Here is a 56,475-nt window from a genome sequence, read left to right as displayed (position 1 = left end):
GGGGTGATGCAGATTCACGAAATGCATGCTTTCCGCAATGGCGGGGTGTGCCACGATCGCGTCGATCGCATCGAGCGGCAGGCTGCGGCGGCTGGCCCAGCACCTGACGATGGCGCCTTTTTCGGGCCAATGCCGTTGGACGCAATCCCAGAACAGTCCGATCAGCTTCTTGCCCGGATGTTGCTCGCGCACTTGCGCGGCCCATTCGGCAGCGATCCGCTGCTTGTGCGGCGGCGTCTTGATGTAGGGCGCGAACCATCGTTCCGGCAGGCGTGTCCGCCGGGCTTTCAGCATGGGCAAATGAAGCAGCGAGGCATGCAGGTCCGGCGCGAACCTGTCGACGCGTGCCTGCAGTTCATGGGGCAACGGCGCATGAAACTGCACCGGATTGGGGGCGGCGACGATCTCGCACCGTGGCAGTGACGCCTGCATGAGCGCGTGGCTCTGCGGATGACAGGTGAGCATGACGTGCGCGCCTTCGTCCAGCCAGTCGGCCACGCAGGCCGAGAGGAGAAAGTTGTCGCCGAAGCCGTGTTCATGCGTGATCAGGACACGCCTGCCGCGCACATCCGATTCGCCGTCCCATGTCGGGAGGTCGACCGGGCGGTAATTGGCGGACAGGCGCGGAACGTCGTCACGCATTCGCCAATAGGCGAAGCCGCGCGGATCGCCCGCCTTGAGCATCGCTTCTCCCATCGCGAATCCGATCGATGCCCTCATCTCGGCAGGACCGGATGCCGCCATCCGGAAGGCTTCGTCGAGCAACGCGATGGCCTGCGCGAGATCGCCGGCCATCATCAGGCTCATGCCCAGTCGCAAGCGGTGGAGTTCGGGCCGGCTGTGCCGCGACGGATCACGTTTCCAGGCTTCGGCGGCTTCGACGTAGCGGCCCAGCAGGTAGAGCGCATCGGCACGCCGTGTCATGGAGACGGCGTCGTGCGGGTCGAGCGCCAGCGCCAGATCGGCCCAGGGGAGCATTTCCTCCTCTCGCCGGAGGGCCGTCAACAGTTCGCAGATCCGATGCAGGATCGCGGGATCATGCGAATCGCCTGCGTATTGCGTCTGCGCGGCATGCAGTTGCTGTTCGAGGTCGACCATGAGTGCGGTTCCGGCGGGCACGGTCACCGTGCGGGGCGGGCGCAACGGGAACCGGCGCGAGCAGGGTGCCGGAGGTGGGCATCGCGATGCCGGCACCTCGCCGGGGCGTCGATGCCGGCCGTGTTGTCGCAGGGGCTACACACGGAATGCGCCGTCGAAGATGACGGTGTCGTCGAACAGGATCTTTCCGGACGAAAACACCAGATCCAGATGATGGCTGCCGCGTTCACCGCCGCCGAGGCCAAGGTGCAACCCGGGATGGCGTTCTTCGAAACTTGCATTGCGTCCATGCAGCCTGACGTTCAGGTTCGTCCCGATCCCGAACTCCTCGACGATCCTGTTTCCCGCGCATTTGTCGAGATACAACCTGAAATCGTCCTCGAGCTGTCGATTGGCCGATTCGACGCTGACCACCTGGCTCCGCTCGATCCCGATCTTCAATATCGGGTCGATGACACCGTACTTGATGGCAAAGGGCACCGTGCTCAGGAAGGTGCCGCCGAACAAGACGCTTCCGGTCAGGTCGAGTACGCGGGTCGCCACTTCGCCGGGCATCAGGTCGTAGTGGTTGCGGCCATCGAGGCTTTTCCATGTCTGATCCAGCGTTCCGTGCAGCGAACCACCGAAGCCGTCGTGAAATTGCACGCGTCGAGCGCGTTGTGCCGCCGCAATGATGCGTTCGTTGCGGGCGGCAATGTCGTCGATGCTCTCGGAAAAGGCCTCCTTGAAGAATTCGCCGTATTCCCGCAGCAATACCGACTTCTTCCAGTGCTCGGCCATTTTCGGCTTGAGGGGCGGGATGAACGACGGCCCATGCGGGTTGATGTCGGAACGTATGGACGAGTCGTACATGAAGATGAACATGTCACACCGGTCGATTTCCTTTATGACCTGTTCGTGATTTTCCGTGTCAAGCTCGACGTAGGTGAACGAATATTCGAGTTTTTTCGGGCAGTGCCGGATAATCGATTGCGCGGTATTTCTCTGGCTTTGATCCGAACCGACCAGGATGTTGGCGCCGGCTGAATGTTTCTGCACCATGGCTGGATGACCGCGGACACACGAAAAGAAATTCTCGACACTTTTTTCCATGATTATCTCCGGGGTATCCAGTTTCTGGATCAAAAAAATGGCGGGTCATTGCGATCCGCCATCGTTCGGGCTGCCTGCTTAGGCCCACAGAGCCGTTGCGAATGGAATGACTGCGCTGTCCTTCATCATCTCGACCCAGTCTTCATGCTGATCTTCCTGCATCCATTCGATCAGCGGGAGATCCTGCTTTTCCTGATTTTCGTTCATGATGATTTCCTTGTTTAGGAATTGAACTGCGAACATCGCAAATCGCCCCCGAAAATTCGAGGGCGGATTTAGCGATTGAGTGGGCACATGGGGTTGCGCCGATTATATGGGGTGGGTGTGAATGATTGCTTTCTGTTAATCGTCAGACAACATTAGCATTCGAATTTGCAGAGGGACAATGTAACGTAAACCCTAGGGTTGTTTTGGTCTTGTGAATGCTGGTGGCGGTATTGTTTGAATGTCGAAAAAATGAAACGGGGTGCGTTTTGAAATGGGAATAAACGCACCGATTGATGTCGATTTCGACTACTTGATTACCGGGCACTCGTTTCATTCCCCCTTGGTCGCCGCGGGCACGTCGAACACGCGATCGAACGCCCACTGGAAGGCGAACGCGTAACAGAAGAAGAACGCAAACAGCCCGATGTCGACGACGAATGCGTCGAACCACGAGATGTCGAGCCACCACGACACGACGGGCACCAGGATGAAGATGAGCCCGCCTTCGAATCCGGTGGCGTGCAGGATCCGCCGCCCGAGCGTGCGTGCCGGCTGCCGGCGCGACGCTTCCCAGCGCTCGAACAGCGTGTTGAAGATCATGTTCCACAGCATCGCGATCGCCGACATCGTCGCCGACAGCGCGCCCGAATAGACGAGGCCCTGCTTGAAGAGCGCCGCGATCACGGGCGAGATGCAGGAAATCGCGATCGCTTCGTAGAGCACCGCCTGCGTGATCCTGCGCGATAGGCCTTGCACGTTGTTTCTCCGGTTCGACGTCATTCGCCGCGGCACCCTGCCGTGACGTCCCGCAAGGCTATTCGCGTTGCACGCCTGCTTCAATTCACCTAATCTCACCCCGATTCAATCGAATTCAACCCGGCCCGATCCGGCCCGCGAGGCCCCGTGTTCTCGAAACTTCCCCTGACCGCATTGCGTGTATTCGAAGCGTCGGCGCGGCTTGGCGCATTCAAGGCTGCCGCGGACGAGCTGTCCGTGACGCCGGCCGCCGTGTCGCATCAGATCAAGTCGCTCGAAAGCCGGCTCGGCGTGCTGCTGTTCGAGCGCGGCGCGAGCGGCGTGCGGCTCACGGAGGAGGGCGAGCAACTGTTTCGCGCGAGTCACGATGCATTGCTGGCGCTGAGCCGCGGGCTCGATGCGGTGCGGCCGGAAGCGACCGGCGAGCGCACGCTCGTGCTGACCACCACGCCCGCATTCGCCGCGATGTGGCTGATTCCGCGTCTCGGGCGGTTTCGTCGCATCGATCCGCAACTGCACATCAAGGTCGAAACCGGCAACACGCTCGCCGATCTCGAACGCGACGCGCGGATCGATCTCGCGATTCGCGCAACGTCGCGCACGTTTCCGGCGCTGCACGAGATTGCGCTGATCGACGAGTATTTCGGCGCCTATGCGGCCGCCGGGTTCGACGCGCACCGCACGGACGAGCCGCTCGACCTGATCGAGACCGTGTGGGATACGCCGTTGCCGGTGTCGGTCGACTGGGCGTCGTGGTGTCGTGCGGCCGGCCGCGACGCGTGGCTCGAACGCGCGGTGTTTCGCCATTACGACGACGAGCATTACGCGTTGCAGGCCGTGCTGCACGGGCAGGGCATCGCGCTGCTCAGCTCGGTGCTGGCTGCCGAGCATGTCGCGCACGGGGCACTGACACCGATCGAGCCGTCGGTGCGGCTCGACGGCGCGCGTTTCGTCGCGCTGTGCCGGCCCGGGCGTGAGCGCGAGCCGCAGGTCAGGTCGTTTCTCGACTGGCTCGAAGCGGAGATCGCGCAGACGCGGGTGGCGGTGGCGCGGATGGGGGCGGGCGTCGAGCGCTAAAGCGGGGCCGCGCGCGCCGTGTGCGAACGGTGCGACCGCACACCGTCACCCGAACCTGACGCAATACACCGGCGGCAAATGCGCGGACACCAACCGCCAGTTTTCCCCGCCGTCATCGGACGTCCACAACCCGCCGGTCGTCGACGCCATCGCGAGGCGCGTGCCCGAATCGTCTACCGCGAGCCCGTGCCGATACACGAGGTCGTACGCGGGTGCGGGCGGCAGCCCGTTCGTGAATGACTCGAAACTGCGCCCGCCGTCGCGCGTGCGCGTGACGACGAACCGGCCGTCCACCGGAATCCGGCACGCGTCCTTCACGGCCGGCACGAACCACGCGGTGTCCGGCTCGTGCGGATGCACGGCCACCGCGAAACCGAAGCTCGACGGCTGTGCCTCGATCCTCCGCCAGTGTTCGGCGCCGTCGGTCGAGCGGAAGATCGCGCAGTGATGCTGCGTCCACAGCACGTCCGGGTTGGCCGCGCACTGCACGACGCGGTGCGGGTCCTGCGCGTTGGGTTCGCCGCGCCGCTCGGGCGGCATGTAGTCGGCTTCCATGCCGTCGGCCGTCACACGCCACGTCGCGCCGCCGTCGGCGGTCTGCCAGACGCCACCGCACGAGATGCCGATCGTCACGTGCCGGCTGTCGCGCGGATCGACCATCACCGAATGGATGCCCGGCGCATCGTATCCGCCGCCGCCCCATTCGGCGCGCTCCGGGCGATCCCACAATGCCCGGTTGAGCACCCAGGAACCGCCGCTGTCGTCGGAGCGGAACAGCCCGCCGGGAATCGTGCCCGCCCACAGCACGCCCGGCTCGTCGGTGCCGCCGGCTTCGAGCGACCAGATCTGCTGGAGCGTCCACGGCGGCTGCGGCGGGCCGGGCGGCGCGTCGCCCGTGTCGCTTGCGGCGCCCGTGCCCGACGGGGCGCTGGCGGGCGGATCGTCGGCAGGCTGCGGCGGATATACAGGCACCGCGCATTCTTCCCAGTCGGTGGCGCCGGCCCGCCTGCGATGCAGTTTCACGCCGAAATGTCCCAGGTTGAGCGCCGCATACAGCGTGCCGTCGCGCGGGTCGGCGAGCGCCATGCTGACCGGCTCGCCGGCGAAATGCGGCTCGCCGAGCGTCCAGCCGCCGTTGCCGCCGGGCTGCAGGACGAACAGGCCCTTGCGGGTGGCGACGAGCAGTCGATCGTTCATGTGCGATGTCTCCTGATGGCCCGACCTGGCGTTCCGGCACGCGGTCGGCGCTTGTGCATGCGTCCCTTTATCCGCCCGTCAGCGCCTGTACGACATAGACCCGGCTCGCGTCGCCGAGCACGTCGGACAGGCGCTGACGGTCGCGTATCGGCTGGCCGTCGATGAATACCGACAGGTGTTTGCGCAGCGCGCCCTGGTCGTCGAGGATGTAGCCGCGCAGTCGCGGCTGCTCGCCGAAAACGGTGTCGAATGCTTCGCCGAGCGTGCGGGCGTCGATTTCGCGCTCGGGCGTTTCGATATGCCGCTGGATCGAGGCGGCGAAGAAGAGGTGCGCCATGGCGGTGGCTGGCAGGAGCCGCGCGGAGGGGACGGTCTTTAGCTTAGGCGATCCGTCGGGGGCGCAAAGACGGCGTCTCGTAGTCGCCGTGCGCCGGCGTGTCGATCCGTCGCGATCGACACGATCACTCGGATCGGCAACAATCCTGCCCGGGCCGCCATGCCGCTCGACGGTCGCACGCTCTCCACTTGCCGATGAAGGAAATCCCCGCCATGCCGCGATCCGCGCTGTCGATCGTCAACCCGGCCGTCGACGATATCGTCGCGGGCCGCAAACGCGTGGAAATCCGCTCGTGGGCGCCGCCGGCCATCCCGTTGCGCGATCTCGTGCTGGTGCAGAACACGATCTTCCTGCGGCAGGACGGGCAGGAGGATCCCGACGGTATCGCGCTCGCGATGGTCGATGTCGTGGGGGTGCACGACTGGACGCCCGATGAAGCCCGCTCGCAAGGCAAGCAGTGGTGTGCCGGATACGTGTGCTGGGAACTGGCGAACGTTCGGCAGATCGCGCCACCTGTTCCGTGCGTCGCGAAGCGCGGCATCTATGCGTTGCCGGATGATTTCGGAAAGGTATCCTGATGATTTCGCCTGCATCAGGGGCGAGCCGAACGCCCTTTCGACACAAGAGAGGGCAGTCGAAATGAAGAGTCGCCCGGAGCGTGCCCGCCGCCCGCGCTAAACCGGAATCGATCGCCCGCGAATCCTGATCCCGATCCGCACGATGCCGATCACCGCATTCGACAGCCACGTGAGCAGGCGCGGCATCCCGCGTCGGCGAATATCGAGCAGCAGCACGATCCGCACGGCGTCGCTGTCGTTCCACACCTCGTGCATGAACGTATCGTCCCACAGCAGGAAACGGCCTTCGTCGAGCCGGTATTCGTGGCCGTCCACCTTCAGCACGGCGGCTGGCGCACCGTCCGCGCGCTTCGGCATCGATAGCACGAGATAGCCGCGCAGGATGCCGCGAAACGGCCCGCGATGCGGTGGAATGTGCTTGCCGGGTGCGAGGAACGACAGCGATGCGGACAGCACGTCCGGCGACGTCGCGACGATCGACGCGACGGTCGGGCAGCGCGACAGGTTGCGCGGGAACGGCTGGCCGTACGCCTGCATGATGAACATCCGCCAGTCGCGTGCATCGTTGGCCGAGATGTCGTACTGCTCGCGCATGATCTCGTGGAAGCGCGGGATGCGCGCCATGTCGCGCGCCACGGCGAATGCCTCCGCCTGGATGGCGGGCCACGCACGGACGAAACGCTCGGCATCGGGAAACGCGGCCGTATCGAGCACCGCGCCGCCGTCGATATGGCGGTCGTACAGCGTGCGCAGCAGGCCGGCTGCATAGTCGTAAGCGACGGACATGGTCGATCGAGGCGCGATCCGGAAAGGGTGACGTCAGTCTGCCCGAAGCGGGTCGGGCGCTGCGTTACGTCAGGTTACGCCGGCTGACGAAAGAATGACAGGTTCATGAATGTTCGTTCCACGCGCCCCCGGAGCCGGAGAAGCCGCGTGAATCGAGCCGCGACATGCGGGAATAAATGCACACGCTCCGTCGTCATATGGGTGTAGCACGTCGTCTCGTTGACTTCTCGAGGAGTGGAACATGAACAAGCATTGGCTGGTGGCCGCCGCCGTGGCGGCGATTTCTTTCGCGGGTGCCGCGGCGCCCGCATCGGCGCAGGCACTGACGCGCGCGCAGGTCAGGCAGCAACTGATCGATGCCGAGAACCAGGGGCTGCGCTTCGTGACCGATACGTCGTATCCGGACGTGAGCCCGCTGTTCCGGCAGCAGGTCGAACGGATGCCGCAGCGCCAGGCCCGCACGGCAGTCGGCAGCGAGCCGGCCGCCTCGTCCGATGCAGGCAAGCCGGCGACGATGGCGCCGCGCCAGCGTTCCGCCGCATGCGTCGGCCCGGCGAGTTTCTGCACGATCTATTTCGGCAGCTGACGCAGCCGCCCGCGTTCGCAGAGCAGGCATTCACCCAGGTTGATCGATACGGAACATTGAAGGAGTTCATGATGAAAACATATATCGCACTACTGATGATGATCGGCGCGATCGCCGGTCAGTCGGCCTTCGCGCAATCGGCCGCGCCGCTGACGCGCGCGCAGGTTCGCGACGAATTGATGCGCCTGGAAGCAGCCGGGTACGACCCGGCGAAAGGGGACGACGGCGAGTATCCGGCGGACCTCCAGGCGGCGCTAGCGAAGCTTGCCGATCAGGACCGGGCCCGGATGGCGGCTGCCGGCGCGCATGCACCGGCGGCCGGTATGCCGGCGCAGAACAGCAACTAGGTGTCGATATGGTCTTGTGCGACTTCAGGCCGTCGTGTTCGCGGCACGGCCGTCCGGCAGCCGTTCGTGCCGCCCGACGCGGTGGAAGGACACCGGCCGCCGTGCCCGTCATCGCGCGCCGCTTCGCTCGGCGCCGCGATCATCTGGCCGGCGGCGCGCGATGGTCAGGCCGGCCGATCGCGCGATGAGCCGGGGCGACGACGGGTGCGGCGCTGGCGGCAGGCCGGTTCATGCGCGCGATGGCATGCCGTGCTGCCGATCGCGCGATCACCAGGGCATCATGCGCTGCAGGATCTGATCGCGCAGCACGAAGCGGTGCGCCAGCGCCGCTGCGACGTGCAGGCAAATGCCGGCGAACAGCGCCCAGGCGAGGATGCCGTGCACATCGCCCATCGCGTGGCCGAATCCGGAACCGGCCGCCGACAGCGCGGGCAGCGGCACGATCCCGAGCAGCGTCACGCCCCACGCGCGCGACGATGCGTTGATCCAGCCGAGCAGCGGCACGGCGATCAGCAGCGTGTAGAGCGCGAAATGCGTGACGCCCGACAGCGCACGCATTGCGGGAGACAGGTCGTTCGCCGGCGGGCGATGCGTCGCGCGCCACAGCACGCGGCAGGCCATCGCGGCGAGCAGTGCGGTGCCCACGATCAGGTGTGCGGCGATCAGGCCGACGGGTTGCGTATCGCGATGCACGTCGGGCATCGTCCAGCCGATCGCATATTGGGCGACGATCAGCGCGACGATCAGCCAGTGAAGAAAACGCGCAACGGTGTCATAACGGGCGGGTGTGGACATGAAGGCTCCTGCGTACGACGGGGACGGTATTGGACGGGTGGATTCTACGACCGCATGCTTAACGAAACGTTAAGCACGCGGCATCTCATGCGGTGATCGGTCGTCGGGTGAGCCTGCCGGCCGCGCTTCGCCCGCGTCCGCCGACGGCAGTGCAACCGCGACGCCGAGACCCTGGCCGCCGATGCCGGGCCCGAACTGCACGGTGCCGCCCAGGTATTGCGCGATGCGCGTGACGATCGACAACCCGAGCCCGCTGCCGGGCGACTGCGCGCCGCTGCCGCGATAGAAGCGGTCGCCGAGCCGCTCGTACTCGCCGGGGGCGACGCCGGGCCCGTCGTCGCGAACGACGATGCATTGCAGTGCGCCGTCGTCGTGCACGCCGAGCTCGATGCGGCCGCCCGGGCGGCCGTACTTCACGGCGTTGTCGACGAGGTTGTCGAGCAGGATGCCGATCAGGATCGGATCGGCATCGATCGCGCGTCCGGAGACGGGGCCGGCCACGAGGTCGATGGCCTTGTCCGACGCCTTCGCGAGATGGCGGTCGAGCGCAGCGTCGACGAGTTCGCGAACGGCGATGGCGCGTGTCGGAATGCGTTCGTATTCGTCGAGCCGCGCGAGCAGCAGCAACTGCTCGGCGAGACGCGCACTGCGGTCGACGCCTTGAACGACCCGCTGCATCGCGAGCCGCTGGAGTGCCGGATCGTCGGTCGCGATGGCTACCTGGGCTTGGACCTTGATCGCGGCAAGCGGTGTCTTGAGCTCGTGCGCGGCGTCGGACGTGAACGCGCGCTCGCGCACGATCGATTGCCGCAGCCGGGCCAGCAGGCGGTCGATCGCGTCGACCAGCGGACGCACTTCGTCCGGCACGGCAGCGATGCCGAGCGGTTCGAGCGATCGCGCGTCGCGCGCGCCAATCAGCGTCGACAGCGTCTTCAACGGCGCGAGACCGCGTCCGATCAGATACCAGAGGAGCAGCGCCAGCACCGGGAGCGCGACGATCAACGGCAGGACGATGCCGCGCGCGGTGCCGGTCGCCAGGTCGCTGCGCGTGTTCGCGATTTCCATCACGCGGATCCAGCGCCCCGACGCGTCGTCGCGCAGCGTGTGCGTCCGCCATGACGCGTCGCGGATGACGATCGTTTCAGGAAGACCGCGCGGGTCGTGCGCGTCGGGCAGGCCGGCGGCGCCGGCCGGGAGGCTCGACGCGACGACCTGGCCCCGTGCGTCGCGCACCTCGAACAGCACGTCGCGCGGAAGGCGATCGCCGTCGGTTTCGGGGCCGGGTTTCGAGCCGCGGCGATCCAGTTCGATACGCGCGTCCGGCGGAACACGGGCGAGGCGGCCGAGGTCGGCAGGCGAGAGGTTGACCAGCAGCGATGCATATTCGACGAGGCGGGCGTCTTCCCATTCGCCGATCTCGCGCGTCGCATACCGGAAGCTGCCGAACACGGCGGCGAGCCACACGACCGTCACGCAGCCGAGCGCCATCGACGAAACGCGGCGCCGTATCGAGCGGGACGTCATGCGAGATCGACGACGTAGCCAACGCCTCGAACGGTGCGGATCAGTTCCGCGCCGAGCTTCTTGCGCAGGTTCGACACATGCACCTCGATCGCATTGCTTTCGATACCTTCCTGCCAGCCGTACAGGGTGTCCTCGAGGCGCGAGCGCGACTGCGGCGCGCCCGGGTGGCTGACCAGCTGAACCAGGATGGCCCACTCGCGCGACGTGAGCGCGATGCGCGACGCATCGCGTGTCACCGTGTGGGCGGTCAGGTCGATCGTGATGTCGCGCCACACGATCTCGTCGCCGGCGCGGCCCTGCGAGCGGCGCACGAGCGCACGGCAGCGGGCGAGCACTTCGGTCAGTTCGAACGGTTTCGCGAGATAGTCGTCGGCGCCGTCGTCGAGGCCGCGGACGCGGTCGGCCACGGTGCCGCGCGCGGTCAGGACCAGCACGGGGACGGTGTCGCCCGCATCGCGCAACGCGCGCAGCAGCTCGGTGCCCGATTTCCCGGGCAGGCCGAGATCGAGCACGACGAGCGCGAAGCGCGTCGTCGCGAGGGCGGCTGCCGCTGCGTGACCGTCGCGCAACCAGTCGACGTGATAGCCGGCCTGGGTCAGGCTGATCTCGAGACCGCTGCCGATCAGGTCGTCGTCTTCAACAAGGAGGAGTCGCATGGTCGATTCGGGGGCAGGATGCCTGCGATTGTACGAGTGCGACGCGCCTGCCGCGCAACGGAATGTAATTGTGCTGGATCAAACTTCTCCCGATTCTGAAGAACGCTTAAGGTTCGGCGGCGGCAATCCCGCTACCATCGGCCACACCGTTTCCAGGGGGGATTTTCCGCTGCCCCTGATCCCGAACCGGGTCACGCCTGTCCGGCTTGCCCGTCAATCCGCGACCTTGCCGATCGACGTCCGATCGACGCGAGTCGCCCGTACGGGAGATTCATTCCTCATGGCCCCCTCAACGATCGAGCGATGGCGCGCCTACCTGCTGATCGCCGCGCTGGCCGGCATGTTCGTCCAGTGCTTCGTGCTGGTTTCATGGCTGGCGCTGCGCGTACCCGAGGCATTTTTCACGACGACGACGTTTCGCATGTGGACCGTCGTCGCGATCGTCACCGCGATCCTTTCGGTCCGTAAGCTTGCCCGCGCGGCGTTCAGGGCGGCGCTGGCATGCGGATTCGTACACGTGACCGGAATCGATCGTCACACGGTAGCCGTGTCATCCGATTGCGCGTACCGTCGGTTGGTCATCCTTCATATCCGGCTCAACGGAAATCGGTTCCGCTACGCACACGGGTGAGCCCGCCTTCGCGCGTGCCCGCCCCGACGCACCACGGTCCCGCCGGGCCACCACTGGGGAATCGCATGGTGTTGCTGCATGTGCTGCACGCGCTGGCCGGCGCGATGTCGATCGTCTGCGGGCTGGGCGTATTGCTGGGTATTGCGTATACGGTCGCGGCCAGCGTGCTGGTCGGGCGGTTCTTTTCGAGGCCGGCGGCGCAGCCGCGCGAGTATCCGGGCGTCACCGTCGCGAAGCCGCTGCACGGCGACGAGTGGCAGCTCGTACAGCATCTCGAAAGCTTCTTCGTGCAGAATTATCCGGGCCCCGTCCAGCACCTGTTCGGCGTGCACGATGCAGGCGACGCGGCCCTCGCGGCCGTCGAGACGCTGCGTGCACGCTACCCTGACGCGAACATCAAGGTCGTCGCCGATGCGCGGCTGTACGGGCCGAACCGCAAGATCGGCAATCTCGTGAACATGCTCGAACACGCGGAGTATGCGGTGCTGTGCCTCGCCGACAGCGACGTGCTGGTCGAGCGCGATTATCTGCGCGCGGTCGTCGGCGCGCTGCAGCAGCCGGATGTCGGCATCGTGACGAGCGTGTACCGCGGTGTCGCATCGCCGGGTTTCTGGCCCAGGATCGCCGTCGCGATGACGAACTACCATTTCCTGCCGGGCGTGATCACCGGGCTCTGCATCGGGCGTGCGCGTCCCTGCTTTGGCCAGACGATTGCGATCACGCGCGCAACGCTCGAACGTATCGGCGGCCTCGCGCGATTCGCGCATCACCTGGCCGAGGATCACGCGCTGGGCGAAGCGGTGCGGCAGGCGGGCGCGCAGGTCGTCATTCCGCCGTTCGTCGTCGGGCATGCGTGCGTCGAGGAGACGTTCTCAAGGCTGTACGCCCACGAGTTGCGCTGGAGCTGCACGATTCGCGCGGCGGACCGGCTCGGTCATGCGGGCTCGGTGCTGATGCACCCGGTGCCGCTCGCGCTGCTGGCGCTGCTGTTCTCGGGCGGCACGGCCGCCGCGTGCGCGCTGGCGGTCGCGGCGCTCGCCGCACGGGTGCTGCTGATGCTGAAAACCAGCCGTGCAACCGGCGCGGGGCTGCGCGGCGCAATCTGGCTGCCGTTCGTCGATCTCCTGCAGTTCTTCGTGTTCGTGTCGAGCTTCTTCTCGTCGCATGTCGTGTGGCGCGGCACGCGCTTTCGCGTGAACCGGGAAGGGCGGTTGTCGCCAGCGAGCGAATCATGACGACGCAGACGAACCCCGGCGGCGACGCAGCCCGGAACGCCACGCGCAGCGACGCGCGGCTTCGGCGCGCGGGGCAGGCAGCGGCGCTGGGCGGGCTGGCGCTCGCCGTGTGGCTGATCTGGCGCGAGCATCCGCTGGACATCCTGCATCGCCTGCAGATTGCCGGCGCCGGGCTGCTGCTCGCGGCGCTGGTTCACCTTCTGCCGATGCTCGCGAATGCGTGGGACTGGCGGATGCTGATCCGCGGCCCGCGCCGGCCGTCGTTCGCGACGATGCTGAAACTCGTGTGGATTCGCGAATCGATCAACGGGCTGCTGCCAGTCGCGCGCATCGGCGGCGAGATCGTGTCGTTCGACCTGCTGCGGCAGGCGGGCGTGCGGCCGGCGACGATCGTGGCCAGCCTCGTCGCCGACATGCAGCTGACGCTGATCAGCCAGCTGGTGTTCGCGCTGGTCGCGATCGGCTACGTGCTCGGGCACGTCTCGTCCGATGCCGCCCGGGTGGCCGGCAACCTCGCGATCGGCATGGCCGCGCTGGTGCCGGTGCTGCTGCTGTTCGCGCTGGTGCAGCACGCGCGGCCGTTCGAGCGCGCGATGCGCGTGCTGAACCGCGTCACGAGCGGGAAGGTGGTGGCGCTCGTCGGTGAATCGGCGCGTACCGATCAGTCGATCCGGATGATCTGGAGAAAGACCGGCATCGTCGTGCGCTACCTCGCGATCTGGCAGCCCCTGCAGTTCGTGGGCTACGCGCTGGAAATCTGGCTCGCGCTGGTCTTTCTCGGCGCGGAGCCGACCTTCGCGCAGGCGCTCGCGATCGAGGCGCTGATCCAGCTCGCAAGCAGTATCGCGTTCCTGATGCCGGGCGGCCTCGGCGTGCAGGAGGGCGGGTTCGTGCTGATCGGCGGGCTCCTCGGGTTCGATCCGCCGACGTGTCTCGCCCTGGCCGGCGCCCGCCGCGTGCGCGACCTGCTGTTCTATCTGCCGGGCCTGCTCGCGTGGCAGTGGGCGGCCGGTTCGGCGAACCGGCCGGGCGGAACGAAACGCGCGTCGTTGCCCATCGGGGAATCCGCCCGGCCGCATTGACGCGGCCACGCAGGCCGTGCCCACCCGGCCGGCGGCGCGGGAATCAGCGCCGTTCGTCGGCGAGATGGCTGCGGATCACGTCCGCGAACGACGTGTCGCCCGTCAATCCGAGGGCTTCCGCGCGCGACGTATCCCAGCGGCCCGGCCAGCTGCCGACGATCTTCTCGACGCGCTCGTCGGGCACATGGCGGATCAGCTTCACGACTTCGTCGCCCGCGACTTCGCGCAGCGCCGCGATCATTTCGTCGACCGATACCGACAGGCCGGGCAAATTGATCACGCGTTTGTTGCCGAGCTTCGCGCTGTCGATTTCGCAGCCCGCGACGAGCGCTTCGATCGCGCCGCGCGGCGACAGCAGCCACAGCCGCGTCGAACCCGGCACCGGGCACACGCTTTCCTCGCCGTTCAGCGGCTCGCGGATGATGCCGCTCGCGAACGACGATGCGGCCGCGTTCGGGCGGCCCGGCCGCACGCTGATCGTCGGCAGCCGCAGCACGCGGCCGTCGACGAAGCCGCGCCGCGCGTAGTCGCACAGCAGCAGCTCGGCGATCGCCTTCTCGGCGCCGTACGACGATTGCGGGTTCAGCGCGGTGTCGTCCTGCACGACGTCGGGGAGCGTGCCGCCATACACCGCGACCGAGCTCGTGAACACGACGCGCGGCCGGTGGCCACGGGCGCGACACACTTCGAGCAGCGCGCGCGACGCGTCGAGGTTGATCCGCATGCCGAGATCGAAATCGGCTTCGGCCTGCCCGCTGACGATTGCCGCGAGGTGGAAGATCGCGCCGGTTTGCGTGTCGATCGCGCGTTCGAGCACCGCGCGATCGGCGATGTCGCCGACGATCGACGTCACGCGCGCATCGCCGAAATCGCTGCCTTCGACGACGTCGAGCAGCACCAGCTCGTCGATCTTCTCGCTGCGGCCGTCGGGGCCGCTCAGTTCGCCGCGCTCGAGCAGCTTGCGCGCCAGACGCTGGCCGAGAAAGCCGGCGCCGCCGGTGATCAGTACTTTCATGTTCGTTACCTTCCGAGGAATGCGTGAATTAGCGGGAGCAGGCCCTGAGCCAGCCGAGCCCTTCCGACGTGCCGGCCTTCGGGCGGTACTCGCAACCGATCCAGCCGTCGTAGCCGAGCGTGTCGATCAGCTCGAACAGATACGGGTAGTTGAGTTCGCCGAGATCCGGCTCGTGGCGGTCGGGCACGCCCGCGATCTGGATATGGCCGATGTCCGCGAAATCGCGCCGGAGCTTGGTCGCGAGATCGCCTTCGACGATCTGGCAGTGGTAGCAGTCGAACTGCACCTTCAGGTTCGGCGCGCCGACTTCCGCGCGGATCGCCTGCGCGTCGTCCTGACGGCTCAGGAAATAGCCGGGCATGTCGCGCTGGTTGATCGGCTCGATCAGGATCGTGATGCCGTGCGCGGCAGCGGCCTGCGCGGCATGGCGCAGGTTCGACAGGTAGGTGTCGCGATGGCGCGCGCGGTCGGCGCCCGGCGGCACCATCCCGGCCATCACGTGCAGCTTCCGGTTGCCGAGCACGCGTGCATAGTCGAGCGCCTGGTCGATGCCGCGCCGGAACTCGTCCTCGCGGCCCGGCAGCGATGCGGTGCCGCGTTCGCCCGCGGCCCAGTCGCCGGGCGGCGCGTTGAACAGCGCCTGTTCGAGGTTGTGCGCGTCGAGGCGCGCGCGGATGTCCTCGGCGGCGAAGTCGTACGGGAACAGGTACTCGACGGCCTTGAAGCCGTCGTAGGCGGCAGCGGCGAAGCGTTCGAGGAACGCGTGCTCGGTGTACATCATCGAGAGGTTGGCGGCGAAGCGTGGCATGGCAGCGGGTCCTGTGAATGAATGGGGCGGGGCATACGTCGCCCCGCGTCGAATGGCAACTCGGCGGTTCAGCGGTTCACGAGTTTCGCGGGCGTGAGCCACACGGCGATCGCGCCGATCACGAGCATCGCGGCCAGCACGTACATGCCGGACGCCGTGCTGTGCGTGACGTCCTTCAGGTAGCCGATCACGTACGGGCTCGCGAACCCGGCGAGGTTGCCGACCGAGTTGATGATCGCGATCCCGGCGGCGGCCGCTGAGCCCGCGAGGAACGCGGTCGGCAGCGACCAGAACAGCGGTGCGCAGGTCAGCACGCCGCCCGCCGCGAGCGACAGGAACACGATCGACACCGCCGTATTGTGCGAGTACGACGCGGCGACCGCAAACCCGACCGCGCCCATCAGCGCGGGCACGATCAGGTGCCAGCGGCGTTCGCGGCGCTTGTCCGCGCTGTGGCCGAACAGGTTCATCACGACGATCGCGACGAGGAACGGGATCGCGGACAGCAGGCCGATCTGCAGCGTATCGGTGATGCCGGTCGACTTCACGAGCGTCGGCATCCAGAACGTGAGGCCGTACTGGCCCGTGACGAACGCGAAGTAGATCAGCGACATCCACCACATGCGCGGGTCGGCGAACACGGCCTTCAGCGAGTGGCCGTGCTGCTGCTGTTCCTGCGGCTGCGCGGCGATCTCGTCCTCCAGCAGTTGTTTCTCGCGTTCGTCGAGCCACTTCGCGCCGCGGATGCTGTTGTCGAGATACAGGATCGTCGCGATGCCGACGAGCACGGCCGGCACGGCTTCGATCATGAACATCCATTGCCAGCCGTGGAAACCCGAGCCGCCGTGGAAGCGCTCCATGATCCAGCCCGACAGCGGGTTGCCGAAGATGCCCGACACGGGAATCGCCGACATGAACACCGCGATGATCTTCGCGCGGCGATGCGACGGGAACCAGTACGTGAGATACAGGATCACGCCGGGATAGAAGCCGGCTTCCGCGAGGCCGAGCAGGAAGCGCAGCACGTAGAACTGCGTGGGCGTCTGCACGAATGCGAACAGCCCGGACAGCAGGCCCCACGTGATCATGATCCGCGCGATCCAGATGCGTGCGCCGATGCGGTGCATCAGCATGTTGCTTGGCAGTTCGAACAGAAAATAGCCAAGGAAGAAGATGCCGGCGCCGAGCCCGAACACGGTTTCGCTGAACGCGAGATCCTGCGACATCTGCAGCTTCGCGAAGCCGACGTTCACGCGGTCGAGATACGCGACCACGTAGCAGAGCATCAGGAACGGCACGATGCGCCAGAACACTTTCTTGTAGGTGCGGTCGAGTTCCGCGGCATGGGCGGGCGCGGCGGGCGAGCGGCCAGCGGCCGCGTCGAGAGCAGTCATCGTCGTCTCCAGAATGTTGTGTGCCGGCGGCGTGTACGCCGCCGGATCATTGTGTGTGCTGACGGAAGGGCCCGCGCACACGGCGGGCATGGGAATCGTTGCGGGGTACGTCGCTACCAGCGCGCGCCGAAGCTGGCGCGCAATTCGTCGAGCGCGGCCTCGTCGAGCGGTTCGGGTTTGGGGTTCGTCATCAGCCACAGCCGCGCCGTTTCCTCGAGTTCTTCGAGCGCATACGACGCGTGCGACACCGATGGCCCCCACATCACGGGGCCGAGGCGGTCGAGCAGCACGCCGCGCACCTGGTCGGCGAGCGCCGCGACTTCCGCGGCGACGCCCGGATCGCCGGGGCGGCGGTAGCGGATCAGCGGAATGTGGCCGACCTTCATCACGTAGTACGGCGTGATCGGCGGCAGCACGTCGGTGTCGCGCCATACGCCCGCGAGCGTCAGCGCGACGAGGTGCGTCGAATGGGTGTGGACGACGCCGCTCGCTTCGGCATTGCGCGCGTAGATGCCGCGATGCAGTGCGAGGGTCTTCGACGGCTTGCCGCCCGATACGGGCTGGCCGTCGAGGCCGACCTTCGCGATGTCGTTCGGGTCGAGCCGGCCGAGGCACGCGTCGGTCGGCGTGATCAGCCAGCCGTCGGGCAGCCGCGCGCTGATGTTGCCGGCGCTGCCGACCGCGTGGCCGCGCGCGTACAGGCTGGCGCCGACGACGCAGATCTCCTCGCGCAGTTTCGCTTCGTCGCTCATCGTGCGGCTCCGTCCAGCGCGCGCAGCGCCTTGTCGAAAAAGTCCGTGGTGCCGAAGTTGCCGGACTTCAGCGCGAGGCCGAGCGGCGCTGCGTCGATGGTGGCCGTCGCCGGCACGCCCGGATCGATCTGCGCGCCAATCTGCAGCGACTTCACGTCGAGCGCCTGCACGACCGCGCCGGACGTCTCGCCGCCGGCGACGACGAACTTGCGCACGCCGAGATCGCGCAGCCCGCGCGCGATCGCCGCGAGCGTGGCTTCGACGAGATGGCCGGCCGCGTCGACGCCGAGCGCTTGTTGTACGGCCTTCACTTCGTCAGGCGTCGCGGTCGCGTAGATCAGCACGGGCTGCGGCAGGTGCGTGCGCGCGAACGCGAGTGCCTGGTCGACGACGGGTTCGCCGCGCGATGCCGCGAGCGGATCGATGCGGAAGCTCGGCCGCGTGGCGCGCCATGCGGCGACCTGCGCGTTGGTGGCCTTCGATGCGCTGCCGGCGAGCACCGCCGACAGGCCGTCGATACGCGGCAGCGACGCCGCGTTGTCGCGCTCGGGCAGTTGCTCCGCGCGGCGGAAATTCGCGGGCAGGCCGAGCGCGATGCCCGAGCCGCCGGTGACGAGCGGCAGGCCCGCGCAGGCTTCGCCGAGCACGTAGAGGTCGCGGTCCGACAGCGCGTCGGCGATCGCGAATCGTGCGCCTTCCGCACGCAACTGGTCGATCCGCGTGCGCACGGCGGCCGCGCCCAGCGCGATCGTGTCGTAGCGGATCAGGCCGACGGGCGACTTCGTTTGCCGCTGCAGCACGCGCACGAGGTTCGCGTCCTTCATCGGCGTGAGCGGATGGTTTTCCATGCCCGATTCGTTCAGCAGCACGTCGCCGACGAACAGGTGGCCGCGATAGATCGTGCGGCCGTTCTCGGGGAACGCCGGGCACGCGATCGTGAAGCCGCCGCCGGCCGCATCGAGCAGCGCATCGGCGACGGGCCCGATGTTGCCTGCGTCGGTCGAATCGAACGTCGAGCAGTACTTGAAGAAGAATTGCCGGCAGCCTTGCTCGCGCAGCCATGCGTAGGCGGCGAGCGATTGCGCGACGGCGTCGGCCGCGGGGATCGTGCGCGACTTCAGCGCGACGACGATCGCGTCCGCATCAAGCGTGGCGCCGTCGGCGGGCACGCCGATCGTCTGCACGGTGCGCATGCCGCTCTTCACGAGCATGTTCGCGAGATCGGTCGCGCCGGTGAAATCGTCGGCGATGCAGCCGAGCAGGGGACGGGAAACGGGAGCGGTCATGGCGGGTACGTCGTTCGAATCAGCGGGCGGGCGGCAGCGTGATGCCGGGGAAGGTCTTGATCACGGCGGAATCGTCCTCGCCGCCGTGGCCGGCGCTCGACGCGCTCATGAACATCTGGTGCGCGGTGGCCGACAGCGGCAGCGGGAACTTGCTGCGGCGCGCGGTATCGAGCACGAGGCCGAGATCCTTCACGAAGATGTCGACGGCCGACAGCGGCGTGTAGTCGCCGTTCAGGATGTGCGGCACGCGGTTCTCGAACATCCACGAATTGCCGGCGCTGTGCGTGATCACGTCGTACAGCGCGTCGGCATCGACGCCTTCGCGCAGGCCCAGCGCCATCGCCTCGGCTGCTGCTGCGATATGCACGCCGGCCAGCAACTGGTTGATGATCTTCACCTTCGAGCCGATGCCGTGCGCATCGCCGAGTCGATAGACCTTGCCGGCGATCGCGGCGAGCACGTCCTCGCAGCCCGCGTACGCGGCGGCCGGGCCCGACGTCATCATCGTCATCTCGCCGGAGGCCGCGCGCGCGGCGCCGCCGGACACGGGCGCATCGAGCATCTGCAGGCCGGCGGCCTCGATGCGTGCGCCGAGCGCGACCGCGAATTCCGGTGCGACGGTCGCGCTGGCGATCACGACGCCGCCCGGCTTCATCGCCGCGACCGCGCCGTGCTCGCCGAACAGCACCGTTTCGGTCTGCGCGGCATTCACGACGAGCGTGACGACGACGTCGCACTGCGCGCCGAGTTCGGCCGGCGTCGCGCAGGCGATACCGCCTTCGGCCGCGAATGCCTGCAGCACGGTGTCGCGCACGTCGCATGCGTGCACGCGCAGGCCGGCGCGCAGCAGCGAGCGGGCGACGCCGAGGCCCATCGCGCCGAGGCCGATGACTCCAACATTTCGTGACATGGTCAACCTTGATCGATTCGGAAGAGGTTCGTGACAGCGGCGGCGCCTGTAACGGCCGCCGCCGCCGGCTTCAGCAGATGCCGGCTTCCGCGAGACGGCGGGCGGCGTTGTACATGTGCGTGCGTGCCGCGTTGCGCGCGGCCATCGGGTCGCGCGCGCGGATCGCGTCGGCGATCGCCGCGTGTTCTTCGCGCACCTGGCGCGAAAAGTCTTCACGCGTCGCTTCGTTGCGCCGCGTGACCTTCACGCCGGCTTCGAGGTACTGGTTCAGGAACTGCAGCGTCTTCAGGAAATACGGGTTGCCGGTGACGGCCGCGATCGTGCGGTGGAACGCGACATCTTCCGCGACGCCGTCGCGCCCTTCGGCCACGGCATCGTCGATCTTGCGCAGCGCCTCGTCGATGTCGGCCATGTCTTCGTCGGTGTGGTGCAGGGCCGCTTCGGCCGCGACCTCGGCCTCGATCGCGCGGCGCACCGCGAGCAGGTGCGGTAGCGAGGTGGCCTCGACCGCTTCCGCATAGTCGATCCGCAGCGGCCGGATCGCGCCGTGCTGGTTCACGTACACGCCGCTGCCCTGGCGCGGCTCGACCACGCCTTCGTTCTTCAGCCGCGAGATCGCCTCGCGGATCACGGTGCGGCTCACGCCGAATTCCTGCGCGAGCACGGCCTCCGTCGGCAGCTTGCCGGTGGCCGAGAAGCTGCCGACTTCGATCTGCTTGAGCAGTTGCTGCGCGACATGGTCGCTCATCGCACGGGCGGGAATTTTCTCGAACATGGTGCTCTGGCTTGTAAGGTTATGTGGTCATCATACAAATTTGAGCGCGATGAAGCATCCGGGATAACCCTCAATCAACGGAGGGCAACGTCGGCCAAATCAACTGAAACCGGTTCCATTTGAAGGGAAATCGACGCGATCGCCTATCGCTTCGCGGTGGGTCGACCGGGCGGGAAAGAGCCGTGCGGGTGCGTTGGCGGTCAGTCGGCGATGTCCTCGACGGAGTCGTCCGTCGCATCTGCCGTCGCGCCGGCTTCCGCCACTTCGCCGCCGCGCTCCCGATAAGTCGCTGGCGGCACGCCGAACTGCTTGCGGAACTCGCGTCCGAGGTGCGACGCATCGGCGAACCCGCAGCTCGACGCGATATCGGCCACCGTGCGGTCGGAACTGGTCAGCAGCCACGCGGCCGTGCGCAGCCGCACCTGTTTCGCGAACGCCTGCGGGCTCTTGCCCGTTTCGGCCTTGAACAGCCGTTCGAGCTGCCGCGTCGACAGGTCGAGCTTGTTCGCGAGCTCGTCGAGCGACAGCGCCCGCCCGACATGCTGTTCCATCAGGAGAATCGCGCGCTTGACCTTCGGGTGCGTCGCCGGCTCGAGGCCCGGCGGATGCGGCTGCGGCGCATTCCCTTTCTGCATCTCGCCGACCAGCAGGATGCGCAGCGCCTTCTGCACGGTCGCGTGATCGAAATGGCGCAGCAGGATCGCGGCGGCGACGTCGATCGACGCGCGGCCGCCCGAGCAGGTGATGCGGCGCCGGTCGATCACGAACAGCCGGTCGGCGATCAGCAGGTCGGGATCGGCGGCCGGAAAGCGCTCGATGAAATCCCAGTAATGGAACCAGCTCACGCAGGTGCGGTAGCCGTCGAGCACGCCTGCGCGCATCAGCGTGAACACGCCGGTGCAGATCCCGACGACCGTTGCGCCGCCGGCCGCCGCGCGGCGGATGAAGTCGAGCGTCTCGGGGCCCGCCTGCGGCCCCGAATGCAGCAGCCCGCCGACCACCACCACGTAGTCGAACGGCTCGGCCGCGTCGAAGGTTTCCCATGGCGTGATCTGGATCCCGCAGCTCGCGCGCACCGGCGCGAGGGTTTCGCCGATCACGCTCCACGCGCAGCGCACGGGCTTGCTGTAGTCGCCGTCGTCCGCCGACAGCCGGAGCATGTCGACGAAGCCCGAGAAGGCCGTCAGCGTGAAGTTCGGCAGCAGCACGATGCCGAAGCGGATGCGTCGCGGTGCGGGTTCTGCGAGGGGGGAAGCGGGTACGTCGGGTGTCATCGCGGCCAATCTCTTCACGCCGGGCAGGCGGTCTCACTCAGTCTGTCGATACGGGTAACGCGGGTACGGCAGTCGGGCACGGCCGGGCGACGCGGATGCAGCCAGCGTCGCCGATCGGCTCCGGCGCGACTTGTGGTTTTCCGTCGCGAACCATCGCCAAAACGCACTTTCCGGCCCGCCGGCGCGGCGCTTGGCGGCGGTATCCCACGCCGATGCCGTTTTTGTTCTATCGGCCGATTTTACGCTTTGATGTACTGGTGCCCAACGTCACTTGATGTATGTCCCCATCCAGAGGAAGCCAGATGAACGTCAGCGCGTTCGACCTGTTCAAGATCGGCATCGGCCCGTCCAGTTCGCACACGGTCGGCCCGATGATCGCCGCGTGCCGCTTCGCGTCGCACGTGGAGGACGCGAACCTGCTCGGTTTCGTGCGCCGCGTGCGGGTCGAACTATACGGCTCGCTCGGCGCGACCGGCAAGGGCCACGGCACCGACAAGGCCGTGCTGCTCGGCCTCGAGGGCCACCTGCCCGACACGATCGATCCCGACCTGATCGAGCCGCGCCTGGCCGCGATCCGCGCGGAGAAATCGCTGTCGCTGCTCGGCAAGCAGACGGTGCGCTTCGACGAAAAGGAACACATCGGCTTCTATCGCAAGCTGATGAGCGGCACGAGCATCGTGCACCCGAACGGGATGCGCTTCCAGGCCTTCGACGAACACGGCCAGCTGCTCGTCGAGAAAGAGTATTACTCGGTCGGCGGCGGCTTCGTCGTGAACCGCGACGGCGATCGCGTGAACGGCGTGCGCGCGGCGGTCGAGGTGCCGTACCCGTTCCGCACCGGCGACGACCTGATGCGCCAGTGCCGCGAGCACGGGCTGTCGATCGCCGAGCTGATGATGCGCAACGAATGCGCGCTGCGCCCCGCCGACGAAGTGCGCGCCGGGCTGCTCGCGATCTGGCGCACGATGGCCGCCTGCGTCGAGCGCGGCTGCAAGGTCGAGGGCGACCTGCCGGGCCCGATGCGCGTGAAGCGCCGCGCGGCCGAGCTGAATGCCCGCCTGCGCGCGCGTTCGGAAGAGTCGCTGCGCGACCCGCTGTCGATGCTCGACTGGGTCAACCTGTATGCGATGGCCGTCAACGAGGAGAACGCGGCGGGCGGCCGTGTCGTCACCGCGCCGACCAACGGCGCGGCCGGCGTGATTCCCGCGGTGCTGCACTACTACGTGAAATTCGTGCCGGGCTCGAACGAAGCCGGCATCGTCGAATTCCTGATGACGGCCGCGGCGATCGGGATCATCTACAAGGAAACGGCGTCGATCTCCGGCGCGGAAGTCGGCTGCCAGGGCGAAGTGGGCGTCGCGTGCTCGATGGCGGCCGCCGCGCTCGCCGCGGTGATGGGCGGCACGCCCGACCAGGTCGAGAACGCGGCCGAGATCGGCATGGAGCACAACCTCGGGATGACCTGCGACCCCGTCGGCGGGCTCGTGCAGATCCCGTGCATCGAGCGCAACGCGATGGGCGCGATCAAGGCGCTGAACGCGTCGCGCATGGCGCTCAAGGGCAACGGCCAGCACTACGTGTCGCTCGACTCGGTCATCAAGACGATGCGCGAGACGGGCGCCGACATGAAGACGAAATACAAGGAAACGTCGCGCGGCGGTCTGGCCGTGAACGTCATCGAATGCTAACGAAGGACCACAACATGAGCCGCTACTCGATATTCAGCCTGTTCCGCAACGGTCTCTCGTATCACGAGAACTGGGAAAAGCAGTGGAAGAGCCCGGAACCGAAGAAGGAATACGACGTCGTGATCGTCGGCGGCGGCGGCCACGGCCTCGCGACCGCCTACTACCTCGCGAAGGAACACGGCATCACGAACGTCGCGATCCTCGAGAAGGGCTGGATCGGCGGCGGCAACACCGCGCGCAACACGACGATCGTGCGCTCGAACTATCTGTGGGACGAATCGGCCGCGCTGTACGAGAAGGCGATGAAGCTGTGGGAAGGGCTGTCGCAGGACCTGAACTACAACGTGATGTTCAGCCAGCGCGGCGTGATGAACCTGGCCCACACGCTGCAGGACGTGCGTGACACCGAGCGCCGCGTGAACGCGAACCGCCTGAACGGTGTCGACGCCGAATTCCTGACGCCCGCGCAGATCAAGGAAATCGAGCCGACCATCAACCTGAACAGCCGCTATCCGGTGCTCGGCGCATCGATCCAGCGCCGCGCCGGTGTGGCGCGTCACGACGCGGTGGCCTGGGGCTTCGCGCGCGGCGCGGACCGCGCGGGTGTCGACATCATCCAGAACTGCCAGGTGACGGGCATTCGCCGCGAAGGCGGCGCGGTGGTCGGCGTCGATACGGTGAAGGGCTTCATCAAGGCGAAGAAGGTGGCGGTGGTCGCGGCCGGCAACACGACGACGCTCGCCGACATGGCCGGCGTGCGCCTGCCGATCGAAAGCCACCCGCTGCAGGCGCTGGTGTCCGAGCCGATCAAGCCGGTCGTCAACTCGGTGATCATGTCGAACGCGGTGCACGCGTACATCAGCCAGTCCGACAAGGGCGACCTCGTGATCGGCGCGGGTATCGACCAGTACACGGGCTTCGGCCAGCGCGGCAGCTTCCACATCATCGAAAGCACGCTGCAGGCGATCGTCGAGATGTTCCCGGTGTTCTCGCGCGTGCGGATGAACCGCCAGTGGGGCGGCATCGTCGATGTGTCGCCGGACGCGTGCCCGATCATCACCAAGACCGACGTGAAGGGCCTCTACTTCAACTGCGGCTGGGGCACCGGCGGCTTCAAGGCGACGCCCGGCTCGGGCTGGGTGTTCGCGCACACGATCGCGCGCGACGAACCGCATCCGCTGAACGCGCCGTTCGCGCTCGACCGCTTCTACACGGGCCACCTGATCGACGAGCACGGCGCAGCCGCCGTCGCGCACTGAACGAGGAGAAGAAAACATGTTGCTGATCGAATGTCCGTGGTGCGGGCCGCGCGCCGAATCCGAGTTCTCGTGCGGCGGTGAAGCCGACATCGTGCGCCCCGTCAACAACGAGAACATGACCGACCGTGAATGGGGCGAATACGTGTTCATGCGCGAGAACAAGCGCGGGCTGCACAAGGAACAATGGCTGCACGCGCAGGGCTGCCGCCGCTGGTTCAAGGCCACGCGCGACACGGTGACCTACGATATCAAGGGCTACGAAAAGTTCGGTGGCGACGCTGCCGGCAACGCACACGAAGAGGGCACGAGCAAATGAGCCAGAAAGACCGCCTCGGCACCGGTGGCCGCATCAATCGCGCGATTCCGTTGACGTTCACGTTCAACGGCCGCACGTATCAGGGCTTCCAGGGCGACACGCTCGCGTCCGCGCTGCTCGCGAACGGCGTGCACTTCGTCGCGCGCAGCTTCAAGTACCACCGCCCGCGCGGGATCGTGACGGCCGACGTCGCGGAACCGAATGCGGTCGTGCAGCTCGAATCGGGCCCGTACACGGTGCCGAATGCGCGCGCGACCGAGATCGAGCTGTACCAGGGGCTCGTCGCGTCGAGCGTGAACGCCGAGCCGACGCTCGAGAACGACAAGTACGCGATCAACCAGAAGCTGTCGCGCTTCCTGCCGGCCGGCTTCTACTACAAGACCTTCATGTGGCCGCGCAACATGTGGCCGAAGTACGAAGAGAAGATCCGCGAAGCCGCCGGCCTCGGCAAGGCGCCGGAAGCGCTCGACGCCGATCGCTACGACAAGTGCTATGCGCATTGCGACGTGCTCGTCGTGGGCGGCGGCCCGTCGGGGCTCGCGGCCGCGCATGCGGCGGCCACGGCCGGCGCGCGCGTGATCCTCGTCGACGACCAGCGCGAGCTCGGCGGCAGCCTGCTGTCGTGCCGCGCGGAAATCGACGCGAAGCCCGCGCTGCAGTGGGTCGAGAAGATCGAGGCCGAGCTGCGCAAGCTGCCCGACGTGACGATCCTGTCGCGCAGCACCGCGTTCGGCTACCAGGACCACAACCTCGTGACGGTCACGCAGCGCCTGACCGATCACCTGCCCGTGTCGATGCGCAAGGGCACGCGCGAGCTGCTGTGGAAAGTTCGCGCGAAGCGTGTGATTCTCGCGACCGGCGCGCACGAGCGTCCGATCGTGTTCGGCAACAACGACCTGCCGGGCGTGATGCTCGCCGGCGCGGTGTCCACCTACGTGCATCGCTTCGGCGTGCTGCCGGGCCGCAACGCGGTCGTGTTCACGAACAACGATCGTGCGTACCAGACCGCGCTCGACCTGAAGGCGTGCGGCGCGAAGGTGACGGTCGTCGATTCGCGCGCATCGTCGAACGGCGCGCTGCCGGCCGCGGCGAAGCGGCAGGGCGTGACGGTGTTGAGCGGCGCCGTCGTGACGGCCGCATCGGGCAAGTGGCGCGTATCGTCGGTCGACGTCGCGTCCAGCACGAACGGCCAGGTGGGCGGCAAGCTGCAGACGCTGCCGTGCGACCTCGTCGCGATGTCGGGCGGCTTCAGCCCCGTGCTGCACCTGTTCGCGCAGTCGGGCGGCAAGGCGTGCTGGAGCGACGAGAAGGCGTGCTTCCTGCCGGGCAAGCCCGTGCAGGCGGAAGCGAGCATCGGCGCGGCGGCCGGGGAATTCGGCCTGGCGCGCGCGCTGCGGCTCGCGGTCGATGCGGGCGTGGAAGCGGCGAAGGCCGCGGGCTTCACGGCCGAGCAGCGCCCGGTCGCGCCGCAGGTCGCGGAAACCGTCGAAGGCGCACTGCAGCCGCTGTGGCTCGTCGGCAGCCGCGAGGCCGCGGCGCGCGGGCCGAAGCAGTTCGTCGATTTCCAGAACGACGTGTCGGCTGCCGACATCCTGCTTGCCGCGCGCGAAGGCTTCGAGTCGGTCGAGCACGTGAAGCGCTATACGGCGATGGGCTTCGGCACCGACCAGGGCAAGCTCGGCAACATCAACGGGATGGCGATCCTCGCGGGGGCGCTCGGCAAGTCGATTCCGGAAACGGGCACGACCACGTTCCGCCCGAACTACACGCCCGTTTCGTTCGGTACGTTCGCGGGCCGCGAGCTCGGCGATTTCCTCGACCCGATCCGCAAGACCTGCGTGCACGAGTGGCACGTCGAGCACGGCGCGCTGTTCGAGGACGTCGGCAACTGGAAGCGGCCGTGGTACTTCCCGAAGAACGGCGAGGATCTCCATGCGGCCGTGAAGCGCGAATGCCTGGCGGTGCGCAACAGCGTCGGCATCCTCGACGCATCGACGCTCGGCAAGATCGACATCCAGGGCCCGGATGCCGTGAAGCTGCTGAACTGGATGTACACGAACCCGTGGAACAAGCTCGAGGTCGGCAAGTGCCGCTACGGGCTGATGCTCGACGAAAACGGGATGGTGTTCGACGACGGCGTGACCGTGCGCCTCGCCGACCAGCATTTCATGATGACGACCACGACGGGCGGCGCGGCGCGCGTGCTCACGTGGCTCGAACGCTGGCTGCAGACCGAATGGCCCGACATGAAGGTGCGGCTGTCGTCGGTTACCGATCACTGGGCGACGTTCGCGGTGGTCGGCCCGAAGAGCCGCAAGGTCGTGCAGAAGGTGTGCCAGGACATCGACTTCGGCAACGAGGCGTTCCCGTTCATGAGCTACCGGAACGGCACCGTTGCCGGCGCGAAGGCGCGCGTGATGCGGATCAGCTTCTCGGGCGAGCTGGCCTATGAAGTGAACGTGCCGGCGAATGCGGGCCGCGCGGTGTGGGAAGCGCTGATGGCCGCCGGTGCCGAGTTCGACATCACGCCGTACGGCACCGAAACGATGCACGTGCTGCGTGCGGAGAAGGGCTACATCATCGTCGGCCAGGACACCGACGGCTCGGTCACGCCGTACGACCTCGGGATGGGCGGGTTGGTCGCGAAGTCGAAGGACTTCCTCGGCAAGCGTTCGCTCGCGCGCTCGGACACCGCGAAGGAGGGCCGCAAGCAGTTCGTCGGCCTGCTGACCGAGGACGAACAGTTCGTGCTGCCGGAAGGCGCGCAGATCGTCGCGAAGGACACGCAGGTGTCGGCGGTCGATCCGACGCCGATGATCGGCCACGTGACGTCGAGCTACTACAGCCCGATCCTGAAGCGCTCGATCGCGCTCGCGGTGGTGAAGGGCGGCCTGAACAAGATGGGCGAGAGCGTCGTGATTCCGCTGGCCAACGGCAAGCGCATCACCGCGAAGATCTCGAGCCCGGTTTTCTACGATACCGAAGGGGTGCGCCAGCATGTGGAATGAAACCAGAAACCAGACGCAGGTGGCGGGCGCGGGCGGCGTGACGCTTGAATCGCCGTTCGTGGGCGCGGCCGACGTGCTGAAGCTGCACCAGGCGCGTGCATCGAAGAAATTCACGCTGCGCGAGCGGCCGTTCCTCGATCTCGTGAACGTGCGCGGCGAGTTGAGCGATCCGGCGTTCGTCGCCGCGTTCGAGCGCGTGGTCGGCTGCCGGCCGCCGGCGGTGCCGAACACCGTTGCCCGCGGCGCCGAGTACGACGTGCTGTGGCTCGGCCCCGACGAGTGGCTCGTGCGCTCGCACGGGCCCGTGCAGGCGGGCGTGCTGGAGGCGCGACTCGCGGAGGCCGTGCAGGGTTCGTATGCGGCGGCCGTCGACGTCGGCAGCGGTTATACCGTCGTCGAGATCAGCGGCGAACGTGTGCGCGACGTGCTCGCACGCGGCTGCCCGCTCGATCTCCACCCGCGCGTGTTCAAGCCGGGCCAGTGCGCGCAGTCGCACTACTTCAAGACGTCGATCGTGCTGGTCCCGACCGGCGACGATGCGTTCGAGATCGTCCTGCGCCGCAGCTTCGCCGATTATTTCGTGCGGATCATGCTCGACGCTGCCGCGCCGCTCGCATCATGAAGCCGTTCGACGAACCGTTCGTGGCGATCGACGCGCCGCGCCTGCGCGGGCACGGCTGGAGCGTGTTCGTCGACGAACTGAAGGTGCCCGCGCGGATCGGCATTCATGCGCACGAGCATGAAGCGCCGCAGCCGATCGTGATCGATGCCCGGCTCGGCTATCGCTGCGAGCCGAGCGAGCAGGGCGAGTGGATCGATTACGACGGTTATTGCGCGCGACTTGCCGCGTTCCTGTCGCACAAGCCGCATACGCGGCTGCTGGAGACGCTCGTCGCCGACATCGCGGTGCTGTCGTTCCGCGAATGGCCGGCGCTGGAGTCGCTGACGCTGTCGGTGTACAAGCCGAAGATCCGGCCGGGTACGAAGCGCGTCGGCGTGTCGCTCGACTGGACGCGAGGGGATTACTTGCGGTGGACGGGGGCGGCGGGGCAGCTTTGAAGGGGCGGGGCGGAGAGGCAATCCGCCCACGCGATTGCTCATTGTTCCTGGAATATCGGAACAATGGCCCGCTGGTGGTTGCCGCTCGTCTTTATTCCTGAAATATCGGAACAATGAGACGTTCCCCCCGTCACTTGTCACGCGAGCGCTTTTGGGCAACCCACTGCGGACCCGCTCCAGCAGCTTGCGGTGGCCTTCCCGGTCAATGCATCGTGATGCCGCCCTCTACGAGCCATGCCTGCGACAGTCTCATCAGGATCGCTCCGTTCAACGTGACAGGTGGCGAGCAATGAGACGTTCGGCCTTTGACGGATATCGCGCGGTTCACCGGCGATAGCTGCGAAACAGTTCAGGCGTGTCGCAGCTATCGCCCCGTGTAATCGCGTCAAGCCGCAGCCGCCCCATCCAACGCCGGATAATCCACATACCCGCGCGCATCGCCGCCGAAGAACGTGTCGCGCTGCGCGTCGTTCATCGGTGCGCCCGTCTTCAGCCGCGTGACGAAATCCGGATTCGCGAGCACCATCTGGCCGTACGCTTCGAGATCGGCAAGACCCGTCGCGACATCCGTGCCGATCGCGTCGCGCGTGCGGCCCGGCCGGTTCACGATCAGCGTGCCGTTCCAGCGCGCGCGCAGGTCCGCGAGCAGCGGCTCGTTGCCCTGGTGCATCACGTGCAGGTACGCGAGGCCGAGCCGGTCGAGCTGCGTCGCCAGGTAGCGATACAGGTCCGGCCCTTCCACGCCTTCGTCGATGCCCCACAACGTGGTGCCCGGCGACAGGCGAATCGCGGTGCGGTCCGCGCCGATCTCGTCGGCGATCGCCTCGGCAACCTCGATCGCGAAGCGCGCACGATTTTCGATTGAACCGCCGTAGGCGTCGCTGCGCGTGTTCGCGTTCGGCGCGAAGAACTGCTGGATCAGATACCCGTTCGCGCCGTGGATCTCGACGCCGTCGGCGCCGGCCTCGATCGCGCGGCGCGCGGCGAAGCGGAAGTCGTTCACGGTGCCGCGCACTTCGTCCGTCGTCAGCGCGCGCGGCGCGGGAATCTCCTGCATCCCTTTCATCGTGAACATCGGCACGCCCGGCGCGATCGCGGAAGGCGCGACGCCCTGGCGATGATGCGGCGTATTGTCGGGATGCGACATGCGCCCCACGTGCATCAGCTGGATGAACAGGCGGGCGCCGCGCGCATGCACGCGCTCGCTGACCGCCTTCCAGCCGGCGACGTGTGCATCGGTGTAGATGCCGGGCGTCGTCAGGTAACCCTGGCCGTCGTCCGACGGCTGCGTGCCTTCGCTGACGATCAGGCCGAGATCCGCGCGCTGCGCGTAGTATTCGGCGGCCAGTGCGCCGGGCGTGCCGTCGAACGCGGCGCGGCTGCGCGTCATCGGTGCCATGACCAGGCGGTTCTGCAGCGTGTAGCGGCCGACACGGGCCGGGGTGAACAATGCGTCCATGGTGCGTGCTCCTCGAGGGTCGGGTAACGGCACCGGGGCGGTGCCGTCTCGGGCGCGGGCCGCGCACCGTGCGCGCGCCTCGCCGCCATGGACACATCATCCATTGCTTCCTTTTCGAGATAAACATGGTAGTTTGGATAACATTGATCCATTGATGGAGCAGTGGGCGTGGAACTGCTGAACGACATGGCGCTGTTCGTGGAGGTCGTGAAGGCGAAGGGCTTTCGCAGCGCGGCCGACGCGCTGGGGATGCCGAATTCGACGCTGTCGCGGCGCATCGGCGCGCTGGAAAAGGCGATCGGCTTGCGGCTGCTGCATCGCACGACGCGCCGGATCGAGCTCACGGAAGCCGGGCAGCTGTATTTCGAGCGCTGCAAACGCATCGTCGACGAAGCGCGGCTCGCGCACGAGCAGCTCGGCGAGTTGCTGGCCGAACCGTCGGGCGTGCTGCGCGCGTCGTTTCCGGTCGATTTCGCGGTGGTCTACCTGGCGCCGCTGATCGTCGAATTCGCGAACCGCTACCCGAAGCTCACGTTCGATTTCGAACTGACGTCGCGGCGTGTCGACCTGGTGAGCGAACCATTCGACGTCGCGATCCGCATCGGCGAATCGGCCGATTCGCAACTCGTCGCGCGGCGGCTCGCGACGTTCCGCAATCACCTGTATGCGTCGCCGCGCTATCTCGAGCGCGCGGGTGAGCCGCGCGAACCGGACGACCTGCGGCGGCATCAGTGCCTGAGCGTGCAGCGCGTCGATGCGTGGACGCTGCACGACGCCGCGCGGGAGCTCGAGGTGCCGGTGGGCGGGCGTTTCATCGTGAACAGTGTCGGCATGGTTCGGCAACTCGCCGTGCACGAGGCGGGCATCATCCAGATGCCGGCGGAAGTCGTGGCCGACGACGTGGCCGCGGGCCGGTTGCGTCGCGTGCTGCCCGACTGGGAGGGAGCGCCCGTTCCGGTCTACGCGATGACGGAAACGCGCTTGCTGCCGGCGAAGACGCAGGTCTTCATCGAGTATCTGCGCGCGCATTTCGCGCAGGCGTGACGGGCGGCTGCGCGGACGATCGTCCGCCGTTCACTGCTGCGCCGGCTGCGGCGCGTCGCCCTGCGCTTCCCATTTCTTCAGGATGCGCACGCGCGCCTGGCTGAAGTCGACCCAGCAGTTCAGCCACGCGTCGTCCGGAATCATCTGCTGCGGATTGGCGGTTTTGACGTAGTCGCAGGTGTCGCTCGCGAAGCCGTGCCAGCTTGCCTGCGACTTCGCGAGCTGTTTCGCCGCATCGGGGTTGCGTTGCCGGGTCTTGCGTTCGAGCGACCGGTACGCGCGTTCCACTTCCTGGTTGTTGTTGTCGACGATGCATCGGCGTACCGCATCCATCGTCGGCCCCTGCCGTTCGCAATCGACCGCGGCGAACGCGGACGCTGCGCCGCTCGCGAGCGCGGCGACGGCGAGAAGGCGGGTGGCGTACCGGATCGTGTCGCGCATGCGCGGAGAGGGAGTCGTGGGTCGGGACGTGTGCGACATACTGGCTTATTGCGCGTTGCGCGCCGACGTCGATGTCGACGTCGATTCGCTCACCGGCACCATCCGCGCCTTCGTCTCGTTCGCGGCTTTCGCGTCGTCGTCGGGTTCGAGCACGAACCGGAACGAATCGACCCGCTGCATGACCTTCGCCGCATACGCGCTGGATCCGCCGCTGTAGCTCTTCAGCCCGGCCTGCACGTTGCCGCCGGCCGCTTTCACGTAGCTGGAGAGAATCCGGGAGCCGGCCTCGACATTCGCATTCGGTTCGGTCAGGTCCTTCACGTTACGCAGCATGCCGCGGTGTGCGGACGGCACGACCTGCATCAGTCCGGTCGCGCCGTGCTGGCCGCGCGCCTTTTCCTGGAAGCGCGATTCGATCGAGATGATGGCGTAAACGAGTGCGGGAGGCAGCGAATATTTCGTCGCAGTGACGCTCACGATATCGGCGAGCTTGGCGGCCCGCTCCTTCGCGACACCGAATTTCTTCGTCAGGTAGGACGTGATGCGGCGGTTTGCTTCGTTCGGCTGATCGTCGGCGTTCGCGAGCGGCGCGGAGGCGACAGCCGGCGCCGATGCCAGCACGTCGGGCGCAGAGGCAGGCACGGCGGGCGTTTGCTGGGCCGATACCTGTTGCGCAATGCCGAGCGAGAGCACGATCAGCCAGAAAAACCGTCGTCGCATGGTCGAGTGCGGGGAAATGGGAGGCGCATAGTATATCGGCCAATCGGGCAAGACGGTCGAGTGCCGGCTCGAATGAAAGCGATGTGTAGGCTTGTGACGTTCGCAACGATCGACGCGGCGATCGTTGCGTGGACACGCATCGGAGTCCGGATGACCGCTAGTTGATGATCTCGCCGATGCCGGTTTCGATGCGGATTCTCAGTTGCTGAATGAACGCCGGATCGTACGGTTCCCAGTGATCGAGTTCGCCAACGATCTTCAAGGGCGATGTGCTTCGATACGAGCGAGTCGGATTGCCCGGGAATTTCTTGTCCGTGACGTTCGGGTCGTTTTCGAAGGCCCCGGTGGGCTCGACGATATAGACCCGCGGCTTGCCGTCGCCTTTGGCCATTTCCGCGGCAAGGCCGGCGCCCTTGGGCAGGGCCGTGAAATAAACGTGATTCATCACGACGTCATCCCGGTAATTCGATCTGAAGCCCGCCGTCAGCAAGTCGCCGATCCGCAAATCCGCTTTCGTGCCATGAAAAAACGGGCCGGTGTCCAGGACAGCCATGGCTTCTCCCTTGGAAAATGTCGCGATGACTTCTAGGCGCGCCGCGCGCTCGCCACTCGCGCAATCGCGCCGATCGCATCGCTGACGAGCACCGCAAGCAGCCCGACGATCACGCCGCCCTGCAGCACGAACGCGGTATTCGACGTCTGCAGGCCCGCGATGATCACGTCGCCGAGGCCGCGCGCGGCGACCGTCGAGCCGATCGTCGCGGTGCCGAGATTGATCACGACCGCGAGCCGGATGCCGTTGACGATCACCGGGAACGCGAGCGGCAGCTCGACCGACACCAGTTGCTGCCAGCCGCTCATCCCCATCCCGCGCGCGGCGTCGACGACATCGCGCGGCACGTCCTCGAGCCCCGCGATCGTGCTTTCGAAAACCGGCAGCAGGCCATACAGCACGAGCGCGATCAGCACGGGTTTCAGCCCGAAGCCGACGGCCGGCACCGCGAGCGCGAGCACCGCGACCGGCGGGAAGGTCTGGCCGATGTCGACGACGCTGCGCGCGACCGGCAGGAAATCCGCGCCGGCCGGCCGCGTGACGAAGATCCCGGCCGCCACCGCGACGATCGTGCCGATCAGGCTCGACAGCGCGACCGTGCCGAGATGCGCGAGCGTCAGGTCGAGCAGGCTCGCGCGATCGTAGATGACGGGCGCGCCGTTGTCCGCGAACGGTGCGAAAAGGCCCTGCAGCCACATCGGCCGCACCAGCAGCACGAGCAGCAGCGCGAGCGCGGCGGCGCGCGCCGTGAACGCGGCAACGTGGCGGGGCAGGGGCGAACGCAAGGGCCGTGTGCGTTGCGTGGCATCCGGCGTCGTCATGCCGGCTGCCTCGCGTGCGCGCGGATCGCGTCGAGCGTGATGCGGCGCGCGCCGCGCGCGTTGCGTGCATCGCCGTCGTTGACGGGCAATGCATCGACACCGCGCCACAGCAGTTCCGACACCGCATCGCGCAGCGTGCGCGTCGCGTCGATCGGCTCGCCGTCCGCATGGCCGGGTTCGGCCACTGCGTCGATCTGCGTCAGCGCGAGCAGGCGCAGCGGCCGGTCGACGCCCGCGACGAGCTGCTCGACGACACCGGCCGCCGGCTTGCCGAGAATCTCGGCAGGCGGCGCGACTTGCAGCAGCCGGCCGCCGTCCATCACCGCGATCGTGTCGCCGAGCTTCAGCGCTTCCTCGATATCGTGCGTGACGATCACGACCGTGATGCCGAGGCGGCGCTGCAACGCGAACAGGTCGTCCTGCGCCTTGCCGCGGATGATCGGATCGAGCGCGCCGAACGGCTCGTCCATCAGCAGCATCGCGGGCTCGGCCGCGAGCGCGCGCGCGACGCCGACACGCTGCTGCTGGCCGCCCGACAGTTCGTGCGGCAGCTTGTCCGCGAACTCGGCCGGCGCGAGATGGAACAGGTCGAGCAGCTCGTTCACGCGCGCGTCGATGCGCGCGGCCGGCCAGCCGAGCAGGCGCGGCACGGTCGCGATGTTGCGCGCGACGCTCCAGTGCGGAAACAGCCCGTGCCCCTGGATCGCGTAGCCGATGCCGCGCCGAAGCTGTTCGGGCGCGACGGTCGCCGTATCGACGCCGTCGATGCGGATCGTGCCGCTGGTGGGGGCGATCAGCCGGTTGATCATGCGCAGCAGCGTCGACTTGCCGCTGCCTGACGCACCGACGAGCGCGGTGATCGTGCCGCGCTGCATCGTCAGCGAGACGTCGTCGACGGCGACGACATCGCCGAAGCGTTTGCCTGCACGTTCGATCTCGATCATCCTGTACGCCCCTTCGCGAGCGTGGTCGCGGCTTCGAATATGACGGCGGCCACCAGCGCGAGCGCGATCGTCGGGATCGCGCCGAGCAGCACGAGATCGGCGGCCGATTGCCCGATCCCCTGGAAGATGAAGGTGCCGAATCCGCCGCCGCCGATCAGCGCGGCGACCGCGGTCAGCCCGATGTTTTGCACGAGCACGATGCGCACGCCGCTCAGGATCACCGGCAGCGCGAGCACGAGGTCGACATGCAGCAGCCGCTGCGCGCGCGTCATGCCCATCGCGCGCGCCGCTTCGGTCACGTGCGGCGGCACTTGTCCGAGCCCGACCACGACGCTCGACGCGATCGGCAGCAGCGAATACAGGAACAGCGCGAGCACGGCCGGTGCGACGCCGATGCCGCGGATGCCGAGCGCGGCCGCGAGCGGCACGTGTGCGGCCAGCAGCCCGAGCGGGGCCATCATCAGCCCGTACATCGCGATGCTGGGGATCGTCTGCACGACATTGAGCACGGGCATCGCGACGGTCCGCACCGCCGCGATGCGCGCGCAGGCGATGCCGAGCGGCACGCCCGCGACGAGCGCGGCGGCCACCGAGCCGCCCGCGAGCGACACGTGACGGATCGCTTCGCGCCAGAAATCGTCGCTGCGCACCGCATATTCGCGCATCACGGAGAGGCCGTCCCACCAGCCGCTCGCGAGCGGCACCGAGATCGCCCCGATCGCGACGACCAGCGCGGCGAGGCGCCGCCACGGGCCGAACGCGAGCCGTGCGAGCGCGTCCGCGACGAGCACGGCCCACGCGAACAGCAGCAGCCAGACGCCTGCGTCGGGCGACACGCGCGCGAGCATGTCGTCGGCGGCGACGACGTGCGCCGCGGCCGCGCCGAGCGCGTACGCGAGCGTCGCGAGCCATGCGCAGCCGGCCGCGAGCCGCCACGCGGGGCGGCTCGCCTTCATCGCCCACAGCGCGCCGACGATCCACAGCGCGGCCAGCGCCGCGCCCTGCATCGCCGGCAGCGCGGCGAACACCGACAGCCCCGTGCCGGCCGCGATCCGGTTCGGCCGCAGCACGACGAACGGCAGGCCGAGCACCGCGACGATCGTGAGGATTCCGATCAGGATGCCGACCTTGTCGGGGTTCACGCGCCGCGCGGACGCCGCCGCGCGTTCGGTCATTTCACGAAGCCCTTCGCTTTCAGGTAGCTTTTCGCGACGCCGGCCGCCGGCTCGCCGTTGATCTGGATGCGCGCGTTCAGCGACTGCAGCGTCTTCAGGTCGAGGCTCGCGAACACCGGTTTCAGGTAATCGGCGATCTGCGGGTGCGCTTTCAGCACGGCTTCGCGGATCACGGGCGCCGGCGCGTAGACGGGCTGCACGTGCTTGTCGTCGTCGAGCACCGCGAGGCCGCTCGACGCGATGCCGCCATCGGTGCCGTACACCATCGCCGCGTTCACGCCGTCGGTCTGGTTCGCGGCGGCCTTGATCGTCGCGGCCGTATCGCCGCCCGACAGCACGACGAGCTGCTCGGGCTTCAGCTTGAAGCCGTACGCTTTCTCGAACGACGGCAGCGCCGACGCGCTGTTCACGAATTCGGCCGACGCGGCGAGCTTCACCTTGCCGCCGCCCGCGACCCACTTGCCGAAATCGGAGAACGTCTTCAGGTGCTGCGACTGCGCGACGGGGGCGAGCAACGCGACGCCCCACGTGTTGTTCGCGGGCGCCGGGGCGAGCCACACGAGATGGTTCGCCGCGTAGTCGAGCTTCTTGGCGGCGTCGTAGCCCTGGCTCGCGTTCTTCCACAGAGGATCGTCGGCCTTGTTGAAGAAGAAGGCGGCGTTGCCCGTGTATTCGGGGTAGATGTCGATCTCGCCGCTCGTGAGCGCCTTGCGCACGATCGGCGTGGTGCCGAGCGCGATCTTTTCGGTGACGGGGATGCCGTGCGCCTTCAGCACTTGCGAAATCAGGTTGCCGAGCAGGTTGCCTTCGGTGTCGATCTTCGACGACACCACGACGGGTGCGTCGGCGTGCGCGCCGGGTGCGACGAGGGCGGCGGCGAACGCGAGGCCCAGAATCCGGGCGGGCAGGGCGAGCTTCATGAGCCAATCTCCAGGACGGGGGCGTAGGCCGCACGTTACTTGACTGGGCGGGCTTTGGCAAACCTCGCGCGGCGGCGTGTCCACAGCCCGCGTGGGGATAACCCGCATGAGTCGCGCGGGCTTGTTACACTCGATTTCGTCTCCGCCTGCCGACAATTGCTGACATGAAACCCGAGCTGCTGGTCCTCATCGCATTGCGCGGCGACGCGCACCGCGAGATCGCCGCGTCGTTCGACGTGCGCCATGCCCCGACTGCCGAAGAACGCGAACGCGCGATCGCCGAACACGGCGGCACGATACGCGCGGTGCTGACCAACGGCAGCACGGGGCTCACCGGCGCCGAGATCGACCGGCTTCCGCAACTCACGTTCGTCAGCGCGCTCGGCGCGGGCTACGAGCATATCGACGTCGCGCATGCGAAGGCGCGCGGCGTCACGGTCGTGACGGGCGCCGGCACCAACGACGATTGCGTGGCCGACCACGCGTTCGCGCTGCTGCTCGCGGCGGTGCGCAACGTGGTGCCGCTCGATGCGAAAACCCGTGCCGGCGTGTGGCGCGACGGGCTGCCGATGCCGCCGAACGTGTCGGGCAGGAAGCTCGGCATCGTCGGGCTCGGCAAGATCGGCGAGAAGTGCGCGCGTCGCGCAGCCGGCTTCGACATCGAGATCGGTTATCACAACCGGTCGGAGAAGAACGTTCCCTATCGCTATTTCGACCGCGTCGACACGCTCGCGCAGTGGGCCGATTTCCTGATCGTCGCGACGCCGGGCGGCGCGGGCACGCGGCACCTGATCGATCGCACCGTGCTCGATGCGCTCGGGCCGGGCGGTTTTCTCGTCAACGTATCGCGCGGCAGCGTTGTCGATACCGCTGCTTTGGCAGACGCGTTGCGCGAAGGGCGCATCGCGGGCGCGGGGCTCGACGTGTACGAAGGGGAACCGGAACCGCCGCGCGCGCTGACGGATCTCGACAGCGTCGTGCTGACGCCGCACATGGGCGGCTGGTCGCCGGAGGCGCTCGATCGCTCGGTGCAGCAGTTTCTCGACAACGCGAAGCGGCATTTCGCGGGGCAGCCGGTGTTGACGCCGGTGTGATGGCCGCAGGGCGGGCGCGGGTCAGCCAGCCTGTCTGCAGAATTCCCAATAGAAATCCGGCAGGTTCGCCGGCTTGTCGCCATCGAGGTCGATCCAGCCGAACTGGTCGTGCTCGTCGCTCAGGACGATTTCGTGCCGATCGACCCGGCACTCGAAGCACACGATGAGCACGCGCTTGCCCGGCACGACCTCACACGAGCGGCTCGCCACGTAGCGGATCGCCGAGGCGACGATTCCGCATTCCTCCCGCACTTCGCGCGCGACGGTTTCCTCGAGCGATTCGCCGGCTTCGGGCCAGCCGCCCGGCAACTCCCATTCGTCGCGTGGATTGCGCAGGAACAGGACCGAGCGCCCGTCGCGGACGATGGCTTTCGCGCTGAGGGGGATCATGAGGCGGCACCGTTGGCGTTCGACTTTCGCAGCGTAGCGCAGGTGTGCCGTTCCTGCAGCGATCCCCCGCCTGCGCCAACGAGCGCGCAGACGGGGGAGGCGGCGCCGTTGCGCCGGACGCCGGCGTGCGGTTACACGCCTGCCGACGACGACGCCAGCGGCACCGTCACCGACGTCCCGGCCGGATCGAGCGTGAGGCCCGTGCCCGGCGTCGGCCGCAGCGTTGCCTCGTTGTCGCTGGACAGGACGACGAGCCCCAGCCGGTGGCCGGCTTCCAGCTTGTAGTCACGCGGCATGAACGTCAGCTTCAGGTCGTACGGCATCCCGGGCAGCACGGGCTCCGAGCGCCACTCGGACCACCGGTTGCGCGGGTCGGTCCACGCGCGCGTGACGATCGTGGCCGTACCGTCCGGTGCACGATCGACCAGCAGGGCCGTCACGTTGGCCACCGCCGTGAAGGTCAGCCTGACGCGTGCGGTCGCGGCACCGGACAGGCGTGTCGCGGCCGTGAGCGGCGCGGTTTCGAAACGGCTGCGATTCTCGCCGGTCGGTGCGTTCGCCAGCGTGAGCGCAGTGATGCGCGCGTCGTCCGTGAAGCGCGCGAGCGGGCCGCCGGTCGGCAGCCGCAGCAGCGAGCCGGTGCCTGCGCCGTCGCCGCCGGCAAAGTACGTGACCGGCGTGGCGTGGCGTGCGGCCCAGTCCGCTTCCTTCAGCAGCGTGCCGTCCGCCTGCTCGATCACCGCGCGCGGATCGCGTTCGACGCCGTTGTCATAACCGATCAGATAACGCGTAAACCAGCGGTTCACCTCCGCGGTCCATGCATCAGCCATCGCCGGCACGCGGGTCGGGTCGGTGTGCTTCAGGCGGTGCAGCCACAGCTGCGTCGGCACGCCCTGGCGCCGCATCGCGAGATACCACAACGTCGACTGGTCGACGCGCACGTTGTCGTCGGTCAACCCTTGCGCAACGAGCGCCGGCGCGACCGCGAAGCCGGTCGGGATGTCGCGCGCGGCCCAGAACGGCGAATAGTCGCCGGTCTTGCGGTCTTCCTGCTGCAACGCTTCGTCGATCAGGTGCGTGCAACGCTCCGGATGCGCGTTCGTCAGCAGCGCCTTGATGTACACGTCGACGTCTTCGCCCTGATAGCCTTCCGGCGCACGCACGAGCCCGCCCGAGCGGTAGTAGCCGTACATGTTCGTCAACCCGGCGACCGGCACGATCGCATCGAGCCCGCGCGTGCGCAGGCTCGCGACCATCTTCGGCAGCGTGCCGTCGTACGACACGCCGTACATGCCGACGTGGCCCGTCGACCAGTTCGCGACGACCGTCTTGCCGTTCGCGTCCTTCGCGGTCGCGTCGCGGCCGAGCCAGCGGATCACCGATGCCATCGCGACCGATTCGTCGCGCGTGAGGATCGTCGGGCAACCGTCCGAGCCGGCGGTGCCGAGCGAATCCGCGTAGACGATCGTGAAGCCGCGCGGAATGAAGTAACCCTCGATCCACGAGCGCCCGGCGGCGGCGGCCTCCACCTGCTGCAGCATCCGCACCTGCGGCGCGGCGGCCATGATGCGCGCGGACGTCGAGGCGGCCGCGGCCGCCTGCGCATTGGCGGCGGGGTGCGGCGTGCCGTCGAGTTCGACGTCGACGTTGTGGTCGGGGCTGTCGGCGAGGCCTGCGTAGTACGGGCTCGCGAGCACGATGACGGGCGTGCGCGCGCCGTTCGCGGTTTCGGTCGGGCGCACGATGCGCACGTGGATACGGTCGCGCGTGCCGTCGCCGTCGGAATCGACCGACGTGTCGACCCACGCGTTCTCCTCGATCGTGCCGCCCGACAGCGACGGCTGCACCTGGCCGTTCGCGATCACGGGGCGATAGCGGCCGCCGCTGGCCGGATTGGCGTACGGGACGCCGGACGGCGAGATGCGTGATGCGAGCGACTGCTTGTCGGCCGCCGATGCGGCGGCCCCCTCCTGTTGGCCCTGCGCGAGCGCCGAGACGCCCGCCACGCTGCCGCCGTCGTCGCCGCCGCACGCGGCGAGCGTCGTGGCCGCAACGAGCGCGGGAAGCCACGCGCGACGCAATCCGGTTCGATGAATGTCCATTGTCGACCTCTTGTTGTGATTGTCCGGAACCGGCCGGCCCGCGATATGCCCCCCGCGGCCCGGCCGGGTGCTGCATCGGATGAAACGGAACTGCACCTTCGAAAGCGCCGGGCGCGATGCCCGGGTGTCACGGCCGGTGTGGACGCGCGTCACGCGTCGCGCAACCCGGCGGGTGTCGGGGCGACTGCATTGCCCCGACCGGAAAGCGTCAGCACGGCCGCCGGTTCATGACGCGCGGTCGGCACGGGGCCGGTGGCGCGAAGTGAATGGAGGAGTGCGAATCAAATGCGGGCATGCCCGATCTTCCTTCAGGTTTCGGATGAAACGGAACGGCACGATGCGATGAGGCGGGGATGGTGCGAACGGCGGTGCTGCAACGGCAGGAAAGCGCGACGCGAGTCGGCGAGGCGAGCCGGATTGCTTTCCGGAAGCTTACGCAAACTTATCTCAGTGAAATCCTGGTGTCAAACTTTTTTAGTTTCAGTCAAACAAAGTATTGGCACGTGCTTCGCGATCGATGTGCGATCGGTCTAAATTTCCGCGAAATTTGTCCGTAAACGGTAAAAAACGGATTGAAAGGAGAGAGAGGGCATGACGATTTCAGTCACGGCAGCGAGCGGCCTTACGCTCGCGCAGATGGTGCAGGAAGCCGCGCTCGACGGGCGTCGACAGGCGGACACGGCGGCCGGGAAACCGCAGGACGCGCCGCTCGAGATCCGGGCGCTGGACCCGGAAGCGATGCAGGCGGCGCGCACGAAGCAGTTGACGATCCTGGGCGACTTGTCGACGAAGCTGCGCGACGTCACCAGCGAGCTCGCGACGAGCCTGCAGGAGATCATCGCGAAGCGCCCGGACCTGGCCGACGCGAAGTTCGACTTCATGACCGACAACGGCCGGATCAAGGTCGTGTCGAAGACGATGACGGAGAGCGATCGCGCGTGGGTGGAGTCGACGCTGAACGCGAACGCGGGCCTCGTGCTCGCGACGCGCGAGTTTCACCAGCAGGCCGTCGACTTCGCCGAGCAGGGCGCCGCCGCGGTGGGCGACACGTTCTCCGACGACGATCGCAAGGTGGCCAGCCAGCGCGCCGACGCGGACTTCCTCTTCATGAAGGAGATGAATGCGTCCGTCGCGCGCAACCGGAAATTCGAGGAGGTCGGCGGGCATTTCACCACGCAGGACGGCACGCGGCTGAACTTCGACGAGTCGGCCGGCAGCGCGCGCGGCACGCTCGCGCTGCTGGATACCGATCGTCAGTTGTCGTCGGGCGCGGCGATCTTCGTCAGCGACGAGTCGGGGCAGAAGACGTACGGCAGGCGTGCGGGCCTGATCGACGTCGGCTTCGGGAACGCGTTCGAGGACATCCTGAACGGCACCCACAGCGTCGGTTTTCACGAGACGGCATGACGGCGCACCACGCCGCGCCGAAGCGCCGCGCGCCTATTCGTCGCGCAGTGCTTCGGCCGGCCGTACCCGCGCGGCGCGCCAGCTCGGGTAGAGCGTCGCGACGCACGACATCAGGAACGCGGCCGCGGCGATCTCGATCACGTCGATCGCCGCGAGCTTCGACGGCAGCGAACTGAGGAAATACACGGACGGCGTCAGGAAGTGGATGCCGAGCAACTGCTCGACCGCCGGCAGCACCCACGGGATGCTCACCGCGATCCCGCAGCCGAGCGCGACGCCCGCCAGCGTGCCGGTGAGGCCGATCGTCATCCCCTGGATCGCGAAGATCTTCATGATCGACCCCGGCGGCGCGCCGAGCGTGCGCAGGATCGCGATGTCGCCCTGCTTCTGCGTGACGGTCATCACGAGCGACGACACGAGGTTGAACGCGGCGACCGCGACGATCAGCATCAGGATCAGCGACAGCATGCGCTTTTGCAGCCGCTCGGCCTCGAACCACGTGCGGTTCTGCCGCGTCCAGTCGCGGATGTAGAGATCGCCCGACAGCGAGCGCGACAGTTCCAGCGCGACGTCGGGCGCGCGCTGCAGGTCGTCGAGGCGCAGCCGGATGCCGGTCGGCGCGCGCACGTTGAACAGCGTCTGCGCGTCGCGGATATGGATGTATGCGAGCGCGCTGTCGTACTGGTAGTGGCCCGACTCGAACGTGCCGACCACGTTGAACTGCCGGAACTGCGGCAGCGCGCCGCCGATGCGCGCGGTGTTGCCGGGCGCGAAGAACGTGATCCGGTCGCCGATCTTCACGTGCAGCGCGTCGGCCAGCGCCGAGCCGAGCACGATGCCCATCCCGCCCGGCACGAGCGCGTCGAGCCGCCCCGTCTTCGGCTTGCGCGCGATCTCGGACACGCGCGGCTCGAGCACGGGGTCGATGCCGCGCAGCGCGACGCCCGTCACGCTGCCCGCGTTCGTCAGCAGCGCCTGCGCGTCCACGTAGGGCGCGACGGCGCGCACCGCCGGATTCCGCAGCGATTCGTGCGCGGTGAGCCGCCAGTCGGGCATCGCGCCGGTGGGCGAGAAGATTTCCACGTGCGCGAGCACCGACAGCATCCGGTCGCGCACTTCGGTCCGGAAACCGTTCATCACCGACAGCACGACGATCAGTGCCGCGACGCCGAGCGCGATGCCGGCCATCGCCGCGCCGGCAATGAACGACACGAAGCCGTCGCCGGCCGAGCGCCGGCCGCCGCGCGCGTAGCGCAGCCCGATCTGCCATTCGAACGGGAGTTTCAAGCGGATTCCTTTCATTTCGATTCGATTCGTGCCGAGCCGCGCATTCTAGCGAACGCGGCGCGGGTGCGCGCAGCGGTTGGGGCGGCGAGCCGAAATCCCGCCCGACCGGACGGTCGACGGCCGGCGTTGCGCGCCGGCACACCGATATTTCCATCGTTTCGGGTCTGATCGATAATGGCGGCCAGCATCCGGTCGAACACAACATTCCAAGCATTCCGGCGCAACCAGGGCCGCGCCGTCACAGACCAATAAATCTCGGGGAACGCCGCCGAAGCCGGCCGCACGTCCTTGAACAAGGAAATAACAACATGGATTTGCTGCGCTTCCTGCTGCTCCTGCCGATTCGCGTGGCGGGCTTCGTCTGGTGGCTGCTCGGCTGCGCGCTGCGGCCGCTGGTCGGCGACGTGTCGTGGACGGCGCCCGCGTGGATGGGCATCACCGCCGCGGCCGTGCGCCGCCGCCCGTGGCACGCCGGCGGCATCGTGCTGCTCGCGGCCGCGCTCGGCTACGGCGGTTACTGGTTCAAGCATCGGCCGAAGCCGCCGGAGCCCGAGACCGTCACGTTCACCGTGAAGGCGCCGCCGATCACCACCTATGAGGTGGACGACAGCGACAAGCCGAAGATCACCGTGCATCCGCTCGACGTCGTGTTCTCGCAATCGGCCGCGCCGATCGAGCAGGTCGGCAAGCCGGCCGGAGAGGGCATCGAGATGACGCCCGCGCTCAAGGGCGCGTGGGCGTGGGTCGACGACAAGACGCTGCGCTTCACGCCGGCGGCCGACTGGCCGGTCGGCGCGCACGTCGAGGTGCGTTTCGCGGTGCACCGGGTGTTCGCGCCGCAGGTGACGATGCACGACGACCGCTTCGCGTTCGATGTGCCCGCGTTTGCCGCCACGTTCGGCAACAACGAGTTCTACCAGAATCCCGACAATCCGGCGGAGAAACAGGCGCTGCTGCAGCTGCGCTTCAACTATCCGGTCGATCCGGCCGAATTCGAGAAGCGCATCGGCCTCGTGCTGGTCGGCCGCGACGGCAAGAATGCGACGCCGCTGCGCTACACGGTCAACTACGACAAGATGAAGACGAGCGCGTGGGTGTATTCGCAGCCGCTCGAGATTCCGCGCGATCCGCTGGTCGCACGGCTCGACGTCGACAAGGGCGTGAAGAGCGCGCGCGGCGGCAACGGCACGCCCGACGTGCTGCACGCATCGGTCGACGTGCCGGGGCTCTACAGCCTGTCGATCGACAACATCGCGCCGACGCTCGTCGACAACGAGCGCTACGAGCCCGAGCAGGTGCTCGTCGCGGAAGCGTCCGACGGCGTGCGCAGCGCCGATCTCGTGGCGCGCGCGAAGGCGTGGGTGCTGCCGAAGCGCAAGCCGGGCGTCGACCAGGCGGACGACGATCCGCCGTACGAATGGAACGTGGCCGACGTCAGCGATGCGGTGCTGAAGCAGTCGAAGCCGCTGCCGCTCGAGGCGGTACCCACCGAGAACGATTTCGCGACGCTGCAGAGCTTCAAGTACCACGCGACGCCGGGCGAGCGCGTCGTCGTGCGGTTCGAGGGCGACCTGAAGTCGGCCGGCGGCTACCTGCTCGGCAAGCCCGTGACGACCGCGTTCACGGTGCCGGACTATCCGAAGCTGCTGCGCTTCATGGCCGACGGTTCGCTGCTGTCGATGAGCGGCAGCAAGCGGTTGTCGGTCGTGTCGCGCAACCTGCCGGGGATGAAGGTCGAGATCGGCCGCGTGCTGCCCGACCAGCTCCAGCATCTCGTGAGCTTCAACAACGGCACGTACGCGCGGCCCGAGCTGTCGTATTCGTTCAGCGAGGATCACATCGTCGAGCGCTTCGTGCAGACGCGCGCATTCCCGGCCGGTGAACCCGGCAAGGCGCATTACGAAGGCATCGATCTCGGCCAGTACCTGAAGGGCGGCAAGCGCGGCGTGTTCCTGCTGCACCTGACGAAGTACGATCCGGCCGCCGAGAAGAAAAAGGCCGACGACGCGAAGGACGGCGATGCATCGTCCGGCGACGGCAGCCAGGATCAGTCCGACAACGCCGACTCGGGCGACAGCAGCGGAAACGACAACGACAGCGACAGCGCGCTCGGCGATACGCGCCTGATCGTCGTGACCGATCTCGGGATGCTGGTCAAGAAGGCGCTCGACGGCAGCCAGGACGTGTTCGTCCAGTCGATCCGCAATGGCCGTCCGGTTGCGGGCGCAACGGTATCGGTGCTCGCGGTGAACGGCCAGGCGCTGTTCACGCAGACGACGGGCGCCGACGGCATCGTGCATTTCCCGGCGTTCAAGGGGCTCGACCGCGAGAAGCGGCCGCAGCTGTACGTCGTGAAGAAGGACACCGACCTGTCGTTCCTGCCGGTGGCCGGCCGCGATCGCCAGCTCGACTTCTCGCGTTTCGACGTCGACGGCGAGCGCAATGCGACGGGCCAGGGGCAACTGTCCGCGTACCTGTTCTCGGATCGCGGCCTGTACCGGCCCGGCGATCCGTTCCACGTCGGCCTGATCGTGCGTGCCGCGAGCTGGGCGCGCAGCCCGGCCGGCGTGCCGCTGCAGGCGGAGATCGTCGACCCGCGCGGGATCACGGTCGAGCGCAAGCCGGTGACGGTCGATGCGACGGGCTTCACCGAGCTCGGCTATACGACGGCCGAAACGGCGCCGACCGGCACGTGGACGGTCAACCTGTACATCGTCAAGGACGGCCAGCCCGGCGCGGAGCCGATCGGCAGCACGACGGTGCAGGTGAAGGAGTTCCTGCCGGACCGCATGAAGGTCGACGCGAAGCTGTCGCAGCAGGTCGTCGAAGGATGGGTGAAGCCGAAGGGGCTGAAGGGTGTCGTCGACGCGCAGAACCTGTTCGGCACGCCGGCGGAGAAGCGTCGCGTCGCGGCGACGCTGACGCTGCGCCCGGTGTGGCCGTCGTTCCGCAGCTGGCAGGGTTATCACTTCTTCGACGCGCGCCGCGCGAAGGAGGGCTACACGACGACGCTGCAGGACGGCACGACCGACGAGCACGGCCATGCCGAATTCGACCTCGATCTCGACAAGTACGCGGACTCGACCTACCAGCTCTACTTCCAGGCGAAGGCCTATGAAGCGGAAGGGGGGCGCAACGTCGCCGCGAACGCGCAGACGCTCGTGTCGAACAACGACTGGCTCGTCGGCTACAAGTCCGTCGACGATCTCGGCTACGTGAAGCGCGGCAGCCCGCGCACGGTGCGGCTCGTCGCGATCGATCCGAACGCGAAGGCGATCGACGTGAAGGGCCTGCGCGCGCAGTTGGTCGAGGAGCGCTACGTGTCGGTGCTGACCAAGCAGGATTCCGGCGCATACAAATACGATTCGCGGCTGAAGGAGGTGCCCGTCGACGAGAAGCCGCTGACGATTCCGGCGGCCGGGCTCGACTTCACGCTGCGCACCGACAAGCCGGGCAGCTATGCGCTCGTGATCCGCGACGCGGACGGCGCCGCGGTGAACCGGATCGAGTATTCGGTCACGGGCGACGCGAACGTCACGCGTTCGCTCGACCGCAACGCGGAGCTGCAGGTGAGCCTCGCGAAGCACGACTACAAGCCGGGCGAGCAGGTCGAGATCGCGATCCGCGCGCCTTACGCGGGCAGCGGCCTGATCACGATCGAGCGCGACAAGGTGTATGCGCACGCATGGTTCCATGCGGACACGACGAGCTCGATCCAGCACATCACGGTGCCGGCCGGTTTCGAGGGCAACGGTTACATCAACGTGCAGTACATCCGCGATCCGTCGTCCGATGAAATCTTCATGAGCCCGCTGAGCTACGGCGTCGTGCCGTTCTCGGTGAACCTCGATGCGCGCCGCAACGCGCTGTCGGTCGACGCGCCGGCGCTCGTGAAACCCGGCGACACGGTGAATTTCACCGTGCATTCGGCGAAGCCCGCGAAGGTCGTCGTGTTCGCCGTCGACGAGGGCATCCTGCAGGTCGCGCGCTACAAGCTCGGCGATCCGCTGAAGTTCTTCTTCCGCAAGCGGATGCTCGAAGTCGGCACGTCGCAGATCCTCGACCTGATCCTGCCGGACTTCGAGAAGCTGATGGCGATGGCCGCGCCGGGCGGCGACGCCGACGATGCGATCGGCCGTCAGTTGAACCCGTTCAAGCGCAAGCGCGACAAGCCGGTCGTCTACTGGTCGGGGATCGTCGACGTGAACGGCGACACGCGCCTGAGCTATACCGTGCCCGACTATTTCAACGGCAAGCTGCGCGTGATGGCCGTGTCGGTGTCGCCGGACCTGGTCGGCACGTTCGAGGGCGCGACGACGGTGCGCGGCGACTTCGTGCTGTCGCCGAACGTGCCGACGACGCTCGCGCCGGGTGACGAGGCCGACGTCAGCGTCGGTGTCTCGAACAACCTGACGGGCGCCGGCAACCAGCCGGTGCCGGTCGCGGTCACGCTGAAGACGGGGCCGCAGTTGCAGGTGATCGGGCCGGCCACGCAGAACGTCGCGCTCGCGCCGCAGCACGAGGGCGTCGCGATGTTCCGCGTGAAGGCGACCGATACGCTCGGCTCGGGCGCGCTGTCGTTCGGTGCGCGCTACGGCGCGAAGGGCGCGCAGCAGCGCGTCGACGTGTCGGTGCGGCCGGCCGCCGCGTTCCGCACGCAGCTCGACATCGCGCGGCTCGACCCGGGCAAGAAGGCGAGTGTGCCGAACCTGCGGTCGATGTACGACGCGTATGCATCGCGCGACGCGAGCATCTCGACCGCGCCGCTCGTGCTGTCCGAAGGGGTGGCGTCGTATCTCGTCAACTTCGAGCACTACTGCAGCGAGCAGATGGTGAGCGCGGCCGTGCCGCGCGTGTTCGCGGCGAAGTGGCTGTCGGTGCGCGCGCTGACGAGCGCGATGCATGCGACCGACGCCGGCGCCGACACGACGAACGCGGCGGCGATCGCGCAGTTCCTCGGCGTGCTGCGCGGCCGGCAGAACGCGCAGGGCGGGTTCGGCCTGTGGAGCGCGACGCCCGACGCCGATCCGTTCGTGTCCGCGTACGCGATGCACGTGCTGCTCGACGCGCGCGAGCGCGGCATCGCCGTGCCGAAGGACATGCTCGACGCGGGCAACCAGTATCTGCAGAAGCTCGCGGCGAACGATTCGCTCGGCTCGCTCGACCTGCTGCGCCAGCGCGCTTATGCGGTGTACTTGCTGACGCGCCAGGGCAACGTGACGACCAACAGCCTCGCGGCCGTGCAGAAGCGGCTGCAGGACGCGTATCCGAACGACTGGAAGAACGACCTCGCGGCCGCATGGCTTGCCGCGTCGTACCAGCTGCTGAAGCAGGACAAGGAGGCCGCGGCGCTGATCGCGGGCCCGCAGGCGCTGCTCGAGCGCAAGCGCGCGTCCGACGGCGGTTACGCGACCGGCTACTACCTCGATCCGCTGACGCGCGACGCGAGCGTGCTGTACCTGATCGCGAAGCACTTCCCGGAGCGCGTGCGCAAGCTGTCGCCGCGGGCGATGGACAACCTCGCCGCGCCGCTCGTCGACAACCGCTACAACACGCTGTCGTCGGCGATGACGATCCTCGCGCTCGATGCGTATGCGGCGTCGAGCGCGGGCCAGCTCGACCAGCTCGCGATCGACGAGGTGCGCGCGGGCGCCGCGCCGAAGGACGTGTCGTCGATCCAGGCGAACCTCGTGCGCTCGGGCACGTGGGCGGCCGGTGCGTCGCGCGTCGACTTCGTGAACGGCAGCACGCTGCCCGCGTGGTGGATCGCGAGCCAGTCGGGCTACGACCGCGGCACGTCGACGAAGGCGATCAGGAATGGCCTGGAGATCGTGCGCGACTACACCGACACGGACGGCAAGCCGCTCGGGAAAATCACGCTCGGCCAGGAGATCGACGTGCACCTGAAGATCCGCGCGACGGGCCCGGCGAACGTCGGCAACATCGCGATCGTCGACCTGCTGCCCGGCGGCTTCGATCCGGTGATCGCGCCGCCGCCCGTCGCCGACACGCAGGACGGCGACAGCGACGGCGGAGCGTCGGCGCCGGTGGCCGATGCGCCGTGGCGTTCGCCGATCGGCGTCAAGGGCTCCACGTGGCAGCCGCAGTTCGCGGACGTGCGCGAGGACCGCGTGGTGATCTACGGCACCGCGACGACGGACGTGCGCGAGTTCGTCTACCGGATCAAGGCGAGCAACGCGGGCCGCTTCGTCGCGCCGCCGGCTTACGGCGAGTCGATGTACGACCGCCGCGTGCAGGCACAGGCACCCGGCGGCACGGCGCTGACCGTGGAGCGCGTGCGATGACGAGGCGGCTGCAACGGCCGTGCCGGGTGCGCGGAGCGCCCGCGCGTGGCTGACGCCCCGGTGCTGCGGCGCGCGCTGCGCGGCGCCGGCCGCTGGCTGCATCGCTGGCAGAACTGGATCGCCGGCGCGCTGCTCGTATTTGGTGCGCTGGCCGCGTGCCGGCTGTGGCCGCATCCGCCGCTGCGCGACTGGAAGCCGTCGTCGGTCGCGGTGGTCGACGCACAGGGCCGCTTGTTGCGGCTCACGCTGGCGAAGGACGACCGCTACCGCCTGTGGGTGCCGCTCGACCGGATGTCGCCGCAGCTCGTCGAGGCCGTGATGCTGCACGAGGACCGCTGGTTCCGCTGGCATCCCGGCTTCAACCCGTACGGCCTCGCGCGCGGTGCGTGGATCACGTATGTGCGCGGCGGCAATCCGCAGGGCGGCTCGACGCTGACGATGCAGCTCGCGCGCTCGCTGTGGCGGCTGAACACGCGCACGCCGGCAGGCAAGCTCGAGCAGGTTGCGCGCGCGGTGCAGCTCGAACTCTTCTATTCGAAACGGCAGATCCTCGAAGCCTATCTGAACGATGCGCCTTACGGCCGCAACGTCGAAGGCGCGGGCACCGCGAGCGTCGTGTATTTCGACCGGATGCCCGATGCGCTGACGCTGCCCGAGGCGCTCGCGCTCGCGGTGATTCCGCAGGACCCGGCGCGGCGCGTGCGCGGCGGGCAGGACGAGATCAACCGTGCGCTGGCCGCGTCGCGCAACCGGCTGTATGCGCGCTGGCTGACGAAGCATCCGGGCGATGCGTCGCTCAAGCCGCTGTTCGCGTTGCCGCTGGCGATGCGGCCCTTGTCGGCCCTGCCTTTCGATGCGCCGCACGCGGTCGACCAGGCGCTCGCCGCACGCAGCGCGTGGCGCACGGCCTCGGGCGGTGCGCCGGACGGCAGCGACGGCGGTGCGCGGCTCGTGACGACGCTCGATCTCGACCTGCAGCGCACGCTCGAACGGCAGATCGCGCGTTATGTCGCGCGCAACGACACGCGCGGCGTGCGCAATGCGGCGGCCATCCTCGTCGATACGCGCGACATGGGCGTGAAGGCGCTGGTCGGTTCCGCGAACTTCTTCGACCGCACGATCGACGGGCAGGTGAACGGCACGCTCGCGCGGCGCTCGCCGGGCTCGACGCTCAAGCCGTTCATCTATGCGCTCGGTTTCGACCAGGGCGTGCTGCATCCGCAAACGGTGCTGCGCGACGTGCCGACCGCGTTCGGCCCGTATGCGCCGGAGAATTTCGACGGGCATTTTCTCGGGCCGATCACCGCGACCGACGCGCTGAACCGCAGCCGCAACGTGCCGGCCGTGTGGGTCGCGTCGCAGCTCAAGTCGCCCGACCTGTACCGGTTCCTGCAGGAAGCCGGCGTGCGCCGGCTCGCGAGCGCGCAGCACTACGGGCTCGCGCTCGTGCTCGGCGGCGGCGAAGTGACGATGCAGGATCTCGCGGGCCTCTACGCGATGCTCGCGAATCGCGGCGAATTCCGGCCGCTGCGGCTGCGCGCGGACGAACCGGCGCTGCCCGGCCGGCGTTTGTTGAGCGCGGAGGCGAGCTACATGACGATGGACATGCTGCGCCAGCATCTGCGCCCCGACGAAACGAGCGGCGCGCAGCCGTCGAGCGTGCCCGTCTACTGGAAGACCGGCACGTCGTGGTCGTTCCGCGATGCGTGGACGGCCGGCGTGTTCGGCCCGTACGTGCTGGTCGTGTGGGTCGGCAATTTCGACAACTCGACCAATACGGCGTTCGTCGGCGTCGACGCGGCCGCACCGCTGTTCTTCCAGGTCGTCGACGCATTGAATGCCGAGCGCACGCTCGTCGAGCCGCCGCGCGCGGTGCCGCCGCGCCTGAAGCGCGTGCGGATCTGCCTCGCGAGCGGCGACCTGCCGAACGAGTGGTGCCCGCAGCAGGGCTGGACGTGGTTCATTCCGGGCACGTCGCCGATCCGCGTGAGCACCGTGCACCGGCCGGTCGTGATCGACGACGCGACGGGGAAGGCCGCGTGCCCGCCTTACGACGGCAAGCGCACGCATACGGAGATCTTCGAGTTCTGGCCGTCGGATCTGCAGCAGGTGTTCGTGCAGGCCGGCATTGCGCGCCGGCGGCCGCCGCAGAACGCGGCGTGCCGCGACGCGGGGCAGGTCGACGGCGATCCGCCGCGCATCACGTCGCCGCTGCGCGGCAGTACGTATGCGATGCGCGTGAAGAGCACGGAGGAGACGCGCATCGCGTTCAACGCGACGGCCGATGCGAGCGCGCATGCGCTGTACTGGTTCGTCAACGACGCGTTCGTCGGGCGCAGCGTGCCGGGCGATGCGCTGTTCTGGCAGCCGCGGACGGCCGGCAGCTATACGGTGCGCGTGGTCGACGATCACGGCCGCGGCGATCAGCGGCCGCTGGCGGTGGGGCTCGAACAGTAATGGACGACGGCCTGCCGGTGCAGGCCGGACTCAGACGCTGTAGCCGATCCGCAGCACCCCCCATTGCCGTCCGCCGACGACGATGGGAGCGGAAACGTCCTTCATCAACGCGAAGTTGCCGTTGCCCATGTCGCGCCGATAGGTCTGCAGCAGGAACGGCTTGGTATGCGACACGGAGGTGCGCGCCGTGCGGTCCGTGTAGATCCGGCGATTCCGGCAGTTCGCGGCGTTCCACGCGGCGTCCGCGCGCTGGGGCAGCGAGAATTTCCGGTTGTGGGTCGGCAGGTAGCACTGCCGGTCGAAGCTCGCGCAATAGACGATGCGTGCGTCGATCCCGAGCACCGGCTCCTGGATGGCCGGCAGCACGCGGTCGGTGAAGTCGGTGAAGCGCGTCATGAACTGCTGCGGATCGGTGCCGGGAATCGGCACGTAGTGCGCGTCGAAGAGCGCGTCGAGTGCGATCTCGCCGCGCCCGACCGCTTCCTCGAAGAGCTTGCTGATCGCGGCGGCCGTGTGCCGCGCGGTGTCGATCAGGCGCGTGTCGGGCGATTCGATGCCGGTCGCGGCCGTGAGTTCGATGAGCGTCTCGGAGACGGAGAGCAGGTTGCCGAGCCGGTCCTTGGCCTGCGAGAAGTTGTCGCTCGAATCCTCGACGCCGGATGCCATCTCGCCGACCTGTTCGTCGAGCCGGTGGCATTGCGTCTCGATTTCGTCCGTCAGCGACGCGATCTGCTCGGCCTCGCCGGCGAGCTCGGTGATCGCGTGCCCGGTCGCGTGCACGACCTCGCCGATCGTACGCGTGCCCTCGCGCACGCGATGCGCGCGGGCGGCGTTGTCGGTGCCTTCCGCGATCAGGTGTTCGGTCTGCTCGGCGAGGCGCGCGAGGGTCGTCTCGATCTGGGCCGTCGCCTGTCCGGTCTTCGCGGACAGGTTCTTGACCTCGGCCGCGACGACGGCGAAGCTGCGGCCCGAATCGCCGGCGCGTGCGGCCTCGATCGCGGCGTTCAGCGCGAGCAGGTGAGTCTGTCGCGCGATCACGGAGATCTCCTCGGACACGGCCCGTACATGATCGAGCGCGTCGCGCAGCGCACCCATCTGGTTGCCGATCGACGTGACGCCTTCGACGAGGCCGTGGATGTCGGCGAGCGACGCCTCGATCGTCTGTTGCGACTGGCGAACCGCGTCCGACGCATTCGCGCTCACGGCGCGCGCCTGCTGCGCGGCCTCGGCAATCCGGTGGTTGCCGCGCAACGTGACGGCGGCCGATTCGCGCAGCGTGTGGCAGACCTCCGCCTGTCGGGCGACGCGGGCCGCGACTTCCTCGACGTGACCCGACACGTCGCAGATCTCGATGCCGAGCTTGCCGGCCTGCTCGGCGATGTCGCCGACGAGCGCGCGCGACGAGCGGTGGCCGCGGCCGATTCCGAAGAAGTTCACGTTGCGGGGTCTCCTTGAAGGGACGCGTGCCTGGTCATCGGCGGATGCTGGGCGTGCGTTCCTGTCTTGACGGCAGCGAGGGCACGGACTTGAGGTCGGGTAAACATCGAGACCGGGATCGGGATGGCGGATCGTCCGGCCGGTGCCGCGCGTTGCCCGCCGTTCATGGCTTTTGCTGCTTTTTGCGGCGTTTGCGGCGGCCGTGTTCCGGCACCGGGCCGGACGGGCGCACGCGGGCTGCCCGTCCGGCCGGACGCGTCGCGCCGCGTCAGAACACGTGGTGGATGCCGGCGTTGACGCCGACCGTCGTGCCCGGCAACCCGAACAGCGCGCCGCCCGTGATGCCGAGGCCCGTATTCATCGCGCCGTGGTTGTTGACGACACCGACCTGCGCGTACAGGCCCGTTCGCTTCGACAGGCTGTAGTCGGCGCCGATGGCGGCGAGCAGCGAATGATTGTGCGAATCGTTGCGATCGATCGTGTACCACGCGCCGGTGTTCAGGTCGAGGGCCGGCGTGACGCGATAGTCGAGGCCGGCGCTGTACACGTTGTTGCTGAACGAACCGGCAACCTTGTAGCTCGTGAACGACGCCTTGCCGGTCACGGGCCCGAACGTGTAGGCGGTGCCGATCGTGCGGCCGACGAACGCGACCGTGCTCGATACCGGCGTCGGCGACGTGCCGCCGTTGCCGTCGTAGAGCGCCGCGTTGAGCATGAAGCCGCCATTCGCATACGTGAGGCTGCCGGAATACTGGCGTCCCGCCTGGAAGTCCCCGGCTTTTCCGCCGAAGCCGAACATCGCGCTGCCCGTGAGCCCGGCGATCGTCGGGCTCGTGTACGAAATCGCATTCGGGTTGAAGAGGCCGGTGACGAGCACGTTGTCGACGTACGGGATCAGCGCGGCGCCGAAGTGCGAAACGTTGCGCGGGTCCGATCCGAGCACCGCGAGCACGAACGGCGAGAACTGCAGGCCGATCTTCGTTTCGCCGAACCCGCCGTCGATCCCGACCCACGCCTGGCGGCCGAAGAAGTTGCCGTTCGAATGGCCGAACGCCCCGTCGGTGATGTTGAAGCCGCTCTCGAGCTTGAATTTCGCGTGCAGCCCGCCGCCGAGATCCTCGGTACCCGTCAAGCCGAAGTTGGTCGGCGTCATGCCGGTATCGGTCAGCGCGAACTGGCGGCCCGCATTGCCGCCGGTCGCCGAGTCGAGCGACCGGCTCGTGTAAAGCAACGCGGCGTCGAGGTCGCCGTACAGCGTGACGCTGCTCTGCGCGAAAACGCTCGTGCTCGCCGCCGCGCCGAGCAGCGCCGCGCAAATCGTCCGTGTCGTGATCTTCATCGTCTGTCTCCGTTTTGTTGAATGTTGTAATACGTATAGCTAATTAATATTGCGGCGGCGGAATCGACGCGTGCCGCCTGCAGGCCGTGCCGTCGGGGAACGCACGGCGGTGCTTCGCGAGGGCCGGAATGCGACCGCATCCCGGCACCGAGACGAAGCGAAACGCTCCGCCCGGGCGGGCGGTGTTACAGCGAACGGTTCAACTGGTCGAGGATGGCCGGGTTCTCGAGCGTGGACGTGTCCTGCGTGATCGCTTCGCCCTTGGCGAGCGAGCGCAGCAGGCGTCGCATGATCTTGCCCGAGCGCGTCTTCGGCAGGTTGTCGCCGAAGCGGATGTCCTTCGGCTTCGCGATCGGCCCGATCTGCTTGCCGACCCAGTCGCGCAGCGTCTTGGCGAGCGCCGCGGCCTCCTCGCCTTCCGGACGCGCACGCTTGAGCACCACGAACGCGACCACCGCCTCGCCCGTCGTGTCGTCAGGACGGCCGACCACGGCCGCCTCGGCCACCAGCTCGTGCGAGACCAGCGCCGATTCGATCTCCATCGTGCCGAGCCGGTGGCCCGACACGTTCAGCACGTCGTCGATCCGGCCCATGATCGTGAAGTAGCCGGTGTCCTTGTCGCGCACGGTGCCGTCGCCGGCGAGATAGAGCGTGCCGCCGAGTTCCTCGGGGTAATAGCTCTTCTTGAAGCGTTCCGGGTCGCCCCAGATCGTGCGGATCATCGCCGGCCACGGGCGCTTGACGACGAGAATGCCGCCTTGCCCGTTCGGCACGTCCTGGCCGGTTTCGTCGACCACCGCGGCCATGATGCCCGGCAGCGGCAGCGTGCACGAACCGGGCACGGTCGGCGTCGCGCCCGGCAGCGGCGTGATCATGTGGCCGCCCGTCTCGGTCTGCCACCACGTATCGACGATCGGGCAGCGCTCCTGGCCGACGTGCTTGTGATACCACATCCACGCTTCCGGATTGATCGGCTCGCCGACCGTGCCGATGATGCGCAGGCTCGACAGGTCGTAGCTCTTCGGATGCACCTTGTCGTCGGCCTCGGCGGC

51 protein-coding genes (1 of these 51 only partly in view) are annotated in these 56,475 nt (G+C 67.9%); 18 read left to right on the top strand and 33 right to left on the bottom strand.

Going from position 1 to position 56,475, the window contains the following annotated elements:
- The 4 genes from ABIC51_RS37140 to ABIC51_RS37125 form a co-directional block, all read right to left on the bottom strand.
- Positions 1-1,098: the 5' portion of a tetratricopeptide repeat protein gene (locus tag ABIC51_RS37140; protein ID WP_175901070.1), read on the bottom strand. Its footprint begins 321 nt before the window's first position; the window shows 1,098 of its 1,419 coding nt (coding positions 1-1,098); its start codon is at positions 1,096-1,098; the stop codon falls past the left edge of the window.
- A gap of 135 nt (positions 1,099-1,233) precedes the next feature.
- On the bottom strand, positions 1,234-2,190 hold the full coding sequence (locus tag ABIC51_RS37135; protein ID WP_059697134.1) for a M29 family metallopeptidase: 957 nt from the start codon (positions 2,188-2,190) through the stop codon (positions 1,234-1,236).
- 78 nt (positions 2,191-2,268) lie between these two features.
- The gene (locus tag ABIC51_RS37130; protein ID WP_021163990.1) at positions 2,269-2,397 is read right to left on the bottom strand and encodes a hypothetical protein; all 129 of its coding nucleotides are present in this window, start codon (positions 2,395-2,397) and stop codon (positions 2,269-2,271) included.
- A 330-nt stretch (positions 2,398-2,727) separates the two neighbouring features.
- A complete protein-coding gene (locus tag ABIC51_RS37125; protein ID WP_175862748.1) occupies positions 2,728-3,153 on the bottom strand; it encodes a PACE efflux transporter in 426 nt (141 codons plus the stop codon).
- 147 nt (positions 3,154-3,300) lie between these two features.
- Between ABIC51_RS37125 and ABIC51_RS37120 the strand changes: the two genes are divergently transcribed.
- Positions 3,301-4,230 (top strand): LysR substrate-binding domain-containing protein, encoded by a 930-nt coding sequence (locus tag ABIC51_RS37120; protein WP_175862747.1) that lies wholly within the window; start codon positions 3,301-3,303, stop codon positions 4,228-4,230.
- Between the two features lie 45 nt (positions 4,231-4,275).
- On the opposite strand, the gene ABIC51_RS37115 is transcribed toward ABIC51_RS37120, so the two are convergent.
- Together ABIC51_RS37115 and ABIC51_RS37110 are read right to left on the bottom strand one after the other, a co-directional pair.
- Positions 4,276-5,427, bottom strand: a complete 1,152-nt coding sequence (locus ABIC51_RS37115) for a WD40/YVTN/BNR-like repeat-containing protein (RefSeq protein ID WP_175901073.1) — start codon at positions 5,425-5,427, stop codon at positions 4,276-4,278.
- Between the two features lie 67 nt (positions 5,428-5,494).
- A complete protein-coding gene (locus ABIC51_RS37110; RefSeq protein WP_059682289.1) occupies positions 5,495-5,764 on the bottom strand; it encodes a ubiquitin family protein in 270 nt (89 codons plus the stop codon).
- Positions 5,765-5,976: 212 nt separating this feature from the next.
- Between ABIC51_RS37110 and ABIC51_RS37105 the strand changes: the two genes are divergently transcribed.
- Entirely contained in the window at positions 5,977-6,342 is a 366-nt protein-coding gene (locus ABIC51_RS37105; protein ID WP_060357764.1) for an ASCH domain-containing protein, read from the top strand.
- 96 nt (positions 6,343-6,438) lie between these two features.
- On the opposite strand, the gene ABIC51_RS37100 is transcribed toward ABIC51_RS37105, so the two are convergent.
- Entirely contained in the window at positions 6,439-7,128 is a 690-nt protein-coding gene (locus tag ABIC51_RS37100; RefSeq protein WP_060082562.1) for an aspartyl/asparaginyl beta-hydroxylase domain-containing protein, read from the bottom strand.
- A gap of 241 nt (positions 7,129-7,369) precedes the next feature.
- Between ABIC51_RS37100 and ABIC51_RS37095 the strand changes: the two genes are divergently transcribed.
- Both ABIC51_RS37095 and ABIC51_RS37090 read left to right on the top strand, forming a co-directional pair.
- Positions 7,370-7,714 (top strand): DUF4148 domain-containing protein, encoded by a 345-nt coding sequence (locus ABIC51_RS37095; protein WP_175862673.1) that lies wholly within the window; start codon positions 7,370-7,372, stop codon positions 7,712-7,714.
- 71 nt (positions 7,715-7,785) lie between these two features.
- Positions 7,786-8,061, top strand: a complete 276-nt coding sequence (locus tag ABIC51_RS37090; RefSeq protein ID WP_175901126.1) for a DUF4148 domain-containing protein — start codon at positions 7,786-7,788, stop codon at positions 8,059-8,061.
- Positions 8,062-8,328: 267 nt separating this feature from the next.
- Here the strand turns inward: ABIC51_RS37090 and ABIC51_RS37085 are convergent, their stop codons facing one another.
- The 3 genes from ABIC51_RS37085 to ABIC51_RS37075 form a co-directional block, all read right to left on the bottom strand.
- Positions 8,329-8,856, bottom strand: coding sequence for a cytochrome b (locus ABIC51_RS37085; RefSeq protein ID WP_060318499.1), 528 nt, complete (start codon positions 8,854-8,856; stop codon positions 8,329-8,331).
- A 69-nt stretch (positions 8,857-8,925) separates the two neighbouring features.
- The gene (locus ABIC51_RS37080; protein ID WP_175901077.1) at positions 8,926-10,380 is read right to left on the bottom strand and encodes an ATP-binding protein; all 1,455 of its coding nucleotides are present in this window, start codon (positions 10,378-10,380) and stop codon (positions 8,926-8,928) included.
- Positions 10,377-11,036, bottom strand: a complete 660-nt coding sequence (locus tag ABIC51_RS37075) for a response regulator (protein WP_021156343.1) — start codon at positions 11,034-11,036, stop codon at positions 10,377-10,379. The genes ABIC51_RS37080 and ABIC51_RS37075 overlap by 4 nt, the downstream gene beginning before the upstream one ends.
- On the opposite strand from ABIC51_RS37075, the gene ABIC51_RS37070 reads away from it, so the two are divergent.
- The 3 genes from ABIC51_RS37070 (at position 11,035) to ABIC51_RS37060 (ending at position 13,984) form a co-directional block, all read left to right on the top strand.
- The gene (locus tag ABIC51_RS37070) at positions 11,035-11,667 is read left to right on the top strand and encodes a hypothetical protein (protein WP_175901080.1); all 633 of its coding nucleotides are present in this window, start codon (positions 11,035-11,037) and stop codon (positions 11,665-11,667) included. The genes ABIC51_RS37075 and ABIC51_RS37070 overlap by 2 nt on opposite strands.
- Positions 11,668-11,732: 65 nt before the next feature.
- Positions 11,733-12,902, top strand: a complete 1,170-nt coding sequence (hpnI, locus tag ABIC51_RS37065) for a bacteriohopanetetrol glucosamine biosynthesis glycosyltransferase HpnI (protein WP_175856158.1) — start codon at positions 11,733-11,735, stop codon at positions 12,900-12,902.
- Entirely contained in the window at positions 12,899-13,984 is a 1,086-nt protein-coding gene (locus tag ABIC51_RS37060; protein ID WP_175901096.1) for a lysylphosphatidylglycerol synthase domain-containing protein, read from the top strand. The genes hpnI and ABIC51_RS37060 overlap by 4 nt, the downstream gene beginning before the upstream one ends.
- 43 nt (positions 13,985-14,027) lie before the next feature.
- Here ABIC51_RS37060 and denD read toward each other — a convergent pair whose 3' ends face one another.
- From denD to ABIC51_RS37020, 8 genes are all read right to left on the bottom strand, one after another.
- A complete protein-coding gene (denD, locus tag ABIC51_RS37055) occupies positions 14,028-14,999 on the bottom strand; it encodes a D-erythronate dehydrogenase (protein WP_060082558.1) in 972 nt (323 codons plus the stop codon).
- A gap of 28 nt (positions 15,000-15,027) precedes the next feature.
- A complete protein-coding gene (gene otnI / locus ABIC51_RS37050) occupies positions 15,028-15,807 on the bottom strand; it encodes a 2-oxo-tetronate isomerase (RefSeq protein ID WP_175901099.1) in 780 nt (259 codons plus the stop codon).
- A gap of 68 nt (positions 15,808-15,875) precedes the next feature.
- On the bottom strand, positions 15,876-17,201 hold the full coding sequence (locus ABIC51_RS37045) for an MFS transporter (RefSeq protein ID WP_042972687.1): 1,326 nt from the start codon (positions 17,199-17,201) through the stop codon (positions 15,876-15,878).
- Positions 17,202-17,314: 113 nt separating this feature from the next.
- The gene (otnC, locus tag ABIC51_RS37040; RefSeq protein ID WP_060357758.1) at positions 17,315-17,953 is read right to left on the bottom strand and encodes a 3-oxo-tetronate 4-phosphate decarboxylase; all 639 of its coding nucleotides are present in this window, start codon (positions 17,951-17,953) and stop codon (positions 17,315-17,317) included.
- Entirely contained in the window at positions 17,950-19,239 is a 1,290-nt protein-coding gene (otnK, locus tag ABIC51_RS37035) for a 3-oxo-tetronate kinase (protein ID WP_059682301.1), read from the bottom strand. The genes otnC and otnK overlap by 4 nt, the downstream gene beginning before the upstream one ends.
- A 19-nt stretch (positions 19,240-19,258) precedes the next feature.
- A complete protein-coding gene (ltnD, locus tag ABIC51_RS37030; protein WP_226245380.1) occupies positions 19,259-20,155 on the bottom strand; it encodes an L-threonate dehydrogenase in 897 nt (298 codons plus the stop codon).
- 64 nt (positions 20,156-20,219) lie between these two features.
- Positions 20,220-20,924 carry a FadR/GntR family transcriptional regulator gene (locus ABIC51_RS37025; protein ID WP_027790626.1) on the bottom strand — a complete coding sequence of 235 codons (705 nt, stop codon included), beginning with the start codon at positions 20,922-20,924 and terminating at the stop codon, positions 20,220-20,222.
- Between the two features lie 200 nt (positions 20,925-21,124).
- The gene (locus ABIC51_RS37020) at positions 21,125-22,198 is read right to left on the bottom strand and encodes a GlxA family transcriptional regulator (RefSeq protein ID WP_027790627.1); all 1,074 of its coding nucleotides are present in this window, start codon (positions 22,196-22,198) and stop codon (positions 21,125-21,127) included.
- 302 nt (positions 22,199-22,500) lie between these two features.
- Between ABIC51_RS37020 and ABIC51_RS37015 the strand changes: the two genes are divergently transcribed.
- From ABIC51_RS37015 to ABIC51_RS36990, 6 genes are read left to right on the top strand one after another with little or no spacing between them, the layout of a single operon-like run.
- Positions 22,501-23,886 carry an L-serine ammonia-lyase gene (locus tag ABIC51_RS37015; protein WP_027790628.1) on the top strand — a complete coding sequence of 462 codons (1,386 nt, stop codon included), beginning with the start codon at positions 22,501-22,503 and terminating at the stop codon, positions 23,884-23,886.
- A 14-nt stretch (positions 23,887-23,900) separates the two neighbouring features.
- Positions 23,901-25,145, top strand: coding sequence for a sarcosine oxidase subunit beta family protein (locus ABIC51_RS37010; RefSeq protein WP_006480591.1), 1,245 nt, complete (start codon positions 23,901-23,903; stop codon positions 25,143-25,145).
- Between the two features lie 16 nt (positions 25,146-25,161).
- A complete protein-coding gene (locus tag ABIC51_RS37005; protein WP_027790629.1) occupies positions 25,162-25,461 on the top strand; it encodes a sarcosine oxidase subunit delta in 300 nt (99 codons plus the stop codon).
- Positions 25,458-28,469, top strand: coding sequence for a sarcosine oxidase subunit alpha family protein (locus tag ABIC51_RS37000; RefSeq protein WP_027790630.1), 3,012 nt, complete (start codon positions 25,458-25,460; stop codon positions 28,467-28,469). Before ABIC51_RS37005 ends, ABIC51_RS37000 begins: the two co-directional genes overlap by 4 nt.
- The gene (locus ABIC51_RS36995; RefSeq protein ID WP_175862667.1) at positions 28,459-29,091 is read left to right on the top strand and encodes a sarcosine oxidase subunit gamma; all 633 of its coding nucleotides are present in this window, start codon (positions 28,459-28,461) and stop codon (positions 29,089-29,091) included. Before ABIC51_RS37000 ends, ABIC51_RS36995 begins: the two co-directional genes overlap by 11 nt.
- Positions 29,088-29,528, top strand: a complete 441-nt coding sequence (locus tag ABIC51_RS36990) for a dihydroneopterin aldolase (RefSeq protein WP_027790632.1) — start codon at positions 29,088-29,090, stop codon at positions 29,526-29,528. Before ABIC51_RS36995 ends, ABIC51_RS36990 begins: the two co-directional genes overlap by 4 nt.
- A gap of 385 nt (positions 29,529-29,913) precedes the next feature.
- On the opposite strand, the gene ABIC51_RS36985 is transcribed toward ABIC51_RS36990, so the two are convergent.
- A complete protein-coding gene (locus tag ABIC51_RS36985; RefSeq protein ID WP_175862666.1) occupies positions 29,914-30,987 on the bottom strand; it encodes an alkene reductase in 1,074 nt (357 codons plus the stop codon).
- A gap of 168 nt (positions 30,988-31,155) precedes the next feature.
- Here ABIC51_RS36985 and ABIC51_RS36980 point away from each other — a divergent pair, with 168 nt between their 5' ends.
- On the top strand, positions 31,156-32,031 hold the full coding sequence (locus ABIC51_RS36980; protein WP_027790634.1) for a LysR family transcriptional regulator: 876 nt from the start codon (positions 31,156-31,158) through the stop codon (positions 32,029-32,031).
- Positions 32,032-32,061: 30 nt separating this feature from the next.
- Here ABIC51_RS36980 and ABIC51_RS36975 read toward each other — a convergent pair whose 3' ends face one another.
- From ABIC51_RS36975 to osmF, 7 genes are all read right to left on the bottom strand, one after another.
- On the bottom strand, positions 32,062-32,472 hold the full coding sequence (locus ABIC51_RS36975) for a lysozyme inhibitor LprI family protein (protein WP_081072704.1): 411 nt from the start codon (positions 32,470-32,472) through the stop codon (positions 32,062-32,064).
- Between the two features lie 45 nt (positions 32,473-32,517).
- Positions 32,518-33,192, bottom strand: a complete 675-nt coding sequence (locus ABIC51_RS36970) for a lytic transglycosylase domain-containing protein (protein WP_027790636.1) — start codon at positions 33,190-33,192, stop codon at positions 32,518-32,520.
- Between the two features lie 157 nt (positions 33,193-33,349).
- Positions 33,350-33,745, bottom strand: a complete 396-nt coding sequence (arr, locus tag ABIC51_RS36965; RefSeq protein ID WP_021156322.1) for an NAD(+)--rifampin ADP-ribosyltransferase — start codon at positions 33,743-33,745, stop codon at positions 33,350-33,352.
- A gap of 32 nt (positions 33,746-33,777) precedes the next feature.
- Positions 33,778-34,566, bottom strand: a complete 789-nt coding sequence (locus tag ABIC51_RS36960) for an ABC transporter permease (protein ID WP_226129431.1) — start codon at positions 34,564-34,566, stop codon at positions 33,778-33,780.
- Positions 34,563-35,510, bottom strand: coding sequence for an ABC transporter ATP-binding protein (locus tag ABIC51_RS36955; RefSeq protein ID WP_146254141.1), 948 nt, complete (start codon positions 35,508-35,510; stop codon positions 34,563-34,565). The genes ABIC51_RS36960 and ABIC51_RS36955 overlap by 4 nt, the downstream gene beginning before the upstream one ends.
- Positions 35,507-36,685, bottom strand: coding sequence for an ABC transporter permease (locus ABIC51_RS36950; protein ID WP_175901103.1), 1,179 nt, complete (start codon positions 36,683-36,685; stop codon positions 35,507-35,509). The genes ABIC51_RS36955 and ABIC51_RS36950 overlap by 4 nt, the downstream gene beginning before the upstream one ends.
- Positions 36,682-37,605 carry a glycine betaine ABC transporter substrate-binding protein OsmF gene (osmF, locus tag ABIC51_RS36945; protein WP_027790640.1) on the bottom strand — a complete coding sequence of 308 codons (924 nt, stop codon included), beginning with the start codon at positions 37,603-37,605 and terminating at the stop codon, positions 36,682-36,684. Before osmF ends, ABIC51_RS36950 begins: the two co-directional genes overlap by 4 nt.
- A gap of 164 nt (positions 37,606-37,769) precedes the next feature.
- Between osmF and ABIC51_RS36940 the strand changes: the two genes are divergently transcribed.
- Positions 37,770-38,699 carry a 2-hydroxyacid dehydrogenase gene (locus tag ABIC51_RS36940; protein ID WP_060174271.1) on the top strand — a complete coding sequence of 310 codons (930 nt, stop codon included), beginning with the start codon at positions 37,770-37,772 and terminating at the stop codon, positions 38,697-38,699.
- A gap of 21 nt (positions 38,700-38,720) precedes the next feature.
- Here ABIC51_RS36940 and ABIC51_RS36935 read toward each other — a convergent pair whose 3' ends face one another.
- Positions 38,721-39,089: an NUDIX domain-containing protein gene (locus ABIC51_RS36935; RefSeq protein WP_027790642.1), complete on the bottom strand. Its 369-nt coding sequence runs from the start codon at positions 39,087-39,089 to the stop codon at positions 38,721-38,723.
- Positions 39,090-39,220: 131 nt separating this feature from the next.
- Positions 39,221-41,191 carry a Xaa-Pro dipeptidyl-peptidase gene (locus ABIC51_RS36930; RefSeq protein ID WP_060357753.1) on the bottom strand — a complete coding sequence of 657 codons (1,971 nt, stop codon included), beginning with the start codon at positions 41,189-41,191 and terminating at the stop codon, positions 39,221-39,223.
- A gap of 591 nt (positions 41,192-41,782) precedes the next feature.
- On the opposite strand from ABIC51_RS36930, the gene ABIC51_RS36925 reads away from it, so the two are divergent.
- Complete coding sequence (locus tag ABIC51_RS36925; RefSeq protein ID WP_060373067.1) at positions 41,783-42,598, top strand: hypothetical protein; 816 nt, start codon at positions 41,783-41,785, stop codon at positions 42,596-42,598.
- Positions 42,599-42,631: 33 nt separating this feature from the next.
- Here the strand turns inward: ABIC51_RS36925 and ABIC51_RS36920 are convergent, their stop codons facing one another.
- Positions 42,632-43,885, bottom strand: coding sequence for a lipoprotein-releasing ABC transporter permease subunit (locus tag ABIC51_RS36920; protein WP_226129429.1), 1,254 nt, complete (start codon positions 43,883-43,885; stop codon positions 42,632-42,634).
- Positions 43,886-43,896: 11 nt separating this feature from the next.
- Positions 43,897-44,181: a hypothetical protein gene (locus tag ABIC51_RS36915; protein ID WP_124536427.1), complete on the bottom strand. Its 285-nt coding sequence runs from the start codon at positions 44,179-44,181 to the stop codon at positions 43,897-43,899.
- A gap of 12 nt (positions 44,182-44,193) precedes the next feature.
- On the opposite strand from ABIC51_RS36915, the gene ABIC51_RS36910 reads away from it, so the two are divergent.
- Positions 44,194-50,190, top strand: a complete 5,997-nt coding sequence (locus ABIC51_RS36910; protein WP_334054455.1) for an MG2 domain-containing protein — start codon at positions 44,194-44,196, stop codon at positions 50,188-50,190.
- Positions 50,191-50,235: 45 nt separating this feature from the next.
- Positions 50,236-52,647: a penicillin-binding protein 1C gene (gene pbpC / locus ABIC51_RS36905; protein ID WP_175901117.1), complete on the top strand. Its 2,412-nt coding sequence runs from the start codon at positions 50,236-50,238 to the stop codon at positions 52,645-52,647.
- 30 nt (positions 52,648-52,677) lie between these two features.
- Here pbpC and ABIC51_RS36900 read toward each other — a convergent pair whose 3' ends face one another.
- The 3 genes from ABIC51_RS36900 to ABIC51_RS36890 all read right to left on the bottom strand — a co-directional run.
- Entirely contained in the window at positions 52,678-54,084 is a 1,407-nt protein-coding gene (locus ABIC51_RS36900) for a methyl-accepting chemotaxis protein (protein ID WP_354006960.1), read from the bottom strand.
- Positions 54,085-54,352: 268 nt separating this feature from the next.
- Entirely contained in the window at positions 54,353-55,423 is a 1,071-nt protein-coding gene (locus ABIC51_RS36895; protein ID WP_059697108.1) for a porin, read from the bottom strand.
- Positions 55,424-55,608: 185 nt separating this feature from the next.
- A partial coding sequence (locus ABIC51_RS36890) for an AMP-binding enzyme (protein WP_354006959.1) occupies positions 55,609-56,475 on the bottom strand: 867 nt, incomplete at its 5' end.

This window comes from Burkholderia sp. 572, from assembly GCF_040545135.1.
GTDB lineage: Bacteria > Pseudomonadota > Gammaproteobacteria > Burkholderiales > Burkholderiaceae > Burkholderia > Burkholderia cepacia.
This window is presented reverse-complemented; position numbering and strand designations above follow the sequence as displayed.

Bases quoted from the DNA above. Each gene is read 5' to 3' on its own strand.
- ABIC51_RS37025 (WP_027790626.1), bottom strand. From the start codon at position 20,924: ATGTTCGAGAAAATTCCCGCCCGTGCGATGAGCGACCATGTCGCGCAG.
- ABIC51_RS37020 (WP_027790627.1), bottom strand. From the start codon at position 22,198: ATGACACCCGACGTACCCGCTTCCCCCCTCGCAGAACCCGCACCGCGA.
- ABIC51_RS37010 (WP_006480591.1), top strand. From the start codon at position 23,901: ATGAGCCGCTACTCGATATTCAGCCTGTTCCGCAACGGTCTCTCGTAT.
- ABIC51_RS37100 (WP_060082562.1), bottom strand. From the start codon at position 7,128: ATGTCCGTCGCTTACGACTATGCAGCCGGCCTGCTGCGCACGCTGTAC.
- otnI (WP_175901099.1), bottom strand. From the start codon at position 15,807: ATGCCACGCTTCGCCGCCAACCTCTCGATGATGTACACCGAGCACGCG.
- ABIC51_RS37095 (WP_175862673.1), top strand. From the start codon at position 7,370: ATGAACAAGCATTGGCTGGTGGCCGCCGCCGTGGCGGCGATTTCTTTC.
- ABIC51_RS36950 (WP_175901103.1), bottom strand. From the start codon at position 36,685: ATGACCGAACGCGCGGCGGCGTCCGCGCGGCGCGTGAACCCCGACAAG.
- ABIC51_RS36925 (WP_060373067.1), top strand. From the start codon at position 41,783: ATGACGATTTCAGTCACGGCAGCGAGCGGCCTTACGCTCGCGCAGATG.
- ABIC51_RS36970 (WP_027790636.1), bottom strand. From the start codon at position 33,192: ATGCGACGACGGTTTTTCTGGCTGATCGTGCTCTCGCTCGGCATTGCG.
- ABIC51_RS36995 (WP_175862667.1), top strand. From the start codon at position 28,459: ATGTGGAATGAAACCAGAAACCAGACGCAGGTGGCGGGCGCGGGCGGC.
- ABIC51_RS37080 (WP_175901077.1), bottom strand. From the start codon at position 10,380: ATGACGTCCCGCTCGATACGGCGCCGCGTTTCGTCGATGGCGCTCGGC.
- ABIC51_RS36960 (WP_226129431.1), bottom strand. From the start codon at position 34,566: ATGACGACGCCGGATGCCACGCAACGCACACGGCCCTTGCGTTCGCCC.
- arr (WP_021156322.1), bottom strand. From the start codon at position 33,745: ATGGCTGTCCTGGACACCGGCCCGTTTTTTCATGGCACGAAAGCGGAT.
- ABIC51_RS37075 (WP_021156343.1), bottom strand. From the start codon at position 11,036: ATGCGACTCCTCCTTGTTGAAGACGACGACCTGATCGGCAGCGGTCTC.
- ABIC51_RS36985 (WP_175862666.1), bottom strand. From the start codon at position 30,987: ATGGACGCATTGTTCACCCCGGCCCGTGTCGGCCGCTACACGCTGCAG.
- hpnI (WP_175856158.1), top strand. From the start codon at position 11,733: ATGGTGTTGCTGCATGTGCTGCACGCGCTGGCCGGCGCGATGTCGATC.
- ABIC51_RS36975 (WP_081072704.1), bottom strand. From the start codon at position 32,472: ATGCGCGACACGATCCGGTACGCCACCCGCCTTCTCGCCGTCGCCGCG.
- ABIC51_RS36935 (WP_027790642.1), bottom strand. From the start codon at position 39,089: ATGATCCCCCTCAGCGCGAAAGCCATCGTCCGCGACGGGCGCTCGGTC.
- denD (WP_060082558.1), bottom strand. From the start codon at position 14,999: ATGAAAGTACTGATCACCGGCGGCGCCGGCTTTCTCGGCCAGCGTCTG.
- ABIC51_RS36940 (WP_060174271.1), top strand. From the start codon at position 37,770: ATGAAACCCGAGCTGCTGGTCCTCATCGCATTGCGCGGCGACGCGCAC.
- ABIC51_RS37070 (WP_175901080.1), top strand. From the start codon at position 11,035: ATGGTCGATTCGGGGGCAGGATGCCTGCGATTGTACGAGTGCGACGCG.
- ABIC51_RS37135 (WP_059697134.1), bottom strand. From the start codon at position 2,190: ATGGAAAAAAGTGTCGAGAATTTCTTTTCGTGTGTCCGCGGTCATCCA.
- ABIC51_RS37105 (WP_060357764.1), top strand. From the start codon at position 5,977: ATGCCGCGATCCGCGCTGTCGATCGTCAACCCGGCCGTCGACGATATC.
- ABIC51_RS37090 (WP_175901126.1), top strand. From the start codon at position 7,786: ATGAAAACATATATCGCACTACTGATGATGATCGGCGCGATCGCCGGT.
- ABIC51_RS37110 (WP_059682289.1), bottom strand. From the start codon at position 5,764: ATGGCGCACCTCTTCTTCGCCGCCTCGATCCAGCGGCATATCGAAACG.
- ABIC51_RS36930 (WP_060357753.1), bottom strand. From the start codon at position 41,191: ATGGACATTCATCGAACCGGATTGCGTCGCGCGTGGCTTCCCGCGCTC.
- ABIC51_RS36895 (WP_059697108.1), bottom strand. From the start codon at position 55,423: ATGAAGATCACGACACGGACGATTTGCGCGGCGCTGCTCGGCGCGGCG.
- ABIC51_RS37005 (WP_027790629.1), top strand. From the start codon at position 25,162: ATGTTGCTGATCGAATGTCCGTGGTGCGGGCCGCGCGCCGAATCCGAG.
- ABIC51_RS37060 (WP_175901096.1), top strand. From the start codon at position 12,899: ATGACGACGCAGACGAACCCCGGCGGCGACGCAGCCCGGAACGCCACG.
- ABIC51_RS37115 (WP_175901073.1), bottom strand. From the start codon at position 5,427: ATGAACGATCGACTGCTCGTCGCCACCCGCAAGGGCCTGTTCGTCCTG.
- ABIC51_RS37045 (WP_042972687.1), bottom strand. From the start codon at position 17,201: ATGACTGCTCTCGACGCGGCCGCTGGCCGCTCGCCCGCCGCGCCCGCC.
- ABIC51_RS37130 (WP_021163990.1), bottom strand. From the start codon at position 2,397: ATGAACGAAAATCAGGAAAAGCAGGATCTCCCGCTGATCGAATGGATG.
- ABIC51_RS37000 (WP_027790630.1), top strand. From the start codon at position 25,458: ATGAGCCAGAAAGACCGCCTCGGCACCGGTGGCCGCATCAATCGCGCG.
- ABIC51_RS36990 (WP_027790632.1), top strand. From the start codon at position 29,088: ATGAAGCCGTTCGACGAACCGTTCGTGGCGATCGACGCGCCGCGCCTG.
- otnC (WP_060357758.1), bottom strand. From the start codon at position 17,953: ATGAGCGACGAAGCGAAACTGCGCGAGGAGATCTGCGTCGTCGGCGCC.
- ABIC51_RS37015 (WP_027790628.1), top strand. From the start codon at position 22,501: ATGAACGTCAGCGCGTTCGACCTGTTCAAGATCGGCATCGGCCCGTCC.
- otnK (WP_059682301.1), bottom strand. From the start codon at position 19,239: ATGACCGCTCCCGTTTCCCGTCCCCTGCTCGGCTGCATCGCCGACGAT.
- ABIC51_RS36910 (WP_334054455.1), top strand. From the start codon at position 44,194: ATGGATTTGCTGCGCTTCCTGCTGCTCCTGCCGATTCGCGTGGCGGGC.
- ABIC51_RS37085 (WP_060318499.1), bottom strand. From the start codon at position 8,856: ATGTCCACACCCGCCCGTTATGACACCGTTGCGCGTTTTCTTCACTGG.
- ABIC51_RS36955 (WP_146254141.1), bottom strand. From the start codon at position 35,510: ATGATCGAGATCGAACGTGCAGGCAAACGCTTCGGCGATGTCGTCGCC.
- osmF (WP_027790640.1), bottom strand. From the start codon at position 37,605: ATGAAGCTCGCCCTGCCCGCCCGGATTCTGGGCCTCGCGTTCGCCGCC.